Genomic DNA, 57,671 nt, shown 5'->3' on the forward strand with positions numbered 1-57,671 from the left:
AACGACCACGCCTGTTCCGCCGGACGTGATGGGAGATACTGAAAAAAGTGCCCCTAAAATCTGGGAATGGCAGCAAAACCTCATCAAAGACCTGCAAAAAGAAGTAGGTATTCATGAGGAAGGTATTTACATCCATTCTCATAAACTGAATATGGTATTTACGTCACAAGCCTTTGCCGGTTTTGATACGGTACCCTCTCACATGAAATTTGTAGGTCCTGTAAAAGGTCGTCCCAACGATGCTCCTTTTGACTGGGATAAATTAAATGCTTCTACTACTCCAAAGATCTTCGTATCGCTGGGAACGTTGTTGGTAGACATCAGAAAAGCTTTCTTTGAAAAGATTATTGCCGCATTTAAAGATCAGCCGGTAACGGTGATTGCTGCTACTCCACCGGAAATCTTTGAAGAATGGCCGGAGAACTTTATTGTGAACAGCTTCGTGCCTCAATCTGCAGTGATGCAAAGAATGGATATGGTCATTTGCCACGGAGGTTTCAATACCGTAAATGATACTTTCCGTAACGGATTACCAATGTTGATCACGCCTATTGCTTATGATCATTTCCACATTGCGAAATTAATCGAGCAGGCTGGTTGCGGAATCAGCATCCGATACAAGAGACTGCGTGTAGAGGCTCTTCGTGAAACCGTTTTTGAATTACTGGAAAATCCTAAATACAGAGCTGCTGCTCAGGAAGTACAAAATACCTTCAATCTTGCCGGAGGTAATGATAAAGCAGTAGAGTTATTAGAAAACTTTGTACAGGAACATTCCACATTAGCGTCTGTATAGCCTATGAACCAACCTATTAAAAGAAGATTATTATTTGGTGAGCGAATGTTACTGGGAGACGGAACAGAACCCTTCAATGCGGTGATCCCTTTCAGGCTCAGAGGTACCTTTACATTGAAGGATATCCAGCAGGCTTTGGCTCAGATCCAGCAAAAACATCCGTGGTTAAGAGCCCTTATTGCTCACGATGATAAAAATATCCCTTGGTTTGATGTTCCTGAAAACCCGATCTCCATTCCAGTGCGTATTATTGCCAGACAAGGAGAAGATCAGTGGCAGGAAGAATCCAAAAGGGAATGGAATACCTTATTCGATCCTAAAAAAATGCCTCTTATCCGGTTTGTCTGGATCAAGGGGGAAGACGTTTCTGACATGCTATTTGCGTTCCACCATTGTTTATGCGATGGTGGTTCTGCAATGGCCTTCCTTTATGAATTTTTAAAAGTATTGGATAATCCAAAAGCCGATATCGGGATAGAAAGTCCTATTTTAGGTATCCAGGATGTAGTTCCGGCTAATATTTTAAACAACCAGAAGCAGAAATTAAAAGCAAAATTCATTGGGAGATTAGCCGCTACAGCCATTAAGGTGATTCCTACCGGTAAAAAGGCTATTGACCGTCAAGATGATTATTTAATCAGCTGGAAAGTAAGCGAAACCATTAGCCAGCAACTGATTTCCTATTGCAAAGCCAATGGCGTTACGGTGAATACCTTCTTAAGTGTCGCTTTACTTCAGGCATTCAAAAAAGTAAAAGGAACCGGAGCTTTTAATAAAGTATCCTGTCCTGTAGATATCAGACGTTTTGCTAGCCAGATCAAAAACGACCATATTTTTGCTTTTGGATTGATGATCGTAGTTTCTGCCAATGAAAAACTGAGCTTTATAGAGAATTTACATGCGATGCAGGCTTCTGTAGAACGCAAAACCTCTAAGCTGGACCCTTATATTACCATGATGGTGATGGAATCCGGCCATGATGCTTTGAACAATTTCACTAAACTTTTAAAGAACGGAAAATCGTCTAACGACTGTATGTTTTCCAATCTGGGACGCATTCAGATTCCTCATGAGTATAAGGAATTTAGCGTAGATACTATTTTCAGTCCGTCCGTAATTGGTCCGTTGGGTAATACCATCACACTGGTAGTTTCTACGTATCGTGGGAAAATGGATTTTTCTTTTGTAGGAAGTGAAGGGTATTTACCGTATACTGACGCCATGGCGATTCGTGATGAAGTTATGAAGATCATTAAAATTCAACTGGAATATATTGCTGTATCATGATCAAAAGAAAACTAATGATGGTGGAAAGGATCATGTATGTAGATCCCGAAACGCCCGTAAACTGTATATTTGCAGCCAAAATAAAAGGAGAACTTCCGGAGCAGAATTTTAAAACTGCTCTGGAAAAAATCCAGCAGAAACATGCATTGCTAAGAGTGGTGATAGACTCTAAAAGTGAGAAATACCCTTTTTTTATAGAAGAAAAAGAGATTGCTCCTATCCCGCTCCGCATCGTAGAAAGAAAAACAGACCAGGACTGGCTGACAGAGTCTCAAAAAGAATGGAAAGTCTTATTTGAGGAAGAAAAAACACCGCTAGCCCGTGTAGTCTGGGTAAGAGGACAGGATGTTTCTGAAGTATTTTGGGCCATCCCTCATTGTATTTCAGACGGAACCACAGGAGTGACTTTAATGAAGGAGCTTCTTCAGCTTTTAGATAACCCAGCTTTAGAATTAGAACCTTACGAGCCTTTTATTTCAGTAGATGAATTTCTCCCTTCCAACTTTAATGTAAAAAGTAAGAAATTCAAAGCCAAACTTTATCTGACCTTTGCCAGGTTCTTCTTTATGCTACAGCAAAAAAGCAAAAAGAGAAACCTTGGGAAAGACTATGTTCTTCACCAAAAACTGGATCCGGCCACCACGGCTCAGATCACTGAAAGATGTAAAGCCAATGGGGTTTCCGTACATGCTTTGCTTTGTTCTGCGTTTATGCAGGCATTCCAGGAAGTAAAAGGGAAAGAAGCCAAAGGGAAAGTGATCAGCCCGGTAGATGTGCGTCATTTTATTCCGGAGATCAAAGAAGATCATTTATTTGCTTTTGCTCCAACGGTTGATCTTGCGATTAAAAAAGGAAGTTCTGATCTGTTGAAAAACGCCAAGCACATCAAAGAAGACCTAGTTCAAAAAATAGGAAAAATGGAAGCCCGCGAACTGCTGTGGATGGGTGAACAGATGCATCCGATTGTTGACCGTATGATCTCCATGCTTAAATCAAGCAATGGCGGTCATGATGTTACCTTATCCAATATGGGCAGGATCAACATCCCGAACGAGTACAAAAACTTCAGCATCGATACCATTTTCAGTCCTACGGTAGCCTTCCCATGGCTGAACTCAAACACTTTGGTAACGAGTACGTACAACCATCAGATGGATTTTATATTTTTGTCCAACGAAGACTTCCTTCCCAAAGCGGAAGCCGCCCAAATAAAAGAGAAAGCCATAGCGCTAATGACCACCTCATGAAATTGAAATTTAAGCCGAAGCCACCTAAAAAGCTCAAAAAAACTACCCTCAAACGCTTTCTCATCAAGCGTACGATTTACTATGTCCTTCCGAATGTATTTTTCAATTTCATCATCGCCTATGCCAGCTTCAAAGAATTAGGCTACACCCATTTTTTCTCCGGCGAACAGAACCTGGCCCGCCTTACCTTACCCATGGCCTTATTTCTCCCCGTTGTTCTCACCATAGACATCCTCAAAAGAGTAACCGATGCCGCCGGACAAGGCGCCATTGAGTTTACCGTAGATGAACAGTTAAATATTAAAAAATTAATGACCAAGCTGAGTATTCTGCATGGTGTGATTACCTGTTCTTTGGTATTAGCGATGCTTTTCTTAGGGCAATATAATTTTTCTAAGGATTATAAGCTGGATGCTACGGCGATGGCTGTTGTTGTGGGAACACTGGCTGGGATTTTGTCTGTGGTGTTTGTGTATTTGCCGGTGTGGAGGTTGAGGAGGTGGATGTGTAGGAGGGTGAATCTATTATCCTAATAAAAATAAATGATGTAATGTTATTACAAAAAAGTTTCAATTATAATTGAAACTTTTTTTTACGGTTTTCCGTAAAAAAAATAATTTATTTTTTTTTATAATTGTAAAAAGATTATTATTAATATACTACCTAATTAGTAGCATATTTTAAAGACATTTTTTTTATTTATTTTTGCAAAATTATTCATTAGTTTTATTGAAAAGTGAAGAGATATTTTTAGTTAGAATTTTTTAATAAGCTAATGGAGAACCAAAAACTAATTAATTATGATTAACTATTTTGAATGGCCTAAAAAAAAAATATCCATTACTTCTTTAAAGTTAGATTCTGAAAATCCAAGATTAACACAATCAGGGAAAAAAAATTCACAATCTGATATTATTGATTATTTAATAGAAAATGAAAAAGTTATAGAGTTAGCAAAATCAATTATCCTACAAAATTATTTTTTAAATGAACAACCCATTGTTACAAAAGAAAATAATAAGTTCATAGTCTTAGAAGGTAATAGAAGAGTTACTGCTTGTAAAATATTACTTAATCCAGATTTAATAAAAAGTGATAGTAAAAGAACTCAAATAAAAAGACTTTTAAAAAATTTTGATATTGAAATTATTAAAAAATTAGAAGTCTATATTTCTCCTGATAGACCTTCTGCTGACCAGATGATTGTAAACAGACATACGGGAGGTTCAGTAGTCGAGAGATGGGATAAAACAAAACAGGATAGGTTTATTCACAATAGGTTTATAGATGGAGAAACTATTGATGAATTGTCTACAAAATTCTCTACAACTAAAGGGGAAATAAAAAAGTCATTAAAAAGATATAATGTATTTAATGAAATTAGGAAGTTACAATTAGATGACAAATATTTAAAAGATGTTCTTGAAGAAACCAAATTTAGTATGACAAATGTTGAGAGAGTTTATGAATCAAAATATGGTAGAGACTTTTTAGGTCTTGATTTTAATGATAATTCTTCAATAAAAAAACTATTACCAAAAGAAGAGTTTGAAAAAAGACTTTCTTTCTTAGTTAAAAAAGTTCTTGACGGTGAAATCAATTCTCGTTCTTTGAATACAGAAGATGATAAAAAGAAATATTTTGATTCTATTTCAAATTCCAAAGATTTTGATTTCACAATATCTTTAGATGAAAGTAATGATTATTCAGATATTGAAGATGAAATTGAAGATAAAGTTGAAGATACAACGAACAATGAAGCAGAGAAATTAAAAGTTAAAAGAACTAACTCTTCAAAGCTTTTTGGTGAAAATGTTCACTTAATTTCTGGAAACAAAAGAATTGACAGAATTTTCAGTGAATTAAAATCACTTAACTTAAAAAATCACACCAATGCTGTGGCAGTATTAATGAGGAGCTATATAGATATGTTAACTTATCAATATTTGAAAAATCATAATGAAATTGATGAAATAAAAAAACTAAAAGGCAAAGAAATTCAGGAAGAAAATGATAAAATTTTAACCAAAATATTAAATTTTTATCAATCAAAAACAAACTATGTTCCTGATGAAAAGTTCAAAAATGACCTTAAAAAAGAATTGAAATTTTCTGGTGGTGTTCCAAGAAATTTTATTCCAAGCTTAAAATTTATGCTTTCTCATATTGTTAGCTCTGATCTACTTGAAGAACCAAAAATGAAATCATCATTACAAAGTCACTTGAGTAGCAGTAATAAAATTGAGAAAATTATTGGACACAATGAGTTTAATAATCTTGTTCATAATGAATATTATCCAAGTGATAGTTCGGAACTTCAAGATGCATGGGAGAAATTGTTTCCTATTTTAGAATTTATGGTGAATAATTTAAAGAAAAAATGATTAGTCAACACTATAGCCCTTTAAGATATCCTGGTGGGAAAGTTTCATTATATGATTTTCTCAAGAAAATGATTATTCATAATAATGTTATAGATGGAATTTATGCAGAGGGATTTGCAGGAGGAGCAGGAGCTGCTTTAAAACTATTAATGCTTGAGGATGTAAATGAGATATATTTAAATGATAGTGATATTTTTATTTACAAATTTTGGTTTTGCGTTTTAAATAATACAGAACAATTAGTCAAAAAAATTCATGATACCCCTGTATCAATCAATGAATGGAAATATAGAAAAGAGATAATTAAATCAGATAATTTAGCAGAATTTTCCGATTTAGAATTGGCGTTTACAACTTTCTTTTTAAATAGATGTAATAGATCAGGAATATTAAAAGCCGGAGTTATAGGAGGAAACGAGCAAGCAGGTAATTGGAAAATTGATGCTAGATATAACAAAAAAGATTTAATAAAAAGAATTGAATTAATCTCTTGTTATAAGGATAGAATAAAGCTTTTCAACAAAGACATTCTCACTTTCTTAAAAGATATTTCAAAAGAGAAGCACAGTTCTACAGATATTTTTGTTTATTTAGACCCCCCATATGTTGAACAAGGAAAAGATTTATATTTAAATTATTTCAATGATAATGACCATAAGAGACTAGCAAAATATCTTCAAAAAAATTTTAATTACAAATGGGTTACATCATACGATGACCATGAACTCATACATAATATATATAAAGAAGTTTATAAAAATATTTTTGAATTTAATTATTTTGTCAATAGAACAAAAATTGGACGTGAATTGTTAATAGCTAGTAAAAACTGTAAAATGGTAAATAGCTATAATCATTATTCGAGAAAAAAAGTTATGCAAAACCCCAATGAAGTTCTTGAGCTCAAAAGATCAATTATTTAGTATAAGAAAATGGTGATAAATCTTTTTTGAAATTAATACACCATTAAATTTTCTCTATATTTGTAAAAAGCACACCCCCACTATGGAAAAGCTAAAAAATCTAAGAAAACAAAGAGGTTATACACAAGATTATATGTCTAAAATTTTATCTACAGATGTTTCTAACTACTGTAGAAAAGAAAACGGTGAAGTAAGAATATATGATGATGAATGGGAAAAGCTTGCTAAGGCTTTAGATGTACCAGTAGAAGAGATCAAAGAAGAAAGAAATGCTAATGTTGTCAATTTTAATGATACTTCAACTAACTCTGGACCTTTTATGAATACGTATTTAAATATTCCAGAATATATTTTAGAAAATCAACAAGAATATATTAAGCTCCTGAAAGAACAGGTAGAAACTTTGCAAAAGGAAATAGAAAGCCTTAAATCAAAAAAATAATAACTTGATTTTAACAGATTATAAAAACGACTGCTTTATAAAGCAGTCGTTTTATATTTTGATCCTTATCCAATTATTTTTTTCATTAGAAATACAAAAAATAAAAACCTCATCATCCTATTTATACAATCTGCTTAACGCTCACCGAAAAACTGCTAATGCTTTCATTTTCCAAATATAATACTCACTATATTTGGAAATATCAACCTCAAAAAACACATCTTATGGCACTAGACAATTTAATCAGTTTAAGTTTTTCTAAAAGTGATTTAGAAACTATTGACAAAGCTATTCAGGACATCCAGACTGTCCTTGTAGGAAAAACCATCAACCTTACCCCAGACCAGAGACAACAGTATGGGAGAATTGCAGAACAGAACAAACTCTTTGTAAATAAGGCCAAAAGCTATATGGAACAATACGCACAGCATGTTCCGGGATTTCTGGACAAAGCAGAATTCGACAGGGATTATATCGCCAGAGAACAAATAGAGCAGCGGTTGCAGCTATTAGATTCACTAGCAGAGCAATTGTCTGATACCAAAGTCTTACTCGATCATGACAACTACCACAATGCAATCAGCTTTTACAGAAATATCAGGTTTCTGTCTGAAGAAAATGTTCCGGGTACCAATGTTGTCTATGAAGATATGAAACAGTTTTTTATAACGCCACAACAACCTCAATCTCCTCCTCCACCGCCCTCTAATAATGATAATCCGCAAGGATAATATTGAAATAACAGTTTACATTAAAAAGCACGTTTTCACGTGCTTTTTTCATGCTCTCCTCCTTCACCCTACCTTAAAAGTCCCTCTAAGGATTTACACAAGTAGCTCCATACCCTTAAACAACGGTCTACAGCCCTTTCACAAGCCCCGATAATCAGTTATGCAACCCGCGATACCCCCTTAGGTAAGGGGGGATCGCCACTTCATTAAGGAGTTAAAGGTTCCTCAGAAGTACCTATAGAGGGTTATTGAAATACCTATAAGTACTTTGGAAGTGTCTAAGCCTCTTTTAATGGCTGTTTTCATCATATTTTATGCTTTCCCTTAAGTAAAAATTAAAGATTTTTCTTATCATTGTTATCTAAAAGATAAGAAAAAAGTATAAAATATGATATCTAATAACAATTATCTATTAATCTAATTACCATGCAACCAAACTTAATACAACAAGAAGAATATATAAACCATTTATTAAAGGATATTCCGAGAGAAAAGCAAACAGAAGTACTTAAGGAAGCCTATAAAAATGCTCTTGATACTAGAAAATTTGAAATAGATTTATATTGGAAAAGAGCTACCTATTTTTGGGCTTTCATTGCAGCTATTTTTTTAGCTACATATAGTATGCTCAATTCTAATTTTCTATTAAATGAGAAAGATCCATCCATTACCATATTAAAAAAAGCACTCATTATCTTAATAGTACTTCTAGGTTATCTTTTTTCATTAGGATGGTATTTTGTCAATAGAGGTAGTAAAGTGTGGCAAAAAAATTGGGAAACACATATTGATCTTTTAGAAAATACTTTAAATGGTCCATTATTTAAAACCTTAATTAAACCTAATCTTAATTTTTGGAGTTTAAATTCTTATTATCCTTTTTCGGTAAGTAAAGTCAACCAATTCTTAAGTTTATGTGTTACAGTTTTCTGGGCATTATTAATGAACTTATTAATAGTTTTTCTATTTAAATTGCAAGAGGAATTTTGTTGTTGGATGCTCAGCATTTTAACTACTTCATTTGCTCTTTTCCTATTCAGCTTTATTTATTATAAACAAACTGTTTCCTTTATGCATAAACATTGGAAAAAAGGTAGTGCTTATAAAAACCCAACTTATATAGATATCAATTAAATATGTATAACTTTTAAATAAGTTGCTTCCTAATAATTATTTAATAATTTCCTTTCTCTGGAATCACATGTCTCACCCCTCCTCTAGGATTATTCATATCTCCTTTATACCTCGGGATTATATGACAGTGAAAGTGAAAAACGGTTTGCCCTGCATCTGCACCACAATTCATTCCAATATTAAACGCATCTGGTTGGTATTGGGATAAAATAATGTCTTTAGCTTTTTCAATCATAGCAGGAAGATCACTTTTTTCTTCCGTACTCAACGCAAAGAAATCAGTTTTCACCGCATTGGAAATAATCAATAAATGTCCGGGAGATACAGGAAAACCATCTTCAATAATAAAGAAATATTTTCCTTTGTAAATTATTTTCTCCTCTGCGATCTCAGTAAAATCTTTCATTAAAATAAAGGTTCAAATTCAATATAGGGTTTCCATTTCTGAATGGCTAAATTTACAGATAAATTATATTGTTCTTGCAAAAACATTCTCCGCTCAAACGGAGATTTCCCTGTCTGATTAATAATGGTCTCTCCAAGAGGGTGCTTACTGGCAATATAAAATTCGTTCCTTTTATATAGCCTTTCCAGGTATTTTATTTCGGGAACTTTGGCTCGTTTATCATTGTTGATATTTTTATCTGATAAAACCAGATTCCACACTCCATTCACATTGGCTCCGTTTTCGTTCAATTGCATTTTATGAACATGAGGAAAGAAATGATCTATAGCGCATAGATTATCATCACCACTTTTGATGGATATATCCTGAAAAGAATAAAAACATTTTCCTTTCTGGTATCCGTTTAATGAGTCTCTGGCTGAAGAAATGTTCTTCCGTTTCATCATCCGGTTTTCAAAAAACAGAAGATTGAGTTCCTCATCAAACTTTACTTCCAATAAGTTTGGATTAATCTCTAAATTCCATGCAGTCTCAACCAGATGCCACCGGGCATCAACCTCCTGATCGAAATTGATAAACTGTTGACTTTCCTTGAGAGACAAAAGACTATCTGTAATCACTAAATTCTTTTGGTTTCCATTATAATTTTTATGATAAAAGACATCATTTACAAAACTTCCATTAACTGTATGAAAAGCATCTACTACATTATTAAAACCATGTTTTATGGTGATATTTAGTAAATGTTCGTAATCTATCTTCTGATCATTAAAATTTCTACAAGCTTCTAAGAATATACTTGATTTTGAATTTCCCTGCTTATCATTCTGTTTTAAATGCTCCAGGATACCTTGAACATAAGAAGGCGCAATATCCTGAAGTGATACGGAGGTCTTTTCTAATGATATTAGTTCTAATAAAGATTTTGCAAAGGCAAATTTATAGGTCGCTGAGTTTTTTCCAAAAAGAATAATTGCTCTCCACTGAGATTCCAGACTTGCATCATTATCCTGAAAATTAGGTACAGGCATCTATTACTATAATTAAGTATTTTATCAAAACACAAAATTATGTAAAAACATAAACCAAATAACTATTATTAAATTATAAAACCATCAAACTTCAACATATTTCGAAAAATACTTAAGCAAAATGATTAAATTCTAACCTCCCGATCCCGGCCCATTCAAATACTCATTACTAATATCCTTCTCCTTTTTAAAGTCCATCTTCCCAAACTTATAGCTGAAGCTGATCCCGAAAGAACGGTACGGTAATTCTCTTACGGAATAAGAGTCATAATCTCCCGTGCTTACGGTGGTTACCTGTTTGATGTACTTATTGAACGGATTGGTAATGGTAAATCCTAAGCTTGCTTTTTTGTTCCAGAATTCTTTTCTGCCGGCAATGGTATAGGTGATGGATTGTGGATTTTTCCCCTGAATATTTTTGGCTGCTGAGTTATAATTTCCGAATACTTCCAAAACAAAGTTCTTTGGAAACTGATAATTAAGGTTCAGATTTGCACGGTAACGCATTCCCATATCTAAGTTTCCTACGTAAATATGGCTTACAATATAACGGTGAAATACCATGATATTACTTCTCAGATTCAATTTGTTCTGGAAAAAAGGAAGTGATAGAGAGACAATTCCACCGGAATTGTATTCTTTCCCGATATTATCTCTTGCGGTAACCGATACATTGGTGTACTCTGTTCCGTTAGCAGTAAATGTTGGATAAAAAGTAGTAATCTGTTTTAGATCCTGACTGTTGATGCGCTCAACAAGTGATAATGAAATATTCCCTCCATTGGCCAGGTTTTTTGTATAGCCTAATTCCATATTATCCCCGATTTCAGGTTTCAGTGCCGGATTTCCTGTGGTAATATTGTGCGGATCACTGAAATTAAGGAAAGGATTAAGTTCTGTATATTCCGGACGCTCCAGCCTTCTTGTATAGGAGAGTTTCACTGTTTCACCACTATCAAATTTGTGAGATAATATGAAAGAAGGAACCAATAAGCCATACGACGGAATATTCGTATTCGGAAAATCGATTTTCAGAGTAGTATATTCATATCGTAGGCCTGCTCTTACATCCAGCCAGTTCAATAGTTTTAACTTCGAGGAAAAATAAGCGGCATAGACTCCCATATCATAATTTAAATGATAGGATTGCAAAGGATCTGTTTCATACTGACCGGATGAAGTATTCAAAACATGAACATCTGTAGCATTGGTAATATGTTGTTGTACTGTTTTAAGCCCCATTTCAAAAGTCACATTATCATTCAAAGGATGAACATAATCAACTGAAATATTGTGGCTGTTATCCGTTCCGGGATTGCTCCCTGAAATTCCATTGTAAGGACCTCCTGCTCCCAATAAACTTTGCGTTTGCAGATAACTGGTCTTTGGAGAACCATAACTGAACACATAATCTGCCGTAAGCTCCTGCCCTTCTTTGGAAAAGGTTTTTCTAAAACTCAGACTTCCGTCTATGGAACGAACAGAAGATTGATTGTCTGAAGTTCTGTATCCGATAATAGATTCTACATTGGAGGTATTATGATCCGTGATATATTGCTGTTGATTGATTAATCCCGTACTTTTATTCGAAAAGCTATTGAAAGAAAGGGAGCCGCTTAATGAGCTTGATTTCGTAAGATTCCAATCAAAACCTAGGCCTGTACGGTACCCATGTCTTTCAAAATCTGTATAGCCATCCTGTAATAAATGAGTACTGGTATTGGAAGCTGCATCTCTTGAAGTTCTGTCCTGAGAAAAAGGAGTTTTGGCCTTTAACTGAGCATTTCCGCTAAAGAAAGCATTCATGCTGAAATTATTATTCTTATAATTCAGATTCAGAGATCCGGTTTCAAATAAAGTTCCGCCCGTAGCATTCACACTTCCATTGATTCCTCTTACTTTGTTATCTTTCAGAACAATATTAATGATTCCTCCCGTCCCCTGAGCATCATATTTTGCTCCCGGACTGGAAACCACTTCAATACTTTTAATCTGACTTGCCGGAATGGAAGCCAATGCATCTGCCAGACTGTTTCCAAATATACTAGATGGCTTTCCATTAATCAAAAAACGGATATTAGCATTTCCCTGAAGCTCCACATTTCCATCTGCATCCACCGTTACCTGAGGGACTTTCCTCAATACGTCAATAGCTGCTCCATTCTGAGAAGTCACATCATTAGCAGCATTAAAAACAATTTTATCAACCTTATTCTCAACAACCGCTTTTTTACCAACGATGGTTACTCCTTCTATTGCCGTTTCTCCATTTGTTAATCTGATATCACCAAGAGCAACTGTTATATTCTTGTCATCCAGCTGAATATCTGAGGTTGTTTTATTTTTATATCCTGCATAAAAAACCACCACTTTATAAGTTCCGGATGCAATATGATCTATGGAAAACTCCCCTTTTTCATTAGAAGTTGCACCATTGACTTCTTTATTGTCCTGATTTAAGAGTCCGATACTGGCATGATCTATTAATTTCCCAGTATTGGAATCTACAATTCTTCCACTTATTTTCCCCTGACCTGCTCCCTGTTGTGCATTGACCATCAATGCTGAACACAGCATCACCACTAAAATTGATATTTGTTTCACCGTGATATTAGAATTAATACAGGACAAAAGTGAGAATCAATTTGGTAGAAATTCTGAATTTTCAATTAAAATGGTTTAAATAAAATAGTTTAGATTCCTCCGGAATGACAAACTGTTCGCTCTGTTTATCCGTACACTTTGTCATTCCGTAGGAATCCAAAGTCACATATTGGGATGTTTGTACACCATTAAAAAGAACTATGCTTTCAGAGTTGGAGTAAAGTATTTTTTTTTAACCACAAAAGTCACAAAAGATTTAAACACTTAAGTAATTTTAAGTGACAAGCTTTACGCATAAGAAGTACACTTAAGCTTTTGAAAATCTTTGATTTTCTTCTTATGTGAACTTACTTACACCGCAATATTGTAAACTTTCTAAAGTGAACTAAAGTGTTTTAAACAAAAGCTTTTGTGACTTTTGTGGTTAAAATATAGTAGAATCACCACGTTCACCAGATGATTTCTCTAAGTTCTACGCCATTCATAATACTTTAACAACCTTTATACCCCATCCCCAGATAAATTTTCGTTCTTTTGCAAAAAGTTTTAATTTTTAAATAAGCCCATGTCGAAGTTTGATGAAATCCGGTATTTTCATGATCGTGAAGTGAATGAAAGATTACAGAGTGTAGCCCGCGATCCGATGATGAAAGCACTGATGACCTTTACTTTTCCTGGTGTGGAGGAGCAGGTTTGGCTGGACCAGTTTAAAGAGGTTCATTCTATCAGTGATTTTCAGCATCAGTTTGTAGCGTATGCCGTTCGTCAGATTCTTGCCAAGAGTTCTGAAGGATTAACGACTTCAGGTTTCGATAAGCTTGATAAGAACACATCTTACCTCTATATTTCGAATCACAGGGATATTGTACTGGATACTTCACTCCTTAACCTGGTTCTGTTGGAAAGCGGCCACATTATGACGGCATCAGCCATTGGTGATAATCTTGTGAAAAGAAACTTTCTGAATGTACTGGCCAAGTTGAACCGTAACTTTTTAGTTCAGAGAGGACTTTCCCTTCGTGACCAGCTTACAAGTTCACAGGTGATGTCCGAATACATTAAGGAACAACTGCTTCAGGAAAACCGCTCCGTATGGATTGCCCAGCGTGAGGGTCGTGCTAAAGACGGAAATGATGCTACTCAGCAAGGGGTTTTAAAAATGCTGGCCATGGCAGCCGGAGACCAATCTTTAATAGAGTATTTTAAAACATTAAAGATCGTTCCTATCTCCATCTCCTATGAGTATGATCCTACAGATTCTTTAAAAATGCCTCAACTATTGGCACAACACAGAGATGAGGAATACATTAAAGGAAAAAATGAGGATTTTACTACGATACTCAGCGGAATTTTAGGCCAAAAGAAAAGAATTCATATACATGCTGGTGATGTTATTGATACGGAATTGGATCATATTGCCGCTACGATTGAGAATAAAAACAAGCAGTTACAGGCTATTGTACAGTTAATTGATGATTCTATCATTCAAAATTACAAGCTTTGGCCTACAAAATATATAGCCTACGATCTTATCAACAATACAGATACTTATGCTTCTCAATATACAGAACAGGAAAAACAATTGTTTATCAGAAGACTTGAGATGCGTATAGATCCTTCTGATCCTGTTTCCAAAGAATATTTCATGGCGATGTACGCTAATCCTTTGGTGAATAAATTAAAGGCGGAAGAAAAGTAGTTTTTTAACCACAGATTTCCCCAGATCTAAACAGATATTTTTGGCCACGAATGCACGAATGATTAAAAAATTCGTGTATTCGTAGCTAAATATTGAAGGGCTTTATAAACGCAAAGATTTTATCTTCATTCCGTAAAATGGTAAGGGAGCAAAGAGGGGAATCAATGAAATTGATTCTTACTAAGCGGACGCATAACATACAGCTTCTTCAGCGACAAAGTCGCTATTCTTAGCTTCCTAAAATAAAACATTTGAATCACTAATTCTTTGCGTCAAAAAAATAAACCATTAAGAAATGTGAAGGGTTTAAGGGAAATTAAGATTCATCAAAGATGAGTGTAGAGCCCCTTTAATATACCAGTTTCTGTTATTTTATAACCACAGATTTTCTCAGATCTGCACAGATATTTTTTGGCCACTAATGCACGAATGATTAAAAAATTCGTGTATTCGTAGCTAAATATTGAAGGGCTTTATAAACGCAAAGATTTTATCTTCATTCCGTAGTATTTTAAGGGAGCAAAGAATTGAATCAATTTCATTGATTCTTACTAAGCGGACGGATAGCCATAAAGCTTCTTCAGCAACAAAGTTGCCATTCTTAGCTTCCTAAAATAAAACATTTGAATCATTAATTCTTTGCGTCAAAAAAATAAACCATTAAGAAATGTGAAGGGTTTAAGGGAAATTAAGATTCATCAAAGATGAGTGTAGAGCCCCTTTAATATACCAGTTTCTGTTATTTTATAACCACAGATTTTCTCAGATCTGCACAGATATTTTTTGGCCACTAATGCACGAATGATTAAAAAATTCGTGAATTCGTGGCTAAATATTGAAGGCTTTTATAAACGCAAAGATTTTAGCTTCATTCCGTAAAATGGTAAGGGAGCAAAGTGTGGAATCAATGAAATTGATTCTTACTAAGCGGACGCATAACATACAGCTTCTTCAGCAACAAAGTTGCCATTCTTAGCTTCCTAAAATAAAACATTTGAATCACTAATTCTTTGCGTCAAAAAAAATAAACCATTAAGAAATGTGAAGGGTTTAAGGGAAATTAAGATTCATCAAAGATGAGTGTAGAGCCCCTTTAATATACCAGTTTCTGTTATTTTATAACCACAGATTTTATCAGATCTCCACAGATATTTTTTGACCACAAATGCACGAATGATTAAAAAATCCGTGAATTTGTGGCTAAAAATTTAGGGGTTGTATAAACGCAAAGATTTTAGCTTCATTCCGTAAAATGGTAAGGGAGCAAAGTGTGGAATCAATGAAATTGATTCTTACTAAGCGGACGGATAGCCATAAAGCTTCTTCAGCAACAAAGTTGCCATTCTTAGCTTCCTAAAATAAAACATTTGAATCACTAATTCTTTGCGTCAAAAAAAATAAACCATTAAGAAATGTGAAGGGTTTAAGGGAAATTAAGATTCATCAAAGATGAGTGTAGAGCCTCCTTAATATACCGGTTTCTGTTAATTTATAACCATAAATTTTCTTTAAACAATCCGTTTTATCGGGTTCTTTTAGTTGAATCGATATGTTTTCTCATCATTTCAGCAGCTTTCTCCAAATCGTTTTTTCCGAAACGTTTCATAAGAGTTCCTTCCAGCATATGTCTTCTTGATCGGTCCGGATCAGAAAAGTCTTTAAAGATGATAAAACGTACATTTTGAGAGCTGTCAAATAGATCAATCAGATTTTCATTGAGAATCAAAAGCGTGATATATTCATATTTTTTATCCCCTTCCTCCTTGATATCTTTATTAAACTGGAACATTTTCCCATCCCTGATCCAGATATCATATACTAAAGGATAATGCATTGGCCCGCCATCATCATCGCTAAAACCATTGTAAGCAAATTGAGGTTTTCCTAATTCTTTACGAACCAACTCCATAGTTTTCTGATAATAATTGGACTCTGAATGCGGAATGGTACTAAAGCGGCTGCCCACAATATTGTTGTTTTTTTTATCCAGAACAAAATGGGCATAATTAAACTTAATATTCATGAAAAAAGCTATTTCCGGTACAGGAATGGCACCAAATACCTGTCCTTCTTTCATATCTTTTTCTGTAATATGGTCGAACATCTCCTCCCTTTCACTGTAATAGACATAATCCGGGTAAAAAACATAATTTTTAGGATCAATATCAAAAGCATCTATTTGATAGGCTTCTGTGAGGATCTCTTTATTATAGGCATTCAAAGAATCTACATTGATCTTTCCTGAATTGAGGATATTGTGGCTTTGGTAGAATTCTTCCGGGGAAAAGTTCTCAAACTTTATCTGTTCAATATCCGTAAGCTTTTTAGTTTCATCTTTTTTACATGCTATCATCAAAGGCAAAATACCCAACAGCAATAATAATCTTGACATAGAACTCCTCATTAGTTTTTATTTGAATCCATAAATGTAATACAACCCAAAGCCAAAATGCAATGTTTAGCCATTTTTATTCAGATTTTGAAACTGGAAAAGAAGTGATAGATAACTAAAAGTAACTTCCAGCTTCCGATCTTCCTACTCTATTTCACAATCTTCACTCTCATCCCTTCAGAATGGGCACTCATAGCTGGAGCGTACATATTCTGGAAGGAAGTAATTCCGTTGGAGAAATCTCCGGCATTATTCGCTTTCAACTCATATTCAAAAACATAAGTTCCTTTTGGAAGGGAATCAAAAAAGAAATGAGTGGCTGCATCTTTTGTACTTTCATAATATCCGGCTCCGTTTTGCCATTTATAAGAAGAAAGTACATTAACAGGCTCAAAACCACTTGCCCTCATATCTTTAAGGTGAATATACTCCATATCTCTACTGGTATGAATGACCAACCTTACAGTAACCAGATCACCCAGTTTAATTGGATTTTCTGTGGTTACTTCTTTAAGCTTGCTTTCGTTTCCGTCAAATATTTTCAGGAAAAGTTTCTTCTCCACAGAAACATCGGATGAATTATGAGCGATCACTTTATCCATATCTTCATAATACAGGTAATACATTCCACCCCACGCTATTCCTGGACTGTTTTTTTGCACTTCAAGTTTTGCCTTTTCAGGGGTAACCTCTTTCCATGAATAAGATTTTTTAAAGAATCCGGCTTCTGAAGTTTTAGAAAGATCGCTGGCAGGAAAAACGGTTTCGTTTCCGAGTTTCATGGTGATTCCTTTTTCTGCATTCAGCCATGATTTTCCATAGTTTAACAGGGCATATACCGCTTCCGTTGTAGATTTTGTAGTTCCCCAGCCTTCGGTCTGCCTGTTTTTTAATAGCCATACCTTCATTTCTTCAACACTTTTCACATCTTCCGGATTCACTTCCGAAAAAGCTTCAATCAGCATCGCCTGTGTTTCTATAGGTGCCTGATACCAATACCAGCCTGAGGTATTATTGTCCCAGTACATTCCATTCTCATCAGAAGTTTTGGCTTCTTTTTTCAGATCGGCAACGCATTTTTTAGCCAGATCACGATATCCGTAACGCTGTAAAAGGGTAACAATCATCGCCTGATGATAAAGACTGTATTCATCAAAAGTCTTTACATAGGTATTGGCTAGTGTAGTAAGCACTTTTTTCAGTTCGGAGGGAATTTCTGTTTCCGTCCAATAACTTCGATAATAGAAGTAGGAGGCATAATCACCTACATCCAGTTTATCGGTCACTTTTCGGTCATTAATAAGCTTATCATAGTACTCTTTATCCAGATAACTGATGCTGTTTTTGATAACACGATTGATTTCATTGGTGAAATACTCATCAGATTTCCCTTTCAGCATTTTGTTTAGCTTTCCGAATCCACCCAGGATGTGTCCGGAAATGGTCTTATCTTTTCCACCACCTGGAAACCATGAAAAACTTCCATCAGGATTTTGTCTGTCAACAAGGTCACGCTGTGCTTTTTTGAGATCGCGCTGCATGGTATTCAGATTAAAGAAAACAGCAAGCTGCTCCATTTGTTCTTTCTGATCTTTAATTCTGCTCAGCCATGGAGTCTCGCCGATAAGGATATTTTTAAGATTCTCATTAGCTTCTAAAGGATTGGACGGCGTCTCTTTAGCATTCCATTCATCAAAAACCTTCTTGATCTTTGGGGAAGAATTCATAATATAGGAGGAAAGCATATTTCCGTACAATCTGCTGAACAATTGTTCTGAACATTCATGCGGGAAAGTTCTCAGATAAGGGATGGACATTACGGCAAACCACAATGGGTTGGAAGTAAGCTCCACACTCAGATTGAAATTGACAGCCGAAGTAGATGTATTATTCAGTAATCCGTTCATGGTGTAAGTCTTGGTCTGCCCTTCTTTGATAGAAACCGGAACTGTTTCCGTTACCAGCATCCGGTCAGAAAGGATAGGCAGAACATTCTCTTCCCCATCGGAATAATTCTTTGTTTTTGCTACAATTTTATAGCCTACATGATCCAATGCATACGGAATTTTAATATCCCAGCTTGCCTGTGCAGAACTTTTAGCAGAAACATTAATCTTCTTCAGAGCATTGGTATTTACAAAGGCTGAATCTAATGTTTTAGATGTTTCCGGATCAAAGAGATAAAGCATAATATCTGCGGTTGCTTCTTTATCGGACAGATTATCAACCTTTGCAGAAAGCTGCACTTTGTCTCCCTGCCTTAAAAATCTTGGTGGATTAGGCGTTACCATCAGTTCCTTTTGCGTTTGGGTAAAAAACTCTGCAGAACCTGTTTTCAGGTCTTTGGTATGGGCAAACAGAAGGAGTTTCCATTGGGTAAGGGCTTCCGGAGAAGTAAATTCCAGTTTTATGTTTCCATCTGCATCGGTATAGAGATCAGGAAGGAAAAATGCTGTTTCATCCAGATTAGTTCTTGCTTTTACATTCTTCAGCAATTCTTCTTTCATCGCTTTTTTAGAGGTTACTACAATAGCTCCGCTAGCAGCGCTGTTTCCGTATAAAGCCATGGCTTCTGTTGGGCTGAGTCTTTTAATTTCTGCAATATCATCCTCAGGGATATTTTTATCCACCAGCATTCCGTCAACAATATAAACAGGATTTCTATTTTCTGCCTTTTTCCCACCATATCCTGTTACAACAACTTCTTCCAGATAATCATCTCTTACAATCATGGCATTAGATGTAGAATATGATGATTCCGGAAGTCTGATGGATGTATATTGGAAATAAGGCTTTTTCGGAAAAGGATAGAATTGAACGGACTCCAATGAATACTTGTCGCGGCTTCTTTTAAAACCCATTGATTCTGAAGAAGTAAGTTCACTGAAAAAGTCGTCAATAGAGTTACGATATTGGTCATAGCCGGTATATTCGTTATCAGAATTGGGATTATAATGGGTAAAACGATATTCATTTTTTACAAACTGATCCAAAGAGGCATCATACATGGAAGCTAATACCTCAGCATTAATTTTCTCTTTATCTTTTCCTTTGATCGTCAATATCCATTTTTCAGGTACGCCTGGCTGAATTTTATCACGGAAAACCTGAGTGGTAATATCAAGTTTCCGGTTCATATTTTCTTTAATATCTAACTTCAGAATTCCTTTAACTAAATCATTATCGTGAATGAAATCATATTCAATATGTAGATTTCCTTTCAGATCAGCATCAGTAATGGTGAAGGGAATATTTACAGAGCCATTCTTCATAGCGATCTGCTGATAATCAGCTCCTTTTTGATCATGAACAAAACGGTAATTCACAAAACCTTCTTCAAAATCAGAATAAAAAGTTAGCATCGCTTTGTCCCCAACTGTATACGATTCTTTATCTGTACGAACCCCGAAAAAAGAAGGATTTCCGTTTCTGAAGGTTGTATTATCAAATACTTCAATCACTTTAAATGTTTTGAGAGTATCATTATCTATCAAAGATTCTGCTTCTACAAGATATTTTCCTGGCTCAGGATTCTTATTGAGACTGATAGTCTCCGATTCTGAGGTATTGAATGCTTTTGAAAATACAGATTCCCCTTTTTTATCCTGAACTTTCCCATTCGACGGATAGCTCATGTATGGAAAATAAGTATCGAAAAGTTCCTTATCATAAATGGGATATGCCAGTGCTTTATCTTCAACATTTTCGGAATCATACCTTCTGGAAACCGGTTTTTTGATGAATTTAGGGAGTACTATTTTATGTTCTCCTTTCAATGGCGTAACGGTAAGTTTTCCTTTAGCGTTTACTTTCTGATCGTTGAGATTAGTCACAGATACTTTTATAGATTCCCATTCTTTCTGAAGCATTTGTTCTGAACCTTCAATACTGATTTTAGCTTTTGTATCTCCAATATTGATGAATGACTGGCTGCTTTGGGATTCTCCATTAACATCGGTTACATAGAAAGAAACAGAATACTGATAATTTCTTTTTTTGCTATTAAGATCTAGTTCATCAGCTTCTGCTTTGAATGAAATACTGAAATTCCCATCGTTGTCTGCTGCTATTTCTCCATGAGCAATTTCGGTTTCTCTTTCGTTATACACCGGATAATAATCTTCAAAATATCCTCTTGAAAAGTAGATTCCTTTCCTTTTTACTTCATATTTTACAACAGCTCCTGAGATTTCTGCTCCTGAAAACGCATCTGCTTTTCCGCTTACTTTTACCTGATCTCCCAGCTTATAAGCATCCTTCACAGGATTGGTAATAACCCGGAACTTTGGCCTTTTATATTCTTCAACCTTTATATACTTATTTTCATGAACAACAGTCTCTTTTTTTTCTCCGGGAATCTTTTCCAGATCTGCGAACATCTCAACATAATAACTTCCTGTAACACCTTCGGAAGGAAGTGTAAAAACCCCATTAATACTACCAAATTCATTAGTAACCGCCTCTGCTTTGCCAATGTCTTTATAGTTAGAGTCTACCAGCCTCACCTCTACTTTCTGCTTAGGAAGGATCTTGGTTTTTTCATAATATTCCTGCGTCAGAATTCCTTTGTAGAATATTTTCTGTCCCGGACGATAGATTGCACGGTCTGTAAAAATAATAAAACCCTTCTTAACAGGCTCCCGGACTTCCTTTTCCTCTTTTTTAATCCCACTTATTCCTCTATAACTTTTATCAATCACAAAATATTTCTTCGTTTGTGGAAAATAAATAATACTGTTATCATATTCACGGCCTTGAGATTTGGGCAAGGAAAACATTCCTGATGCATCTGTGACTCCATCTCCGGTTTTTATCAGCTTATTGTCTCTTTTTTCTGAATATTTTTGTTCATACCCATTGATATTCTGATACATAATATACTCAGCATTGTCAATACTTTTCCCGGTTTTGGTATTCACTACCTGGAACGTTACCTTCGTATTATCTTCAAATCTTTTCACATAAAAAAGATCTGAAACAGCAAATATTCTGAAGTCTCTCTCTCTTCCGGAGGTACTGTTAAATGCATACAACCCCTCTTCCAAAGGCGGAATAGCAAGAATGGTCTCATGAAGCCTGTAATCTCCGAATTTTTTCAGAGGAAATGTTTCAGTACGAAAATTCAGAGCTTCGTATTCATAATTGATAAAGGAAATCTGCTTTTCCTTCACTGAATATCCTTTCCAGACAGGTTCTTTATCAAAATCGATGGTACCGGATCTTTTGCTCAGTCCTATTTTTACTTCATCAGTATTTCTGTGTGAGACTGTCATAGGAATATATTCACCAGGAAGAATCCTTTCCGGAAACGCCATTGTCACTTCTGTACGTTCAAGCTCATTAATCAGACTTTTACAGTGGTTACTCCAGTCAGAAGACGGAATATAATCAATAGCCTTCTGACAGATCTGATGGGCATTCAGAAAATTATTTTCTGAAGTATCCTGTTTTGAAAGATCTGCAGCCTGAAAAAGAAGATAGGCAGAAAAAGGTTCTTTAGGAAAAGCATCTGCCAATGCTATCAACTGCTGTGATTGTTCTTTTACATTTCCTTGAATTTCGGTGCTTTTAAGATAGAGCAAGGCTGTTTTATCCGAATCGTTAGCGTGAAACTGCATCAGGTCAGCTTTAATTTCCGCTATTTTTTTCTTTGCAATATGATCGTAATCAAAAGGCAGCTCTTCTAAAAATTTCAAATAATCTGTTGCTACAACATCATAAAGAGTGGGTTTATACTTTGTAAATTCTACATCTTCTATAAGCTGTTTCCAAAGTTCTGTCTTCTCATCCTGTAATTTTTGCTTATCGGAAAATGCCTGGCTGTAAAGCTGCTCTGCTTCCCTGTAAAAATCATTTAAAGCCCAGGTTTTATAGTCTTCAGGAAGTTCGTTGAGGGATGTGACCTCTCTTTTCTTCATCCTTGACCTGTATTCACTGATATAAGAGGTGTAAATATTGGCCAGATAATACTGATAAAAGGTTTTACGCAGTCCTTTGGATTCTTTTATTTTTTTTCTGAGAACCAAAATCTGATCGGTTTCAGAATCAGTATTCTCATCACTCCAGTCATAATACCGGCTCAGCAATGTACTCACTTCATATTGGATAGAATCTCTTGAAGACATTTTAGATTGAGGATATGAGAGAGGTTCCGGCATTGATATTCCCGGTTTTAAAGGCTTGACAACGGGTTTACGGGGCCGGACCTGAGAAAATAGGAAAACTGAGATCAATAGGGATAAAACGGAATATATTCTGAATGAAAATGTCATGGTCATTAAATTTTAAAATGGAAAATTATTCCTGAACATAGTTTGGAATTTCAATGATATCACCGGAACTCTTAGGAATGAAATACCCTCCGTTTTGTCGGAGAATTATATATTTTCCGGGTGCCAGATTCAGATAGATGAGTTTGGATTCCTGTTCATTAGTTTCTGTTTTGCCGGATGAGGAATATCGTCTTGTTTTACCCATACAATCGGGAGATGAAAAGTACAGTTGTTCAGAAACAGGTTTGTTTTTAAGATATACATTCGTCCATTTTCTTTTGGAAAACTTTCGAAACACTCTCTCTTTAGATAAAGCTTCCAGATCCGAAACCGGAATAAACTGCATTTCACCATCCTTGAATCTTTCTATAGGTTTCCAGCCTCCAAAGGTGTAGTCTCTCTGTAGTCTGACAAAGTCGGTTCCGTTATCATTAAAGAAATGATATCTTATTTCCCGGTAGAGATCATCAGCCGGATGCTTTTCTAAAAAGTTGATTGTTCCGCGATACAAAACAATATAACTTACATTTTCCATATTCACTTCTGAAAAGGGAAAGCTTTTGTATTCTATATACTCCGGAGCTTTGGAAACACTACTTTTTTGAGTGCTATAATAAAAATACTTTCCTTCTTTAAGCTCCTTTTCAGGGTAAAAGTAAGATGTACTGTCCGTTTGTTGAATGAGATTTCCGTTCTCATCAAAATGTTTTTCCAGAATCAGCCTATCATTCCGGTATGAATACTCCACGGCTGTTTTAAGAGTCTTTTTCCAATAGTATATCTCTTTATAGGCTTTACTTGTTTTTCTTACGGGTGTGGTTACAAATTCATCAGATCCGGTTTCTGCATTATACCTCTGATAATCACCATGGTTATTATGATACCCCACTATCCCGGAATCAAGGTAGCCGTCTTTATAAATGGCTTCGCCCAGAATGCTTCCATCTGGTTTATATTCAATGGTTTTTCCGGATTTTAAACTGTCTCCATATTCAATGGTTTTCCAGATTTCCCCATCATCAAAGTAATACGTCAGCTTTTTCTGTTTGGTGGTATTGATGTATAAAGTTTCATATTTGTCTTGTCCATTATATTCATAGCTAAAGCGCGTCCCCACCCAGTTTTTTTTATTACCACCTGCAAAATACCCCTGCATTTGCATTACATCTCCTTTTACATAATAATCGCGTAGTAATTCTAAAGTTCCGGATTTCAGCAGTGGAAGCGGGCGATAAAATACGGCACTTGATTTTGTGGTTTCCTTCCAACCGGAATCAAAATAAATGGTCTTTGTCTGGGCAAAAAGTAAACCTGGAATATAGAGTATACAGAAAAGTAAATAGTGTTTTTTAATCATAAGTGGATATTGAGCATTGGTTGTTTTTATCATTCAGGTTCTTCTATTATTCTCTTTTCTGAACACTTACAGATACAACTTTCCCCTGGTTGTCATAGGTAGTCACTTTTCCTTCACAATGGCTGTTTAGCGTTGAAACGGATTTGTTTTGTATTTTCCCATCAGCAATAACAGTAAATATTTGCTTTCCGTCCATAAATTCAGTTTTGTTTTCTGAAATTATTTTACCAGCTTTTCCTTTCACGGTAAGCTTTGAGTACATTCTTCTTTTATCAGAATCATATTCATAGGTATTGGTGACCGGATTTTCTCCGTCATAAATACAGTCTTCTACCAGTACTCTTCCGAGACTATCATATTGGTAATAGGTTTCTTTTGTAAGCTTATCTTTTTGATTGAAGTCGTATTTTACCTCTACCTGCCCTTTGTCATTCAAATGAAACTCTTCTCTGAATCCAAAACTGGAATGAATGATAAATTTGTCCGGCAGATATTTGAAGTTAAGTTTCATTTCCCTTTTACCATTCTGAGAATTCACGATAGAATCCAATAATCCCTGTTTATTAAGATAATACTTTTGTATGCTTTCAATTCCTTCCCGTGAATAGATATACTCCAGCATTCTTCCGTTTCTGTAAGTCACATTGGAGGTATAACTTACTTTTTGCTGCTTTTCGTCTGAATAAATTACATTCCGGAAGCGTCCGTTACAATTCCCGCCATCTTCAAAAGTGATCAGAGGATAGTAGGTTGTATTGCTGTGATTAATAATCCGGTCTGCATATTTCTGATCCGGCGTGAAAGAAACGGCATCTATGGAGTTCCAGACATTTGAGGCTCCTTTTTCAGCTGCCTTATTTTCTTTTTCAGTTTGCTGTCTTTTATTAAGGTCTTCGGATAAGTATTTTTTTACCAGACGTTCATAATTTTTGGTGTTGTATTCAATGATAGGTTCATTTTTACCATCAAATAAAATCATTGCTGTACGTTTCGGAAAGTTCTGAACGTTTACAAACCATGTTGTAGTTCCATTAGAAAATTTAAAAGTTTGAGCATTGGTTCTGCCTACCATTACTCTATCTGTAGCTCCTCCAAACTGCCTGTAGAGATTGTCTGCCACTTCTTTATGATTACTGATATGGCTTTCTGATGTTGTAATATTCTCATTTTCCACAAAAAACAATGCTTTGGATGGATTTGAGATTCCAAAATCTGCTTTATCTTCCGGAGTGGCCACCCTAATTATCTTTGGTGAACATGAACACACCAACAGAAACAGAAGGATAAAAGGGAATATTTTCATCATTATTAATCTTATTTTTAAAAATACAAAAAATAGGATGAATGGAATATCCCCGATAATAGGTACTTTTAAGAAGTGAAAAAAAGTAAAAACAAGGATGAAAAAAACAATACTTTCAATACTTTTATCGGTCCCCTGCCTTTGGGTCAATGCTCAAAAATACAATGAGCTTTATCCTCAGAAGAAAGCTAATGGATATATCGGCTATTACCTTTCGGATGGAACCAATGTTATTCCGCCTCAGTTTTGCTCAGCCACTTATAATACAGACGGCTATTATCTGGTTTCAAAAGCAGAACATGAATATAATGAAGCCGGAAGAAGAAAGGAAGAACATATTCCCGGTACAGAAAAGTATGGTATTCTCAACAGCAAAGGAGAATGGGTTATAGGGCTAGACAATACTTACAGCTCAATAGGTATATCCAGTGGGTTTATAAAGGTGACTAAAAATGACCTCAGCGGTATTGTTAATGATAAAAATGAAATATTAATTCCCATAGAATATGAGCAACTGGATCCGATGTACAGTACACTTATTTCTGCAAAAAAGAATGGTAAAGAAGGAATCATAGATATTCAGAATAAGACTCTTGTTCCGTTTCTATATGATACAATTTATGGGTTTCATTTTATGAATGATAAAAACCAGTTTTATTCTATCGTAAGGATTGGAGACCAATACGGAGTGGTTGATAAAAATGGGAAATATGTCATCAAGCTAAGTGATGTTGAGCTCGTATCCTTAACAGACACTACGGTTATTATCCGGAAAAATGGTTTATTTGGTTTATCGGATTTCCAAATGAAAACCATTATCCCATTAGAATATAATGATGCCTATCTTTATGGTCAGGAATTATTTTTCCAGAAAGATAATGTCAATTATTACTTCAGCCCGATAGGAAAATTGCTAAGAAAGGAAAAAGCAGGATCGGAAAAAGAAAATGGATTAAAAGACTGATTTAAATTAATGAAACACTCTATATTATTCTTTATTGCCTTAATTTCAGGAATATTTCTGTCATCGGCACAGACTTTAACATCCTCTGAAATTTGGTATACTCTTATTCCAAACAAGATGAATACAGACAGCCTTTTAACAAAGAAAGGATTTAAAATGAAATATTCAGGACCGAAGAAACTTGGTGGAAACATCGCGTGTTATTTCAATAAAAAATTTGATGAATGGCTGTTCATTCATGATAACGAACAGGGGCAAACCACCAGTGTTTATTATCTTCTGCCTACATTAAAAAAATATAAGCACAATCAGGTTGAAAAGAAGCTGTTGTTACAAGGTGAAGAGGTTACTCCAATGGGAAAAACCTATCAGGAAAACAAAATTTATTACCAGCTTATTTATACTTTTGAAAAATTTAAAGCACCTCCTGTAACGGAATAACCATAACTGAATATCACGCAGATGAAATTAACAACAATCATTATTCTCCTATCAGCAATCGTTTTACATAGCTGCAATAAAAGCAATCAGGTTTCCGGAACCTATGTTGCCCAGTCTGTCATGCGTCCGATGTACAATGGTTGTTGTACTGCTACTGAAGTGCTGCACTTAAATAATGACCATACGTTTAATGTTTATCATCAAAATGACCAGGGTGATTATCTCACTAAGGATGTTACATCAGGAAATTATGATCTGAAACAGGATATGATCTCTTTTAAACCGGACTCTTTGAATCAGCATTATGATTATTCAAACATAAAATATAAAGTACCTGCTTCGGATGACCATGTGAATTCTCTCATCAAACAAGGCAGTGAATCCCAGAAGTTCTATAAAATTGATTTTAAACAAGCAGATTCTCTATATATTCATCGCTACAGTCATACCAACTGGGATCAGGAAAGCATTACCATCAAAAAGGATGGGACTGTTCATTATATCCGACATTCACAGGATAAAAACAGGAATCCTGTTGATATTTCCAAGCATAAAAAGCTCACTCAGGAACAATTTCAACAATACATTGAAACCCTTTCACAAAGCAGACTGTTTCAAGCAGCAACAACCTCCGAAAAATACAGTGTTACCTTTTCTTTGGCCATCAAAGAATATGATATCGTGATTCAGGACCAAAATAATATTGATGAGAAACTGTATAATTTTTTCTTTGAAACGGTACTGAGCTGGGTAAAGTAAATGCCCGTTACCACTGTGATGGTCTGGGTACTCCGTATTTCACACATTCTGCTACAAATATATCCAGCATAGGACGGTCTGATATTGTAAAAAAGTATATTTTGCCTTTTACTTTCATTTTTATAAAGTAGCCATTACGTGGAGCGCTGTTAATTGTAAGCTCTGTGATATCCGCCCATAATAAAGTCAAAACCCTCCCTAATTTAAATACATACAATCCGGACTGGCTAACAATAAAAGGAGGTGACATGGTAAATCGATCTACTCCGTTCATAGCTTGGTTTACATCCAGCATCGTTTCAAAATCTGTCTGGTTCAGGCTTAATATTACACTTTTATAGCTTTGCAGCATCTTTCTTTTCAGCAATGAAATCATAAAGAAAAACAATCCGCACATTCCCAGCATTCCACCCATCAACAAATTGTTATCTCCGATCCGGGCATCATAGCTTTCTTTATCTAATATTCCTTTATAATGTAAGGTATCAAACCAGGCGTAAAAAACAGGACTGATAAAAGCAAGAACCATAAAAACAAGAAGAATGATGCTTATAGTACGCTGCCTGGTCTCCATCTTTGTAAGATAATCTTCCCTTTTCTTAATGGCCGACTGATCCAAAGGCTGGGTCTGAAAATCTGTACCTGAAAATGTATTGACCTGCTGTGGCCTGGAAAGTATTCCAATGAACAATACCGCAAAAACGATGAAAAAAATGAAGAGAACTACAGTGGGAGTCATATGGTATACTAATATTTTTTACCTGATTAAGCATTTTCTCACCCGGATTCAATAATCTAAGCAAAAACAGGTTTTGATTGTGTTGGGTTTCTAAGCAAGCGAACTTATGAAAAAAAACTGTTATAAAAGGTTTTTATTAAAAAAGGATGGAAGCCAGAAGATGAAAGCAGGAAGTTACTATGAGTCTGGTAATTATTTTTGATTTACAATATAATTTTGTTTGTCAATTGGACTTCAGTAGTTTTTCTCGTCCTCCTTCATTAAAAGTTAAAATATTATCTTCGTAAAAAATTTGACAATATGAAAAAAATGATATTTCTGGCTTCGGCTGTTCTGGTATTAAATTCATGTGTGGTAAGAACTGCCACTAAAGTGGTGTCAGGAGCTGTAAATATAGGCTACAAGGCAGTAAAAGGAACTGTTAATGGAATTAGCTGGGCTGTAAGCAAAGCTAAGGGGAAAATAGATGAAGACCGTTTAGACGGAACCTGGAAAGTGGTAGGAGTTTATAAAGGTTCTTTCGAAGATTTTACCAAAGATCAGAATCCGGAAAGCACATTTTCTTCAGAATGTACAGAAGGCTTTGACCAAATGATTTTTAAAGCCAATAAATCTAAATTCAAACCGGTACATTGCAGTACTGATAAAGAAGATTGGGTAAAATACTCGTTAGAATTCGGGAAAAACCCTATTACCAAAGAAAAGGAAAACTATATTGAATACAATTCCAATAACTATATTTCAGTGATTGATGTGAATAGCAAAACAATGGTCCTGGAAGGTAACCTGATGCCTAAGCTGGCATTTTCCGGTGCCAAATTATATCTTTTGGAAAAGGTAAAATAAAATCATAAAGCCTGTCTCTCATTTTGAAGACAGGCTTTTTATTTATAGGAAGGTTATGTGTTTCTATCTAAAGCTTTCATGTTTTTAAAACGCAAAGGATTAAAGTTGATACTTTATAGTTTTAAGCAAGCTAAGAGGGGAATCGATTAAAAATCGATCCTGATGAAGTTGTATGGTTATACAATATCTAGAAAATAAAAACTTTGCGTTTTAAATTTATCTCGCGCTGATTTCGCTGATGAAGCAGATCTAAAAATATATGCCTAATCTCCTTGATCTAAGAGAGATTTGTATCATTTGGAAAAAGATAAAGTAATTTTGAAAATGCAAGTGTTATCCTTCTGCTTCTTCAGCGGCTTTGCCGCATTACTTTGCTTCCTTGAAATACAACATTTAGAAAATAAAACTTTGCGTTTTAAATTTATCTCGCGCTGATTTCGCTGATGAAGCAGATTTAAAAATACATGCCTAATCTCCTCGATCTAAGAGAGATTTGTATCATTTGGAAAAAGATAAAGTAATTTTGAAAATGCAAGTGTTATCCTTCTGCTTCTTCAGCGGCTTTGCCACATTACTTTGCTTCCTTGAAATACAACATTTAGAAAATAAAACTTTGCGTTTTAAATTTATCTCGCGCTGATTTCGCTGATGAAGCAGATCTAAAAGTATCTGCATAATCTCCTTGATCTAAGAGAGATTTGTATCATTTGGAAAAAGATAAAGTAATTTTGAAAATGCAAGTGTTATCCTTCTGCTTCTTCAGCGGCTTTGCCGCATTACTTTGCTTCCTTGAAATACAACATTTAGAAAATAAAACTTTGCGTTTTAAATTTATCTCGCGCTGATTTCGCTGATCAAGCAGATCTAAAAGTATCTGCATAATCTCCTTGATCTAAGAGAGATTTGTATCATTTGGAAAAAGATAAAGCAATTTTGATGATGCAAGTGTTATCCTTCTGCTTCTTCAGCGGCTTTGCCGCCTTACTTTGCTTCCTTAAAATATAACATCTAGAAAATAAAACTTTGCGTTTTAATTTTATCTCTCGCTGATTTTGCTGATAAAGCAGATCTAAAAGTATCTGCGTAATCTCCTCGATTTGTGAGAGATTTGTATCATTTGGAAAAAGATAAAGTAATTTTGATGATGCAAGTATTATCCTTCTGCTTCTTCAGCGGCTTTGCCGCATTACTTTGCTTCCTTAAAATATAACATCTAGAAAATAAAACTTTGCGTTTTAATTTTATCTCTCGCTGATTTCGCTGATCAAGCAGATCTAAAAGTATCTGCATAATCTCCTTGATCTAAGAGAGATTTGTATCATTTGGAAAAAGATAAAGTAATTTTGAAAATGCAAGTGTTATCCTTCTGCTTCTTCAGCGGCTTTGCCGCATTACTTTGCTTCCTTGAAATACAACATTTAGAAAATAAAACTTTGCGTTTTAAATTTATCTCGCGCTGATTTCGCTGATGAAGCAGATCTAAAAATACATGCCTAATCTCCTCGATCTGTGAGAGAAAAAATTATTTATTTTCTATTTCAACAATTTTCTTTCCTTCTTCACCCAGATAATGAAGAACCAACTTTTCATAGACTTTAGAACCGTCATCGGTATTGGTAAAGATGACAATCCCTTTTCCTGATTTTGGAAGAGCAAATGCAATACATCGTGTCCCTTGGTCAGCACCTCCATGAGCTAATGCATAATCTCCATTACCAAGCTCATATACTTCAAAACCTAATCCGAAATATTTATTATCTCTTATTTTCACCTGTTGTTTGATCATTTCCCTAAATATTTCAGGCTTCAGATTTCCACCTTTCATGATATTGACCATAAAATTCCCTAAATCTTCTATCGTAGTGTGTAGGTCGTCAGCAGCATTAGCCACTTTGTTTTTTTCTATCGGATAAGGTTTACCATCCTTATCATATCCAATGGCAAATCTTGATTCATCGGTATTTTGATCCCAGATATAATTGGTATCATTCATTTTGAGTGGTTTAAAAATCAATTCTTTGGCAAGCTGATCAAGCGATTTACCAAATTTCTTTTCTAAAGCTTTTCTTAGGTATTCAAACCCTTCCCCTGAATATTGATATTTCGTTCCCGGATCAAACTGAAAATGCAGTTTCTTGTCAGCATTCATCCATCTCCAGTTGGGAAAGCCTGTTTGATGGGTAAGAATAATTCTGGTGGTTAATTTCTTATGTCTCGGGTCATTAGCAAGATCCGGATCTATCCAATACTGATCAAGAGGTTCATCCAGATTCCATTTCCCTAAACTTACCAGATGCAGTGTAACCATGGTAGTTATGGGTTTGGTAATAGAAGCTACATTGAAATAGGTGTTATAAGGAGCCGAAATTCCTTTTTTTATTTCTCCTAAAACTTTTACCTGCTTCAATGCTCCGCCTTCAATGATTCCTAATCCTACAGTTGGAATTTTATTTTCTTTCAGCCAGTTTTCAATAGCTTGGTCATCTTCAAAAACATTCTCATCATTGGCTTTTTTTGCCTGATGGTCGAAACTAAGTGATCTTTTCAGCTTCCACTCGCCATTTTCTTTAACCCATACATGCGTAAATTTAGCAGAACCTGTTAGTTTTTCTAGCTGATTGGTTTCTTTTTCATAAAACAGATGATCTCCGTTTTGAATAACGGCATATACTTCTCCTTCTTTATACATTGGGTAAACTTCAGTACTTTTTTCGACTAAGGCTCTCCTTGCCTTATATGTTTTCAATGGTCTGCATAACCCGTTTTTAAAATCGATCATAAATTTCTTTTTATCAGAAAAGCCATCTTTATCGTGATAAAATTCAAGCTGGTCACTGAGTATATTTTCCATTTGACCAACATTACAAGTATTGAAGCCTACCGAAAAAAGCAAGCTGTCTCTGGACATAATTGTTTTGTATAAAGCATCAGTCTTTTCTATTTGTGCATGAACATTGCTAAAGAAAGCGATAAAAAATAGGAGTATAAAACGAGTATACTTTGTCATTGTTAATATTTTTGACAAAGATTATATTTTCATCAGTTTTATTCCTAAAAATGGACCTGACAAAAACCCGACAAAGCACTAACAACACCTATATCATGCTGAATTTCAACCGAAAATACAATTTCTTATTTCGATCAATCTCTGCAGCATTACGAAGAATGATGAAGACATTAGAGAGTACAATCAGGATCATAATGATCAAGGTAAGTTTCGGTCCAGGCTTGAAAAAGATTCCCAGCATGAAAACAATAGGTGCCATCACCGTCCATATCATCTGAACTGAAATAATTTCTCTCACCAAGTTATTTCTCTGCTTCATTGTAAACATCAGAATAAGCGGAACAAGAATATTGAGTGGTGGTAACAGAGTAAATAATAACGAAGAAAGGTTGATGATTTTAACAAGAGAATAATTAATCTCAGGCTGCTGTTCTTCTTTCACTTCCGCAATAATCTCAGGAAATACCTCATTATCTGTATCTGGACTTATAATAGAATCCTGTAATGATGTTTCTTCTATTTCCAATGCTTTCGCCAATGCCCTTAAAGTATGTCCTTTAGGATCTGTACCTGCTTCAATCCGTTGAATGGTTCTCACAGAAATTTTAGATTTTTCTGAAAGTTCTTCCTGGGTCAGATTCTTCTGTTCTCTTGCAGCTTTTAATTTGGACATGGATTACTTAAAAAGGTTCATTGATTATCTTGGCTAATTTACGTTTTTTTCAATATTTGAATTAGACACCATTTGTTGGTTGTTTTTTTGTAACAGAAGAGATTGTAAAGGCTTATAATAGAATGAATGAGAACGTTATCAATAAGGTTTCATTCAGTAAATAAACATTATAAATTCATGTTTTTTTTTGAATGATTTTCATGAATGTATTGTACATTATTTCAAGAAATAGGACATTTGTATAAAAAAATAATGATCCCACTTCAAGATCTCTCATTCTTTATCCTGGCCGCACTTATCTTAGTCATTAGTCCGGGACCTAATATGATTTATCTGATTTCAAAATCAATAACGCAGGGGAAAAAGTCCGGGTTGATTTCTTTAATGGGAGTTGTGTGTGGCTTTATGTTTCACATCATTATGGTTTCTTTTGGCTTAACAGCAGTATTATTGGCAGTCCCATTTGCTTATACAGTTCTTAAAACCCTGGGAACGATCTATCTTTTATATCTAGCGTATCAAGCTATTAAACCTAACAGTAAAAATATTTTTGATGTTGACAAAAACACATCGTATGATGGTCCTAAAAAGCTTTTCACCGTTGGTTTTTTAACGAATGTTCTCAATCCGAAAGTGGCTGTTTTTTACCTGTCATTTTTCCCGCAGTTCATTAAACCGGAATATGGTTCTGTTTTAACCCAGAGTCTGGAACTTGGAGTTATTCAGGTACTGGTAAGTTTTAGCGTTAATTTTATTATCGTATTAACCGCTGCAAGAGTTGCCCTGTTTTTCAATAATAATCCTGCCTGGGTTAAAGTACAAAAGTGGTTTATGGCAAGTGTGCTCACCTATCTTGCAGTGAAAATGGCTTTCTCTAAAGCAAAATGAGAAACTTGTTCTAGTTTATAAAATAACAATTTAGCATCTTCTGTCCCCACAGGGGATTTTTTATCTTCTGAATTAAAACAGATCTTCCATATTGTTGTAGCTTTGTAAAATCAGTTTCAAAAAGATGAAGCATACCATTCCTACCTACGATCTGAGTGATATTTCCAAACATCGCTTCCATATAAAAAGGATGGATCAGCATACCTATCATACAGAGACAGTCCTTATGGATAAAGGAATCCATCGGGACAGCCATTATATATTTACTTTCATGGAAAGCGGTCATGTAAGAATGATGGTTGATTTCAATACTATTGAAGCTAAAGATTCTACTATTTTCTGTGTGTTACCGGGACAGGTACATCAAGGCCTTTTAATGGATAAAGTGAATGGATGGTTTGTAGCCATAAAATCTGATCTGGTTCCGGATGCTGTACGTTCTGTTTTTGAAGAGTCTATGGAAGGAATACGACCTTTGGCAGTGGAGAAAATATGGGTAGAAAAATTCAATAATGCCGCTGCTATCCTCCATTCTTTTTATACGGAGGAAATGTTGGCATCCAAAGAAGGTTTTTTAGTGATTCAATCTCTGCTTCATAGCTTTATAGGCATGTTTGCCCTTATCTACTCAAAAGAAAACTATTCTCAGGCTATCGGTGAAAATCGTTCTTTACAGCTAACACGGGAGTTTAAAATCATGGTTCGGCAAAGCTATAAAACCATGAAAAGTCCATCTGAATATGCTGAAAAGCTAAATATCTCAAGAGGATATCTCACAGAAGCTATTCGCGAAGTGACCGGTAAACCTGCTCAACACTGGATTCATCAGGAAATTCTAATTGAAGCCAAGCGATTATTGGCATTTACTCACCTTACAGTAAAGGAAATTGCTTATGAATTGGGTTATAATGACCACACGTATTTTAGCCGTTTATTTTCAAAACTAGAAGCTCAGTCTCCTTCAGAGTTCAGGAACTCAAACAGATAACTCAAAACAGAACTGTAATTTCCTTCATACCCTCCTGCATTTTCTTCTTTCATATTCTTAACCACGAATTGTCCAATTATTCCCATGAAACAGCTATCGTATGATTTACATTTTCCAGCTTCCTTTGCAATAAAAATTACTCATGCCAAGTTTACCAAAATGGATCAACGATACGGTAGAAAATGTATGGTCCTCAAAATTCAAAGATTGTAAAGTTATTCATATAGAAACTATTTCCGGGAATCTACGTCTTGTACGTTTTGAAACCGATTTACTGGATATTCAGTATGAACCTGCTTATGCCATTGGAATAAGAATCAACGACAGGGATTTCCGCAATTATTCACCATTTAATTTTAATAGAGAAGCTGGAACCTTTGACGTTTTATTTCATATTCATGATCATTCAGCAGTGGGAAGTCGTTTTGCATCCCATTTATCTGTTGGAGATTCCATAAAGATATTAATACCCAGAGGAAAGCGATTTTTTGAGCCGGATGCAAAAATTCATTTCTCTATAGGAGATGAAACTTCATTGGGAAGTTCTCTTTCCATTAAAGAAGCTGTGGAAGAAATGGGTTCTTTATTTATTTGTCTTCATGAACTGGAAGAATCTCAGATCCTGGAAAGCCTCAATTTATATGGTTATTACAGTCCTAAAAACAGTACAATGATCATCATCGAAGCCTTAACTGAATTTCTGAGAGAAGAAAAGAAAACCATCTATAATGATGATGCTATTTTTTACCTCACAGGAAACGGAACCCGCATGTCATTGATAAAGAAATATCTTAAGGCTAAGGGAGTTTCTTCGAAATGCATCAGATCGCAGGCCTATTGGCTTGAAGGGAAAAAAGGATTGTAAAAGAAAGGAAGCTGGAAATAATACCTATACATGATAAGAAATTCCAACTTCCGTTTTTTTATTCAATTTTATTTTAGTTTCTGTCCCAATGATTTCACTTTCTTCAACCATTTTTTCCGCTGCTCTTCATTAGAAGTACGAATAATCCCCAGATATGTAACCTTCACTGGTTTTATTCCACAAAATTCCAGCGTTGATTTTTTAAGCTGATTGACGCTGGGTCTTCCATACATAAGACGGTAATACCAACCCGGCTGATCTATTGTGGTGATAATATGAGCTGTTTTCCCCTCTAAAAGCTTATCCCACCACAAAGAATTCTCTCTGTATTTGTAAGCGAATCCGGGAAGAAAAAGCCGATCTATAAAACCTTTCATTAAAGCTGGTAAACCTCCCCACCAGACTGGATGCACCCAAACCAGATGATCTGCCCACAGAATAACTTCCCAGGCATTCAACAAATCCGGCTCCAGCTCCATCCTTTTTTGATACCCAAACTGTAAATTAGGGTTAAAGTTTAAATCTGCTATTGTAATTTCTTTTATCTCTGCTCCCGCTTCTATAGCTCCGTTTTTATAGGCTTCTGCCATTCCGAAATTGAAAGATTCTTTATTCGGATGGCCGTTGATAATGGCTATTTTTTTCATTGTACCATGTTGATATTAATCGTTTCATAGGCATTCAGCTGAGACAATAAAGATAAAGGCTCATGCAATTGATGACTGAAGTAAATATTGTTTTCATGGGGATTTCTCACCAACTCTTCCGTATGCAAAACTGCTGATAAAGCCGTTAATTCTGCCTGCCCTTTCTTACTCTGCAAACTCAGTTTCTTATCTCCGTTTTTATCCTTTATTACAACTTCAAAGACTGCCTGATCTCCGTTTCCACTTGATCCGAAAATCATTTTTCTTTCCTTTAAAGATAGGATATTAAAAATTCTGAGGTATTGAAAGCTCCCCAGAAGCCAGGTAATAAACTTAGAATTATAAGTCATTTTTACACTTACATTGGGAATTCTTTCAACCTTGTTCAGAATATACAGATCAGGGACATCAAAATTATAGGCATTCCTTTTTCCGATTCCGAAGGAAAAATCAAAAGTTTCTGTGTTTAAAAAATGCCTGATTGGATTAGGTTGATCATTTTTATAATCATAAAAAGGGACCGCCACATTTTCTGCCATAAAGTGAGCTGAGCTTTCCCCTGCTAAATCTTTAACAGAATAATAGACAAAAAGCTTTACATCCTGAATGTCATGAGTGTCTTTTGAAAGAACATTCAACAGTCCGGGTACTATTCCACCCATCCATCCGGAACTGAAAACAATTCTACTGTTAACCTCTGTTTTTCGGGCAATATCATAAGCTTTTACCAGATCCGGAGTAGGTTTTGTGATATCCAGATAGTCGATATGATTCTTTATAGCAAACTGAAGAACATGATCTGACTTATCATTCACCGAAAGAATAATAAGGTTTATTTTTTTATCCGTAATAATCTGAAGAGTATCAGGATCAGTAACATCAATCTTTAAGGATCTATCTGTACTTCCACCTTTACGTCCACCAATAAAAATATTGAAATGAGGGTTTCTTGTTTGTAAAATACGGGCCATTGTTTTACCCACCAGTCCGTTTCCTCCGATAATAAGAATATTGTACTCCATTTATTTTTTTTGACAAAATTATAGAGCTGTAAGATCAATAAACAGGACAAATGTCTAAAAAGAGATCTCCTTCCTGATACGGCTTAAATGTCTTTGGGTAATACCAAGATAAGAAGCTAAATACTGCAGCGGAATTTTCTGAATATAATCGGGGTAGTTTTTAAGAAGTGCTGAATAGCGCTGGGTAGCACTGTCTCTCTGCAACTGGAAAAACCTGTTTTCCAATTCAAGATATTCCTGTTCAGCAATGATCTTTAAAAATTTCATCCAATTCAGTTTATCCTGTACTAAGGCATCCATTTTTTCCTTTTTTAAAATCAATAATTCGGCATCTGTAATTGCCTGCATACTTTCTTTGCTGAGGCAGCCGGAAATAAATGATGAATAGGCAGCCATCATGGTATTCGGAAACCTGAAACAATAGGTCATATCTTTTCCGTCATCAGCAAGATAGAAGGAACGGAAGATCCCGGATTGTATAAATGCCACTTCCCTGCATTTCTCACCTTCCTGGATGAAATACTCATTCTTATTGACTTTCCTGATTTCAAAAAGTTTTAAAAACTCTTCAATCTCGTTCTCTGAAAACAATTCAAAACTTCGAAAAAAATCATGTACCATTAGCTTGGTTTCTTGGTTTGGCGAAAATAAATAAAACTTATTTAAAAATTGAGGTTGAGGTAAAGAAGTTAGGGTTAAATGCTTGGAAGATGGAAGCATGAAGATGGAAGTTACTTTTCGTGATATAATTACTATTCGCCCTATAGAACAATTTCAACTATGATAAAACAGGGTGCATATCTATTCTTTATGAACTTCCAGCTTCAAACCTTACTACACCTATATTTATTTCTTATCCCAAGCTCATATAAAAAGAAAAAATCATCCCAGGATGGGATGATCTACCGTTTTGAATTACTAGTTATTATATGAAGATATGAATGATGTTTTTGTTGGTACAAAGATAGATAGATCTGTAATTCCCATCATCAGGAGAATCCCTAGAATTTTATCCGTAAAAATACGGTTGTATAAACAAAAAAGCCCTGCAAGCGACAACTTACAGGACTTTTGCTGATCTAACAATTATTTTGTTTAGGAGTATAAATTTTAAAGTTCAATGTTTAAGATTCCTCAACATCTACTTTAGTTTTTCTTATAATGGGCTTACCAGTTGTAAGAACCATTCTTTCACTTCTCCTTCCAAATAAGGAGCTATTTTTTCTTCACATGTTTTATGATAATCATTCAGCCATGCGATTTCATTTTCTGAAAGGATTTCTTTTACCACAGTATCTTTAAAGAACGGACAGAACGTTAATGTTTCAAATTGGTAGAATGTTCCGTGAATTGTTTTTTCTGCTTCTTTTACTGCAATAAGGTTTTCATGACGAATTCCGTAATGTCCTTCAAGATAGTATCCAGGTTCGTTGGATAACACCATTCCCGGAAGAAGTTCCTGAGGATTTAAGTCTTTTCTGATGCTTTGAGGTCCTTCATGAACATTCATAAAGCTTCCTACTCCGTGCCCTGTTCCGTGGTTGTAATCTTTAGCTTCCATCCACAAAGGAAGTCTGGCAATAGCATCAAGCTGTACTCCTCTTGTTCCTTTAGGGAATTTCACCATTGATAAACGGATTAATCCCTGTAATACCAATGTAGAATTTCTTTTGAACTCTTCAGAAGGGGTTCCTAATGCAAAAGTTCTTGTAATATCTGTAGTTCCTTCAAGATACTGACCTCCTGAATCTACAAGGATTGTCTCTTCATTGGTAACGTCTTTACTTCCTTCTTTTTTGGCAGAATAGTGCATGATCGCACCGTTGTCTTTATATCCTATGATAGAACCAAAGCTTTCTCCTACAAAGTTTTTCCCTTCCGCACGGAAACCTCTCAGTTTTTCACCGATAGAATATTCATTCATTGCTTCTTTTCCTGCGTTGTGAGTCAGCCAGTAAAGGAATTTCACCATCGCTACACCATCTCTTACCATTACAGTTCTGAAACCTTCCAACTCAGTTTCGTTTTTCTGAGCTTTCATCAGATTTCCTGGTACCGGAGCTTTGATAAATTGATTGTTTGCCTTTAAGGTTTCAAAAATCTGTTGGTTGCTGTTTGGAGAAACCAATACTTTTTCATTCTTGAACGCATTCAGGTAGTTATAGAACTCTTCGTAAGGCATCATCTTTACGAAAGAATCATCCATTTGTTTTCTTGCTTCTACTTCAAGTTTTTCTAATCCAGTAAACAAAACTGCATCATTCTTAGTGATCACAATATATCCTAAAAATACAGGATTGCTCTGTACATCGCTTCCTCTCAGGTTGGATGTCCATGCCACATCATCAAGACTTGAAATAATATGCACCGTTGCTTCCTGCTCTTCCATTTTCTGACGGATCGCAGAAAGTTTATCTGCTACAGATTTCCCAGCTCTTTCTACAGGATGTACAAAGATTGGATTAGCAGATGGCGTTCCTCTTTCTTTCCAAACCTCCTTTAAAAGAGGAATATCAGCAAGGGTAATATTTTTTGAATTAAATTTTTGAGAAAGTAGTTCCCAGTTGGCATTAGAAGCGGCCAAAGCATTTACAGCCACCTTACCTCCGGCAGGAATTTCAGAAATAATCCAATCAATATAATTAGGAGTTCCTTCTATTCCGTCTTTGAAAAGGTCGATTCCTGAACCGTCCAGTTCAATAGCAGCTTGTGTAAAGTATCTTCCGTCTGTCCAAAGACCTGCTTTGTCTTTAGTTACTACCGCAAAACCGGCAGAACCTAAGAATCCTGACAGCCATGCTCTTTCCTGCCATTCTTCAGGAAGGTACTCACTCATGTGCGGGTCTGCAGAATATACTATAAATGCATCAACATTATTTTTCTGCATTTCTTCACGAAGCGCAGCAACTTTTTCCTTTGAAGTCATTCTTTTCATTTTTAAACACCGAAAGTTACGAAAAATTTAAAGTCATAGGATCAAATAAAGTCCCTATTTTCCTTATGATATGTTATTTTTTCATGAATTTTGATTGAGGGCATAAAGAACATCTTTTGTTGGCTACGAATACACGAATTATTTTATGAATAAAGTAGTGGCTCATAGTATACGGTTCTTTCTTTTAAAGGTTTAAATAACTTTATAGATGAAGCAGAAATATCTGTGAAAATCTGTGGAATCCGTGGGAGTAAATATAGATTTCACGCTATACTACGTTTCGCTCTGAATGATAAAAAGAAATGGAAATCTTCACTTGATCTGTGAACTTGTATAATTTTATCACAGATAAAATCCTTGCGCCTTAAAAACATATAGTCTATCATTATTCTTGCGTCTTCGTATTTTTCCCACTTCCCATATAACTGATGTAGAGATTACTGCGTTTCATTTGTGTATTTTATTCAAAAAAAAGTAAAATTCACATCATAAAATATATTTTTGTATTAAAATAATAATCTTTTGGAAAGATTATTGCTACATTACACCTATGAAACAGCAGAACTATAATAACCACCGAAAATTTTATGCACCACATCATTTTATTTATCTCCCTTTATTGATTGTACTGGAGATTTTAGGAATCTATAAAATTTGGGATGACCCCAATAATCAGCTGGTCTGGATCTTATTTTCAATCGTAATTTTTCTGCTTTTTTATCTGGCATTTATGACCAGACAGCATTATGCATTAGGGCTTCAGAACCGCATGGTGATCCTTGAATTTAGACAACGGTATTTTGAGATTTTTAACAGAAGATCTGATGAAACGGTTGACAAATTAAGATTTGACCAGATTGCAGCCCTGAGGTTTACGTATGACGAAGAATTTAAGGAGCTTTTGTACAAGGCACTTCATGAGAATATTTCAGGGGATGAGATCAAAAGATCCATCAAAAATTGGAAGGCTGACAAGCTCCGAATTTAACAGACACAAAAAATCTACACTTATGAAAGCATTGAGCTTTTATAGTATAATGATATTAAAAGTGTATTGACACTCACAAATTGTAGCGCAGTAGAAACAATCTTTAAGGCTGGAATGTGGTGGGGAATCCTATTACTTTGTATAATAGTAGTGATTCTTTTCCTGATTTTTTCGAAGGGTAAAAACTCCTAACCAGTTTCTATGGAGAAGAATACAGATTTAGAGATTATTTCTCACCTTTAGCCATCAAAGATTGTTAACATCATGAAGGATCCGGAAGCTTCTGCAAAGGCGGTACATCTTATTGATACCACCGATGCAGAAACCGCCGGAATCACGCGTAAAAAAAGCAAAAAGTATTGCTATATAAGGAGGGAAGCTGGAGGATGGAAGGACGATCAGACGATATTGTCCTGAATGTCGTTTCTAATTATTTAATGTTATTATCATTGGTTATAGTGGATTTTTGATTTCTAACAAAGGAAAAATCTAAGCATATATGAGGTTCTTCCTTCATCAGAAATCGAAGATTATCTCCTTTCAGTCGATGAATATTATTTCGACGTTATCAATGACGGAAAACTGTTTAGTAACTAACTATTGATTTTTAAGGCTTCAAGAACTTCCAGCTTCCCTCTCCTCACTTCCAGCTTCAAATCTACCCTGTCACTCTATTGCTCAAAAACTGAGTTCTGTATTCTTTCGGGGTGATGCCTGCTATTTTTTTGAAAAGCTGGGTAAAATGAGATGCCGTATGGAAATTCAGTTCATAAGCAATCTCTGCAATATCTTTACTTGAATGAAGCAATGCTTTACTGTAATTGATATCGATCTCATTGATCCATTGTTTCGGTGATTTCTGAGTCACACTTTTTACACATTTATTCAGATAACTTTCTGTAACGGATAATTTATCTGCATAGAATGCCACCCGTTTTTCTACTACATGATACTTGAATAAAAGATCCCGAAACTGCAGGGATAATTCCATTGGGCGTGTGGCAGATTTATGATGGGTATCTGAATCTGTGCTCAGCATTTTGATGAGAATAAGGTGAAGCATGGTGACTACAACATCATTCACGTTCAGGTTATTCAGCCATAATTCCTGTTCCATGATGGGAAGAAGCTGGGTAATGGTCCCGTAAGTCAGGCTATCCAGATTCAGGAAAGGGGTCATAAAGAAAATACTGCTCTTATGTTTGGGCAGTTCCTGTTCCGAAAGGATATTATTTTCGTAGGCCAGGAAAAAACCTTCAATATCATCGGAAAGCTCTACCGTTGCGGTAATTGTTCCCTGCTTGATAAAGATTACACCGCCTTTTTCAGCATGATATTCTTTATTTTCAAGATACTGTTTGATATGTCCGTTAGTAACAAAAATGATAAAGTTAAAGGTTGTACGGTATGGAATCACCGGCATCAAAATCCCTTTGAGGTAATTCTCTATCCTGTAAAGCTGTATATCCGCATTATTGGCTAATATTTTCTCCGTGATATTCGGCAGAAAAAGTTTTTTGTACTGAAAATTGGATAATACTTCCATATCCGATATTATGATTAATTAAAATTAGACAAAATTTGTAAGGTAGAAATCAAAGAATTTGAAAATTTGAGAATGAGTTCATTTGAAAATGACTTTACACTCCAACTTTAAAACTCTCAAACTCTCCGACTCTAAAGACTTCTCACTCTAAAACTTATAATACACTCCCACTCTTACTCCAAACGGGCTTCCTGGTGTGTAGGTAAGATCTGTAATAGGCTCTGCTTCTCCTTTCAATTGGGTTTCTGTGGCAAACTGAGCTTCATTCCATTTTACATTGAACAGGTTATTGACCTGAATATTGGCTCCCCATTTCTGACGGTTATAAGACAGTACCAGATCATTAACGAAGTAAGCTTTCGTCTTGATGCTATTATCTTCTACTGCAGGTCTTTCTCCAAGATAACGGTATTGAATTCCTAAAGAAAATCCGTTCAGAAAATCCCAGTTTACAGATCCTGTACTGGTAACTACCGGTGCTAATGGAATATAATCCTGCCCTTTTTCTTCTTCCATAAATCTTGCGTGAGAATAATTGATATCTGCATTCAGATAAAAGTTTTCCAACGGCTGAAAACGGATTCCCAAATCTGCTCCGAAACGTCTTGATTTTCCGGATGGTTCTACTACCGCGTCATCTCCTACATATACAAATTCCTGCTGCAGATCCATATACCAAACGGCAGGAGTAATAATCAATGATTTGAATGGGTGTAGTCTTACTCCGAAATCTGCTCCAATAGAATATGGAAGGGTATTTTCGTTTTTATGGGTTACCACTACCCTCATATCATTGGAATGGAATCCCATCCCGGTTTTCAGGAACCACATTACATTATCGCTCTGAGCATAGGAAAAATTCAGTTTTGGACTTACTCTTGTTGCTTCTTTTGACTGCCCGGAAGGTAATTGTTCTGGATCCAGCAGGTTATGCATGTTAAAGATAAAGTGATCTACTCTCACCGCTGGGTTAATAGTCCATTTCCCGGTTTTCCAAACCAGACCTGAATAGGCATGAAGATTGGTTTCTGTTCCGTTTACATCAGACAGCCTGTCGAGCAGCATATCTCTGTGATAAACGTGATTAAGCTGTAAGGTATTGATATCATCATTTCTTAGACCGATTCCTGAAATCCAGTTTAATGAGCTATTAGGAAGGGAAAAGCTTTTGGTATATTTTACTTCTGCACCATAGATATTTCTTCCGTCAGTCTGCTGAATTTCATCCCCGTGATCTTTATCTTTTAAGAAAAACGTAAAATCAGAGTACAGATTGAAATTATATTTTGAATAGAAAGCCATCGCATCAATCTGTTCAGAAGAAGAAATGATATGCTTAAAATTCATCTGAAGATTGGTTCTTGAAGTTTTTCCACCTTCAGTAGGATCTATACTTCCCCATCTGCCAATGATCCCCTCATCTACTGCACGCTCAGGAATCTGTCCGGAAGCATTCCATGAGGAATTGAATGTTGAGAATTGAATATTGAAATAATCGTTATCCGTAAGCCATTGGTTATACTTCCCGAAAATATTGACTCTGTTGAAGTTCTGTTTTACATCAAAAGGACCATCAGTATAATTATATTCAGCAGCGATATAAGCATTTTTTCTTCCCAGATCATCATGCAGAATATTGAACATTCCCAATACTCTTTTGGAGTTGAATGAACCGCCTTCAAGTTTAATCATACTATTTTTCAATCCGTTATAGGTTTGAAAATCGACATATCCTGCGGTATTAAAATCTCCACGGTCCATATAATAGGCTCCTTTTCCGAAATCAATATTGTTGACCGTTTCAGGAATCACAAAATGAAGATCGGAATATCCCTGTCCGTGGGCATGAGAAACAATATTCACCGGCATTCCGTCTACATTTACGCTTACATCCGTTCCGTGATCGGCATCAAACCCTCTCAAGAAAAGTTGTTCAGCCTTTCCGCCTCCTGCATGCTGTGCAATGAATAATCCTGGTACTTTTCTCAACAAATCCTGTGCTGAATTAACAGGAAATTTATTCAGATCCACTTTAGTAATAGCAGATAAAAAAGAACTGTGATTAATGGCTACTTCTGATATCTGGAAAGGTTTATGCTGTAAAAAAATGACTTTATTTTTATCATCCTCATTGGTAACCACCCGTTTTACCTCATCGTATCCCTGGCGGCTGATGACCAATGTATCAGGAAGTGATTGAACAGGAATGGCAAAAGTACCGTCTGTTCCTGTATGTGTATGGCTGTTTCCGTGATTATATTTTACCAATACATCCGCAATTGGAAATTTATCTTCTGCATCTTTAATTGACAACTGCTTTTCTATTTCCTGCGCCATCATTTTTCCACTGAATGCCATGACCAGAAAAACGGCTGCTATTTTAGTTATTTTCATTTTTGTTTTAATTAAATTAGATAAGAGATAATAGGCGAAGAGATGATAGATATTTTTATATCCAATGTCAATAGTCAATTTTGCTTCGCAAGTGAATGGTGAATTGTCCAGATGAATGAATAACAACCTTGAACATTTGTTCTCCCCCACCCTCAAACTCTATAACTCTTAAGCCCTCGAGCTCTCAAACCCAAGACTATGCTTTAGCTTTAATAAATACTTTTTGAAGTAAAAGGGTGATCCATGTTCCTGCTACAAATGGAAAAGTAAATACACCTCCTACTGCATCCAGACAGTGATTATCAATTAAAAGATCATCAATAGCTATTGTTAAAAGAACAGCAATGAGTACCCATAAACCGTCTGTTTTTTTAACTCCTGAAAACACAATCGCTGAAAGCACTGCATTGAATCCAAATAATCCCATATGAATTTCTTTGATAGGTTCCCCATTGAATTGGGATAATCCGGCACCAAGAATAGAGGCCACCAATCCGTATAAAGCAGCTATTGGTGAACTGATAAAAACAGCAACGAAGAAAATCATCCCTGAAATGACTCCACCCTGGAAAATAACTTCACCAAAACCATTGGTACAGGTAAGGAAATCATCATATTTTGAAGGTACCACCTCAGCACTTAGCATTGCAGATGGCGGGATATGAGTAAAATGGTGTAAAGCAAATACCAGCACCCATGTAATGATAATGAAAGGAAAAGTAAACACCGGAATTTTCTTTTGAATAAAGAAATGCTGAATAACAGCAGCCAATGCTCCTCCTAAAATGATAAGCCCCCAAATCAATAAGGTTGTATCAAACAGGAAAGCTAATGCTACCCCTACCAACGCGGCGCTAAAACCATATAATCCGGCATTGATTTCAGATGGATCATATTTAAGCTTCATGGCTGTAAAGGTTCCGGCTGCAGTTGAAAGTAAAACTGCTACTCCACACTGCCAGCTTCCCATAAAGATTCCTATCAGAAACAGAAGACCGGTCCATCTGTTTTCCTGAAGCATGATCTGTCCTATTCCTTTTAAAATATGGTCTAAAAAAGGCAGTTTTTTGAAAAATTCGTTCATAGTTTTATTAATTGTATTAATGATTGGAAATAAAGACATAAAGATGAGAGACAATAGACGAAGAGATGAGAGATGTTTTAGTTTTAAATTTCAATAGTCAATTTTGCTTCGCAAGTGAATCATCAGACAAAGGATGATAACTTTAAGCAGTCCCACTCTCAAACTCTCAGACACTCAAACCCTCAAACTCCGCAACTTCTTACCATCCAAGAAAGACCATTCCAACTCCGCAAACTGTTACTACAGCTCCACTTACCACCCCCATGTATCTTTCCAGTTTTTCAGTATTGAATAATGTTGAATAGCCGTAACGTCCTAGAAGAACCATCCCAAGCATTGTTAAGACAGTCGTAACCGTAAATGAAGTTACCAGAACAGCAATTTCAGACATAGAATGTTTTACTCCTGAATAAAATAATAAAGGAATTAAAGGTTCACTTGGCCCCATTACGAAAATCATAAAAAGAACAAGTGGTGTTACTTTTATTCTAGTTTGAGGCATTACCACTTCACTATGATTATGTTCATACACATACACATCATCACCCATCACATCAAAATGTTTGTGAGGCTTATTTCTGATGGCCTGAATCAAACCATAGATTAAGTAAACTCCACCAAAGATCAGTAGTGCCCATCCTGAGAAATTTCCTCTGATATCCTGAAACCAGGAGATCTTATTCAGCTGCCAACCCAAAAATACTCCGATAAAGCCAAGGATGAGAGAACTCAGCACATGCCCAAGCCCACAAACGACTGTTAATATTGCGGTTTTCATTCCGCTCCATTTTTTTGATTTTGAAATCACAATGAAGGGCAGATAATGATCCGGTCCTGAAGCCGTATGTATAAAACTTATTGAAACGGCACTTAAAAGTAATGCCCAAACTGTACTATCCATTTTCTATTTTTAATTCATTTTTAAGTTTTGGCTAAAGCCAATGGAAGGTTTCTTTTTATTTGCGCGGGCTAAAGCCCGCTTCTATTGAATATTACTCTCGCAGATTTTGTAGATTACGCTGATGATTGAGTATAAATTCTACAAGAAAACCTGCTTAATCGGCTCAATCAGCAAGCTACTGAAAGTGCTCGTCTCTTCCTTTTTTACTCCAGTGCCCAAAGAATCTCCTGAACATGTAGGAAAAAGTTGTACATCAATTCTCCGCCATGTCCTAAAGCTCTTACTACAAATCCATTATCTTCCATCGCCGAAACGCCAACTTCCATCTCTTCAATATGCTGGGCTGCTGCTTCAACAATCTCTTCAATCAATCCGTTTTTATCTACATTTTCTTTTGTACTGTAAAAGATCAACGTTCCCTGATGGGTATACTGCTCCAGATTACCAATACTGCTGATCGGGATCAGGTCAGGCTGGATTACCACATTGTCCTTTACTACCAGTCTATTGTTGTGATAGATTTCCATAAGATTCTGAAAACGTCTCAGTTTGAAAACCTCTCCATAATGCTTTCTTCCGCAGGTAATGATCTCACTGATGATGATCTGGCTGTTTTTCCCGATATGAACATTTGCTTTACTTTTAAAGTTAGAGTCTTCATGCGGGACGATAGGGTGAGGAACGTAAGCAAAAGAGGTTTCATCCTCCATGGTTACATTCAGTTCCTGAACAGCCTTATCTTCCATATTGAAAAGCCTTTGATACGACTGCGACTGCAACTGGAGGGAAGATCCTTTTTCAAGGGCTACATCCAAATGATAATGGTCTCCGTCCAGAATTCCGGGAGAGGAGCTCATTACCATCTGATAGAGTTTCTTATCACTTTTTCTCTGCCCTACAGAAACTACTCTGAAAGGCAATGAAACGTAAAGATCCTTCACATATGATTCTCCGCCCTTAAATCCTGCAATAATTTTTAAACGACTGTCCATTTATCTTACTAAGTTCGGTTCTTCAATTTCTTCTAAAAGAGCGTATTTTTTAATCCATCCAATCACTTTATCCAAACCTTCATCTGTTTTAAGATTGGTGAAAACAAAAGGATTTCCTTTTCTCATTCTTCTTGCATCATTTTCCATTACTTCAAGGCTGGCTCCTACATAAGGGGCAAGGTCAATTTTATTGATGATTAATAAGTCTGATCTTGTAATACCAGGGCCTCCTTTTCTAGGGATTTTTTCTCCTTCAGCAACGTCAATAATGAAAATGGTAACATCTGCAAGGTCCGGGCTGAAAGTAGCTGAAAGGTTATCACCTCCACTTTCAATAAGAACTAATTCAATTTCAGGAAAACGTGCTGCTAATTCATCTACCGCTTCCAAATTCATACTTGCATCTTCACGAATGGCCGTATGAGGGCAACCTCCTGTTTCTACTCCGATAATTCTGTCGTGAGGAAGAAGACTGTTTTTAGCCATAAATTCAGCATCTTCTTTCGTATAAATATCATTGGTAATAACACCAAGATCATATTTCCCGAATAATTTTCTGCTTAAACGTTCTAATAATGCAGTTTTTCCTGATCCTACAGGGCCTGCTACTCCTACTTTTATATATTTTCTGTTTTCCATTTTGTTAAATTTTACTTTGTTTGATTTTTATTTTTTAACGCGGAGAGCGCTAAGGTTTTTTATTGATTGTGAAGGTTTTTTGTTCGCAAGGGCGTTACACTCAGCAAAGACATCTTCATTCGTTTAGGTTATTTACTTTCCTACGACATATAAAGTCTTGAATACAATCTTTCGTGCTGCATACATCGAATGTCAAAGGCTGTATTACAAAGTCCTACCAGATCTCTGTCTAGTTCTATAGTTTCCCAAACTGTTTTTTCCATAACAGGATACAAAGAGAATAAGATGTCTTGTCCGTCAAGTTGTCCCAGTGGGACCAGCTTTACAGCATTGGTAATCATTCCGGCAACTGAGGTATAATAAAACCCTAATAATGCTTCGTACAAAGGGATTTTCATTAAATAAGCATACACTCCAAATACGATACAGTAATGAGAATTAGCTTCTTTATTCTGAATGGCCTTTTCAAATGCTTCCATCAACGGAAAACTTTCTCTTCTTTTGAAGATTTTAATAAGCCTTAATCCTAATTTCTGGCTGGCCTGGCGGATTTCTTTAGGACATTTTATGGCATTACACTCATTGTCAAGATTCAAAAGGGTCTGTAAATCTCCTTTTTCAGCTGCTTCATAAGCCAGTTTCGCAAATGCTCCGTCATTGAATTTAAGGTTGTACTGAAGCATGTTCTGTACAAACTCTTTCGCCGTCTCTGCATTATGAACAATCCTTTCCTGTACATAAGTTTCAAGCCCGTTGGAATGGGTGTAACCACCAATAGGAAGCGTGGGATCTGCAAGGTGAAGCAACCCTGATAAAAAATTGATGTTCATATTATTCATCTTTTGGAGCGGCCATTTTTAATATTTTAGTAAAAATCGTGGAACCAAGACTTCCATGTCCGTGAGGTTCTACATTGGATTTAAGGAGATTCAGCAGTTTTACGGATTGTTTTTCCGGTTTAAAGCCACTTGCTTCCAACCATCTGAACATAGGCATTTCAAATGGAAGTAGTACTTTATCATCCTGAATAAAAAGGGGAATATGTTTGTTCCCGATTTCGTAGCATACTGTTCCCATTTCCAATAAAGATCCGGGAACCATTACGATCGCCTCTGTTTCAAGAACGTTGATTGCTATTACTTTTTCTGAATCCTCAAAAAGAATATCTCCTTCACGTAACCGTTGACCTTCTTTTAGAAATTTGATGGCAACATCTACTCCGTTTCTTGTTCTTTTGCGTTGGATTCTTTTTGTGGTTTCAAACCATTCCAGATCCAGATAATCTATGGTTTTCTTCGTAGGATTTTCGGTGAGATTGCCTATGGTTTGATTAATAATCATTTTTAGCTGTTTTTTTTCTGAAGTCAAAGTTTTTAGAAATGCCAACTCCGAATGTTGAACCACTGATTCCAGCTACATAGCTTTTCGTCCAACCCTCTTCTTTAGTTTTGGTCTGAAGCATTGAAAGTTCAGCAAACTTAAATTTCAAAGCCCAGCCTCCGCCTAGTAAAATTCCGATCAAAGGATACGCACGAAGACGAAATCCATTAAAGTTCTGCATCGCATCAGCTGTTGTTGCCTGCTGCTGTCCCCAAACATAATGAGCATCAATCTGCCCGATCAGTACAAAGTATTTCCCAAGCATTAATGATGGACTATACCAAATTCCGGTTTCATTTTGTTTATACACAACATTATGATTCACCGAATTTTGAGAGTATGCATAATTAACCCCGATCAGGTCATTATTATTGATAAAATATCCTACTCCCAATGGTGCACTGGAAACGGTACTGCTACTGTTTGTTGGAGTAGTAACCTTTGAGTAATCCAATGAACCATACACCATAAGTTGCCCTTTTGGCCCATCTTCATCGCTCTTCAACCTGTGTCCGCCCAGAAACTGAGCGCTTACATTACCTGAAAGCAAAGACATTCCGGCTACAGCAAGAGAAAAAACTGTTTTATTTAAATATTTCATTCTAAACGTAGTTCTATAATTGTTTTAAAATATTATCTGATCAATCTTTTTTTGTTGTTACATAAACCTAACAGGTTTTTGAAACCTGTTAGGTTTATTGGTAAGATTTATCTTAGAACAAGTAATACAACTGTGTTAAAGGAAGTTTTTCTGCCGGCTCACAAGTGATATATTCACCGTCTACCGTTACTTTATAGTTTTCAGGATTCACTTCAATTAAAGGAGTCTTATCATTATGGATAAGGTCTTTTTTAGAAATATTTCTACAGTTTTTCACCGGAAGAATCATTTTTTCCAATCCATAAGAAGCGATAGTTCCGTTATCAATAGAAATTTGAGAAACAAAATTTGCACAAATACCGTACTTAGCTTTTCCGTGAGCTCCAAACATATTTCTGTAGATAATGGGCTGTGGTGTTGGAATAGAAGCATTCGGATCTCCCATTTTAGCTGCAATAACAAATCCTCCTTTTACAATCATTTCAGGTTTTACTCCGAATAATGCTGGTTTCCAGATCACCAAATCTGCTAATTTCCCTTCTTCAAGAGATCCTACATATTCTGAAATACCGTGTGCAATTGCCGGATTGATGGTATATTTAGCTACATATCTTTTGGCACGATAGTTATCATTTCCGCTATCCTGATCTTCTGCTAAATCACCTCTTTGCTCCTTCATTTTGCTGGCTGTCTGCCAGGTTCTAGTAATAACTTCTCCCGGTCTTCCCATTGCCTGAGAGTCTGAACTCATGATACTGAAAACTCCCATATCATGAAGAATATCTTCTGCTGCAATAGTTTCAGGACGGATACGTGAATCTGCAAACGCTACATCTTCAGGAATATTTTTGCTCAAGTGGTGGCAAACCATCAGCATATCTAAGTGCTCATCGATTGTATTGATCGTGTAAGGACGTGTTGGGTTGGTAGAAGCCGGTAATACATTGGGATACATTGCTGCTTTGATGATGTCCGGTGCGTGACCTCCACCTGCTCCTTCTGTGTGGAATGTGTGGATTACTCTTCCATTGATTGCTCTCATCGTATCTTCCAGGAATCCTCCTTCATTTAAGGTATCTGTGTGAATAGCCACCTGAACATCATATTTGTCTGCTACTTTTAGCGCGGCATCAATGGTTGCAGGGGTTGCTCCCCAATCTTCGTGAATTTTCACTCCTAATGCTCCCGCTTCAACTTGCTCTTCAATAGGCTCTTCTGCTGAACAGTTTCCTTTTCCGAAGAATCCTAAGTTCATTGGATATTCTTCTGCTGCTTCAAGCATTTTCTGCATATTGAATTTCCCTGGAGTTACCGTTGTTGCATTTGTTCCGTCATTAGGACCTGTCCCACCTCCAATCATGGTAGTAATTCCACTGTATAGAGAGGTTTCAATCTGTTGCGGGCAGATGTAGTGAATGTGGGTATCAATTCCGCCGGCAGTTACGATGTATCCTTTTCCACCGTGAACTTCAGTAGAAGCACCAATAATCATGTTAGGACTTACACCGTCCATTGTATCAGGATTTCCAGCTTTTCCGATTCCTACGATTTTACCGTCTTTAATCCCGATATCTCCTTTTACAATTCCCCAGTGATCGATGATTACTGCTCCTGTGATGCAAAGATCAAGAACTCCTTCATCTCTTTTGGCAGTAACGTTCTGGCCCATCCCATCACGTACGGTTTTTCCACCTCCGAAAACAGCTTCGTCTCCATAATGGGTGAAATCTTTCTCGATTTCAATAATGATTTCAGTGTCTCCCAGTCTGATTTTATCTCCGGCTGTAGGACCTAATATATTGGCATATTGTTTTCTGTCTACGTGTAAGCTCATCTTAGTGATTTTTAAAGTTTAATTCTTCAACTTTTGCAAGGCTTGCTTTTTTCTGATCTTCAGAATCTACCTGTCCATCAACAAGGTTATTGAAGCCCATTGCTTTTTTGGTTCCTCCTATTTCTACCAACTCTACTTCTTTTTCTTCTCCCGGTTCAAAACGTACGGCAGTACTTGCTACAATGTTCAGTCTCTTTCCGAAAGCTTTCTCACGGTCAAAGCTCATCGCCTTGTTTACTTCGAAAAAGTGAAAGTGTGAACCTACCTGAATCGGACGGTCTCCGGTATTGGTTACTTTTATTTTGACAGTTTCTCTGCCTTCATTACAGATAATAGTGCCTTCTTTTACAAAAATTTCTCCTGGTATCATAATAATAAATAGGATTAACGGATTGGGTTGTGTACGGTTACCAGCTTGGTTCCATCAGGGAATGTAGCTTCAATCTGAACATCGTGGATCATGTCTGCCACGCCAGGCATCACATCATCTTTGGTTAAAAGATTGGCGCCTTCCTGCATCAATTCAGCTACTCTTTTACCATCTCTAGCTCCTTCAAGCAAAAAATGACTGATTAATGCAATGGATTCTGGATAGTTTAATTTAAGGCCTCTAGCCTTTCTTTTTAGAGCCAGCTCTCCTGCCAGAAATAGCATAAGCTTCTCCGTTTCTCTCGGTGTTAAGTGCATAGTATTTTTTATTTAAAATTGGACAAACGATATCCTGTTCGCCTTTCTGAAAAGGCAAATAGAAATGTTCAAAAAATGTAAAAAGGGAAAATGATGTTTACGGATCTGTATTATTAAAATACAAACCATAACCTATCATTACAATTGTAAAAAAGAGATTAGCAGCCCGCTATCTGCAGGGCATGATACAGAATGTACCTTGGTGCTGTAATATAAATACGGTTTTGAACGGCCGCAACCCGGGTATTATAAGTATACCCCCCAAAGAAATAATATAACCACTGCTGGGTAAGTACTGAATAATCAAATTTTACTTTCTCCCAATCATTGGTATCCTGTACATCCTGTGCATCTGAAAAACTATAAATCTCAGGCTGGGTCTGCTGATCCGATTTTTGCTGAAGAAGATGAATTTTTGATAAGAGATCAGAGTATGGTTCAGTTTTCCCCTTATGTGCCAAAAGACCTGCACATAAAGCGGAGAAAAACAATACAAAAGAGAAAAATATGACTCTTTTTTTCATATCTGATTAATAATGGTGTAAAATTAGAGTAATCTTAAAAAACAGGCTATCAAAAAGATTATTTAAAATGTTCAAAATCGCAACAAACACAATTTTATCTAAATTTAACATTTCTTTATAAATCCTTTATTTACAACACTTAAGGACCGTTTATGAACTATGACAAATATTTTATTGTTTCTATTCCCATAATTGCAGTCAACCTACCCATCTTTTTCCTTCTATAAAGGATTGAATAAATACATTAAATATTTTCAAAATTTAACCCTCAAAAATGATATATATTAATCATTATAGGGCACTAAGGTTTATTTCATAAAAACAGATGAGATTTTTTTCTTTCCTTATAATTATCGTAAATTTGTATACACATACTTATTTAATTTAATAAAAATAATAAAACGTAATATGTCAAAAGCAATTTCGCAAGTACCATTAGCGGTAAATGAGCCGGTAAATTCTTATGTACCGGGATCTCCGGAAGTTAAAAGCCTTATCGACACTTATAAAAAGATGTGGGCTGAGAAGGTAGAAATTCCAATGGTTATCAATGGAAAGGAAGTAAAAACTGATACAAAAGTACAACTTCAGTCTCCTCAGGATCATGCTCACGACTTCGGATTTTATTACCAAGGGGGTATGCAGCATGTGGATGATGCTATCAATTCAGCATTGGCAGCTAAAGAAGCATGGAATGCACTAGGTTGGGAACAACGTGCAGCAATTTTCTTAAAGGCAGCAGATCTATTGGCTGGTCCCTACAGAGATGTAATTAATGCAGCTACAATGATTGGACAGTCTAAAAATGTTCACCAGGCTGAGATTGATGCAGCTTGTGAGTTTATCGACTTCTTAAGATTCAACGTAGAGTTCATGACAGAAATGTATTCTGAGCAACCAGTTTCTGACAACGGAATCTGGAACCGTGTAGAGTACAGACCACTAGAAGGATTCTGTTTTGCAGTAACTCCATTCAACTTTACAGCAATTTCTGGAAACCTTCCTACTTGTATGGCCATGTTAGGAAACGTTGTAGTATGGAAGCCTTCTGATAAGCAGGTTTATTCTGCAAAAGTAATCATGGATGTATTAATTGAAGCGGGTCTTCCTGCTGGAGTTATCAACATGATCTTTACAGATGGTAAAGAAACTGCTGAGAAAGTATTGGCACACAAAGATTTTGCAGGTCTTCACTTTACGGGTTCTACAAAAGTATTCCAGGGAATGTGGAAAATGATCGGTGACAATATCCACAACTACAGAACATATCCAAGAATCGTTGGAGAAACTGGAGGTAAGGATTTTGTTATTGCTCACCCTTCTGCCAACGTAGAAGCTGTAGCTACGGCTTTAGTAAGAGGTGCTTTCGAATACCAAGGACAGAAATGTTCTGCGGCTTCAAGAGCTTATGTTCCTAAGTCTCTTTGGGCTGATGTGAAAAAAGTAATGGAAGCTCAGATGGCTACTATTAAAATTGGTTCTCCAGTAGATCCGTCTAACTTCGTAAACGCTGTAATCGACAAAAATTCTTTCGAAAAATGTAAAGGATATATCACCAGAGCTAACGAGTCTTCTGAAGCTACTGTAGCAATTGGTGGTACTTGTGACGATTCTAAAGGATGGTTCGTACACCCAACAGTAATTGAAACTACAAACGCTCAATATGAAAGTATGGTAGAAGAGATCTTCGGCCCAATCTTATCTGTATTTGTTTACGAAGATGCGGACTGGAAAGAGACTCTTAAAGTAGTTGATTCTTCTTCTCCTTATTCATTAACTGGTTCTGTATTCTCTCAAGACCGTTATGCAATTGCTGAGGCTTACAAAGCATTAGAAAATGCATCTGGTAACTTCTACATCAACGACAAACCAACGGGTGCCGTAGTAGGACAACAGCCTTTCGGTGGTGGTAGAGCTTCAGGAACTAACGATAAAGCTGGTTCTAAAATGAACCTTCTTAGATGGACGTCTGTAAGAAGTGTGAAAGAAACTTTTGTTTCTCCAAAAGACTACAAATATCCATACCTAGGGTAATGATAAGTAATGAGTAATAGGTAATGAATAATGCTTGCCTGTTCTTTCAATATAGCCTCGGAATTTCGGTTTCGGGGCTTTTTTGTGGAGTGTTACGAGGTACGTGATTCGAGATTCCGAGGTTTGAGGTTGATTCTAGCTATCAAAGGACCTCAGCTCGCGCCAACTCTAATACGCTCAAACCCTCCCACCCCAGCCTACCTAACATCTTTTAACAAACTTTACCTATATTTTACGACTTCCCAGCCCCTGTTAGGAATAATAGTTGTGCTTTCATAGAAACACCCCAAAATAAAATTGTATGAAAAAGTTATTGCTAACAGCCATCGGCATAGGATTATTTGCAGTGAGCTGTGGAACCAAGGAGTCATCTATGTCTACCAGCAAAAGTGATTCGGCTAATACACGGGCTGCATCACCCATTACCAAAGATACCATGACTACAAAAATGACGAATCCGGATACCATTAAGGTGAAAAAGGATTCAATGGCAACACCTCCTGCCAAATAGTATTATATACGTTCAATTTAAAATGAAAAATCTGCAGTTGAAAGCGCTGCAGATTTTTTTTGGTTAGGATTAAAACCTAAATTCATTTAATTATTGAATGGAAAATTTTAGGTTTGGGCTAAAGCCAATGGATTTTTTAAATTTATTTGATTGGCCGGGCTTCCTTCGTGAACTTCGTTCGTAAACCTTCAGTTTATGCTCAGGATTATAACCCGCCCCTATTGATGTGGATATCCGTATGGATATATAAAGAAAAAAATAGTTGTTTAACGACAAGATCTTTTATCTTTTATCTTTTATCTTTTATCTTTTATCTTTTATCTTTTATCTTTCATAAATTCATTATATTTGATTAACACCAAACATAAAAAAGTATTATTATGAGAAAATTATGGCTAGGAGCAATTCTTGGACTTCTTTTCCTTGGAAGCTGTGCTCAAAATAAAGAAAAAAGAGAAGAATTTAAGGAGGCCCACAATAAAGATTCTTTACTCAACAAAATGGGTGATTCTGCTGTGGCTAATTCTGAACCGGCAGCTCCAGATACTTCAAAAGTAAAAACCAACAGTACCAAGACTAAATAAAATCGCAAATCCACAGAATATCTGTGGATTTGCACTTAAAAAAACTTGACTGAAAAAAAACCGGGCAATCAACCCCGATTATATTGTATAATCATATTCTAATCAGAATATTCTCTTTTATAGATAAAAAGAGGAACCGTGGCTATTTCATGAAAACGAAATATACACGCGTTCCATATCTAAAGTTTCA

49 protein-coding genes (1 of these 49 only partly in view) are annotated in these 57,671 nt (G+C 35.9%); 22 read left to right on the forward strand and 27 right to left on the reverse strand.

The window, feature by feature from the left end; all coding sequences use genetic code 11:
- From BLS98_RS13845 to BLS98_RS13885, 9 genes are all read left to right on the forward strand, one after another.
- A protein-coding gene (locus BLS98_RS13845) for a glycosyltransferase (RefSeq protein ID WP_089737097.1) crosses the window boundary here: on the forward strand, positions 1 to 796 show its 3' end. It extends 1,607 nt beyond the left edge of the window; 796 of the gene's 2,403 nt are visible here — the last part of the coding sequence; the start codon falls outside the window, past its left edge; the stop codon is at positions 794 to 796.
- 3 nt (positions 797 to 799) lie between these two features.
- A complete protein-coding gene (locus BLS98_RS13850) occupies positions 800 to 2,083 on the forward strand; it encodes a condensation domain-containing protein (protein WP_089737098.1) in 1,284 nt (427 codons plus the stop codon).
- Entirely contained in the window at positions 2,080 to 3,330 is a 1,251-nt protein-coding gene (locus tag BLS98_RS13855; protein WP_089737099.1) for a condensation domain-containing protein, read from the forward strand. Before BLS98_RS13850 ends, BLS98_RS13855 begins: the two co-directional genes overlap by 4 nt.
- A complete protein-coding gene (locus BLS98_RS13860) occupies positions 3,327 to 3,863 on the forward strand; it encodes a hypothetical protein (protein ID WP_089737100.1) in 537 nt (178 codons plus the stop codon). The genes BLS98_RS13855 and BLS98_RS13860 overlap by 4 nt, the downstream gene beginning before the upstream one ends.
- Before the next feature lie 267 nt (positions 3,864 to 4,130).
- The gene (locus tag BLS98_RS13865; protein ID WP_089737101.1) at positions 4,131 to 5,714 is read left to right on the forward strand and encodes a ParB/Srx family N-terminal domain-containing protein; all 1,584 of its coding nucleotides are present in this window, start codon (positions 4,131 to 4,133) and stop codon (positions 5,712 to 5,714) included.
- Positions 5,711 to 6,637, forward strand: a complete 927-nt coding sequence (locus BLS98_RS13870) for a DNA adenine methylase (RefSeq protein ID WP_089737102.1) — start codon at positions 5,711 to 5,713, stop codon at positions 6,635 to 6,637. The genes BLS98_RS13865 and BLS98_RS13870 overlap by 4 nt, the downstream gene beginning before the upstream one ends.
- Before the next feature lie 82 nt (positions 6,638 to 6,719).
- Positions 6,720 to 7,079 carry a helix-turn-helix domain-containing protein gene (locus tag BLS98_RS13875; RefSeq protein WP_089737103.1) on the forward strand — a complete coding sequence of 120 codons (360 nt, stop codon included), beginning with the start codon at positions 6,720 to 6,722 and terminating at the stop codon, positions 7,077 to 7,079.
- A gap of 224 nt (positions 7,080 to 7,303) precedes the next feature.
- Positions 7,304 to 7,810 (forward strand): hypothetical protein, encoded by a 507-nt coding sequence (locus BLS98_RS13880; protein ID WP_089737341.1) that lies wholly within the window; start codon positions 7,304 to 7,306, stop codon positions 7,808 to 7,810.
- A 426-nt stretch (positions 7,811 to 8,236) separates the two neighbouring features.
- The gene (locus BLS98_RS13885; RefSeq protein WP_089737104.1) at positions 8,237 to 8,944 is read left to right on the forward strand and encodes a RipA family octameric membrane protein; all 708 of its coding nucleotides are present in this window, start codon (positions 8,237 to 8,239) and stop codon (positions 8,942 to 8,944) included.
- Positions 8,945 to 8,984: 40 nt separating this feature from the next.
- Here BLS98_RS13885 and BLS98_RS13890 read toward each other — a convergent pair whose 3' ends face one another.
- From BLS98_RS13890 to BLS98_RS13900, 3 genes are all read right to left on the reverse strand, one after another.
- Positions 8,985 to 9,350, reverse strand: coding sequence for an HIT family protein (locus tag BLS98_RS13890; protein WP_089737105.1), 366 nt, complete (start codon positions 9,348 to 9,350; stop codon positions 8,985 to 8,987).
- On the reverse strand, positions 9,350 to 10,381 hold the full coding sequence (locus BLS98_RS13895) for an HNH endonuclease family protein (RefSeq protein WP_089737106.1): 1,032 nt from the start codon (positions 10,379 to 10,381) through the stop codon (positions 9,350 to 9,352). Before BLS98_RS13895 ends, BLS98_RS13890 begins: the two co-directional genes overlap by 1 nt.
- A 132-nt stretch (positions 10,382 to 10,513) precedes the next feature.
- Positions 10,514 to 12,985, reverse strand: a complete 2,472-nt coding sequence (locus BLS98_RS13900; RefSeq protein WP_139166123.1) for a TonB-dependent receptor — start codon at positions 12,983 to 12,985, stop codon at positions 10,514 to 10,516.
- A 565-nt stretch (positions 12,986 to 13,550) separates the two neighbouring features.
- On the opposite strand from BLS98_RS13900, the gene BLS98_RS13905 reads away from it, so the two are divergent.
- Positions 13,551 to 14,684 (forward strand): 1-acyl-sn-glycerol-3-phosphate acyltransferase, encoded by a 1,134-nt coding sequence (locus tag BLS98_RS13905; protein ID WP_089737108.1) that lies wholly within the window; start codon positions 13,551 to 13,553, stop codon positions 14,682 to 14,684.
- A gap of 1,522 nt (positions 14,685 to 16,206) precedes the next feature.
- On the opposite strand, the gene BLS98_RS13910 is transcribed toward BLS98_RS13905, so the two are convergent.
- The 4 genes from BLS98_RS13910 to BLS98_RS13925 form a co-directional block, all read right to left on the reverse strand.
- Positions 16,207 to 17,076 (reverse strand): GntR family transcriptional regulator, encoded by an 870-nt coding sequence (locus BLS98_RS13910; protein WP_139166124.1) that lies wholly within the window; start codon positions 17,074 to 17,076, stop codon positions 16,207 to 16,209.
- Between the two features lie 149 nt (positions 17,077 to 17,225).
- Complete coding sequence (locus BLS98_RS13915; RefSeq protein ID WP_167356232.1) at positions 17,226 to 23,348, reverse strand: alpha-2-macroglobulin family protein; 6,123 nt, start codon at positions 23,346 to 23,348, stop codon at positions 17,226 to 17,228.
- A 25-nt stretch (positions 23,349 to 23,373) separates the two neighbouring features.
- Positions 23,374 to 24,738, reverse strand: coding sequence for a toxin-antitoxin system YwqK family antitoxin (locus BLS98_RS13920; protein ID WP_089737111.1), 1,365 nt, complete (start codon positions 24,736 to 24,738; stop codon positions 23,374 to 23,376).
- Between the two features lie 13 nt (positions 24,739 to 24,751).
- Positions 24,752 to 26,011, reverse strand: a complete 1,260-nt coding sequence (locus BLS98_RS13925) for a hypothetical protein (protein ID WP_089737112.1) — start codon at positions 26,009 to 26,011, stop codon at positions 24,752 to 24,754.
- Positions 26,012 to 26,105: 94 nt separating this feature from the next.
- Here BLS98_RS13925 and BLS98_RS13930 point away from each other — a divergent pair, with 94 nt between their 5' ends.
- Genes BLS98_RS13930 through BLS98_RS13940 form a run of 3 tightly spaced genes read left to right on the forward strand, consistent with a single transcriptional unit; the run spans position 26,106 to position 28,172 of the window.
- A complete protein-coding gene (locus BLS98_RS13930) occupies positions 26,106 to 26,972 on the forward strand; it encodes a WG repeat-containing protein (RefSeq protein ID WP_089737113.1) in 867 nt (288 codons plus the stop codon).
- Positions 26,973 to 26,981: 9 nt separating this feature from the next.
- Entirely contained in the window at positions 26,982 to 27,413 is a 432-nt protein-coding gene (locus BLS98_RS13935) for a hypothetical protein (protein ID WP_089737114.1), read from the forward strand.
- Positions 27,414 to 27,434: 21 nt separating this feature from the next.
- Complete coding sequence (locus tag BLS98_RS13940; RefSeq protein WP_089737115.1) at positions 27,435 to 28,172, forward strand: hypothetical protein; 738 nt, start codon at positions 27,435 to 27,437, stop codon at positions 28,170 to 28,172.
- A gap of 7 nt (positions 28,173 to 28,179) precedes the next feature.
- Here the strand turns inward: BLS98_RS13940 and BLS98_RS13945 are convergent, their stop codons facing one another.
- Positions 28,180 to 28,911: a hypothetical protein gene (locus BLS98_RS13945; protein WP_111994769.1), complete on the reverse strand. Its 732-nt coding sequence runs from the start codon at positions 28,909 to 28,911 to the stop codon at positions 28,180 to 28,182.
- Between the two features lie 300 nt (positions 28,912 to 29,211).
- Between BLS98_RS13945 and BLS98_RS13950 the strand changes: the two genes are divergently transcribed.
- On the forward strand, positions 29,212 to 29,757 hold the full coding sequence (locus tag BLS98_RS13950; RefSeq protein ID WP_089737117.1) for a hypothetical protein: 546 nt from the start codon (positions 29,212 to 29,214) through the stop codon (positions 29,755 to 29,757).
- 1,522 nt (positions 29,758 to 31,279) lie between these two features.
- Here the strand turns inward: BLS98_RS13950 and BLS98_RS13955 are convergent.
- Both BLS98_RS13955 and BLS98_RS13960 read right to left on the reverse strand, forming a co-directional pair.
- On the reverse strand, positions 31,280 to 32,764 hold the full coding sequence (locus BLS98_RS13955; protein WP_089737118.1) for a serine hydrolase: 1,485 nt from the start codon (positions 32,762 to 32,764) through the stop codon (positions 31,280 to 31,282).
- 88 nt (positions 32,765 to 32,852) lie between these two features.
- The gene (locus tag BLS98_RS13960) at positions 32,853 to 33,437 is read right to left on the reverse strand and encodes a helix-turn-helix domain-containing protein (RefSeq protein ID WP_089737119.1); all 585 of its coding nucleotides are present in this window, start codon (positions 33,435 to 33,437) and stop codon (positions 32,853 to 32,855) included.
- Between the two features lie 252 nt (positions 33,438 to 33,689).
- Here BLS98_RS13960 and BLS98_RS13965 point away from each other — a divergent pair, with 252 nt between their 5' ends.
- The 3 genes from BLS98_RS13965 (at position 33,690) to BLS98_RS13975 (ending at position 36,178) form a co-directional block, all read left to right on the forward strand.
- Entirely contained in the window at positions 33,690 to 34,325 is a 636-nt protein-coding gene (locus BLS98_RS13965) for a LysE family translocator (protein ID WP_089737120.1), read from the forward strand.
- Positions 34,326 to 34,449: 124 nt separating this feature from the next.
- Complete coding sequence (locus BLS98_RS13970) at positions 34,450 to 35,313, forward strand: helix-turn-helix domain-containing protein (RefSeq protein WP_089737121.1); 864 nt, start codon at positions 34,450 to 34,452, stop codon at positions 35,311 to 35,313.
- Positions 35,314 to 35,455: 142 nt separating this feature from the next.
- Positions 35,456 to 36,178: a siderophore-interacting protein gene (locus BLS98_RS13975; RefSeq protein WP_089737122.1), complete on the forward strand. Its 723-nt coding sequence runs from the start codon at positions 35,456 to 35,458 to the stop codon at positions 36,176 to 36,178.
- 68 nt (positions 36,179 to 36,246) lie between these two features.
- Here BLS98_RS13975 and BLS98_RS13980 read toward each other — a convergent pair whose 3' ends face one another.
- The 4 genes from BLS98_RS13980 to BLS98_RS13995 all read right to left on the reverse strand — a co-directional run bounded on the left by BLS98_RS13980 (position 36,247) and on the right by BLS98_RS13995 (position 40,773).
- Positions 36,247 to 36,825, reverse strand: a complete 579-nt coding sequence (locus BLS98_RS13980) for an NAD(P)H-dependent oxidoreductase (RefSeq protein WP_089737123.1) — start codon at positions 36,823 to 36,825, stop codon at positions 36,247 to 36,249.
- Positions 36,822 to 37,847 carry a saccharopine dehydrogenase gene (locus BLS98_RS13985; RefSeq protein WP_089737124.1) on the reverse strand — a complete coding sequence of 342 codons (1,026 nt, stop codon included), beginning with the start codon at positions 37,845 to 37,847 and terminating at the stop codon, positions 36,822 to 36,824. Before BLS98_RS13985 ends, BLS98_RS13980 begins: the two co-directional genes overlap by 4 nt.
- A gap of 54 nt (positions 37,848 to 37,901) precedes the next feature.
- A complete protein-coding gene (locus tag BLS98_RS13990) occupies positions 37,902 to 38,468 on the reverse strand; it encodes a Crp/Fnr family transcriptional regulator (RefSeq protein WP_089737125.1) in 567 nt (188 codons plus the stop codon).
- Positions 38,469 to 39,003: 535 nt separating this feature from the next.
- Positions 39,004 to 40,773, reverse strand: coding sequence for an aminopeptidase P family protein (locus BLS98_RS13995; protein WP_089737342.1), 1,770 nt, complete (start codon positions 40,771 to 40,773; stop codon positions 39,004 to 39,006).
- Positions 40,774 to 41,332: 559 nt separating this feature from the next.
- On the opposite strand from BLS98_RS13995, the gene BLS98_RS14000 reads away from it, so the two are divergent.
- A complete protein-coding gene (locus tag BLS98_RS14000) occupies positions 41,333 to 41,770 on the forward strand; it encodes a DUF6526 family protein (protein ID WP_089737126.1) in 438 nt (145 codons plus the stop codon).
- A 264-nt stretch (positions 41,771 to 42,034) separates the two neighbouring features.
- A complete protein-coding gene (locus BLS98_RS23360) occupies positions 42,035 to 42,187 on the forward strand; it encodes a hypothetical protein (protein ID WP_167356233.1) in 153 nt (50 codons plus the stop codon).
- Between the two features lie 241 nt (positions 42,188 to 42,428).
- Here the strand turns inward: BLS98_RS23360 and BLS98_RS14010 are convergent, their stop codons facing one another.
- The 13 genes from BLS98_RS14010 to BLS98_RS14070 all read right to left on the reverse strand — a co-directional run bounded on the left by BLS98_RS14010 (position 42,429) and on the right by BLS98_RS14070 (position 54,352).
- On the reverse strand, positions 42,429 to 43,316 hold the full coding sequence (locus tag BLS98_RS14010; protein ID WP_089737127.1) for a helix-turn-helix domain-containing protein: 888 nt from the start codon (positions 43,314 to 43,316) through the stop codon (positions 42,429 to 42,431).
- 147 nt (positions 43,317 to 43,463) lie between these two features.
- On the reverse strand, positions 43,464 to 45,710 hold the full coding sequence (locus BLS98_RS14015) for a TonB-dependent receptor (RefSeq protein ID WP_089737128.1): 2,247 nt from the start codon (positions 45,708 to 45,710) through the stop codon (positions 43,464 to 43,466).
- A gap of 196 nt (positions 45,711 to 45,906) precedes the next feature.
- The gene (locus tag BLS98_RS14020) at positions 45,907 to 46,794 is read right to left on the reverse strand and encodes an urea transporter (RefSeq protein ID WP_089737343.1); all 888 of its coding nucleotides are present in this window, start codon (positions 46,792 to 46,794) and stop codon (positions 45,907 to 45,909) included.
- A gap of 199 nt (positions 46,795 to 46,993) precedes the next feature.
- The gene (locus tag BLS98_RS14025) at positions 46,994 to 47,695 is read right to left on the reverse strand and encodes a hypothetical protein (RefSeq protein WP_089737129.1); all 702 of its coding nucleotides are present in this window, start codon (positions 47,693 to 47,695) and stop codon (positions 46,994 to 46,996) included.
- A 203-nt stretch (positions 47,696 to 47,898) separates the two neighbouring features.
- On the reverse strand, positions 47,899 to 48,687 hold the full coding sequence (locus BLS98_RS14030; protein ID WP_089737130.1) for an urease accessory protein UreD: 789 nt from the start codon (positions 48,685 to 48,687) through the stop codon (positions 47,899 to 47,901).
- Complete coding sequence (gene ureG, locus BLS98_RS14035; protein ID WP_045499433.1) at positions 48,688 to 49,326, reverse strand: urease accessory protein UreG; 639 nt, start codon at positions 49,324 to 49,326, stop codon at positions 48,688 to 48,690.
- Positions 49,327 to 49,466: 140 nt separating this feature from the next.
- Positions 49,467 to 50,156: an urease accessory protein UreF gene (locus BLS98_RS14040; protein WP_089737344.1), complete on the reverse strand. Its 690-nt coding sequence runs from the start codon at positions 50,154 to 50,156 to the stop codon at positions 49,467 to 49,469.
- A 1-nt stretch (position 50,157) separates the two neighbouring features.
- Positions 50,158 to 50,667 carry an urease accessory protein UreE gene (gene ureE / locus BLS98_RS14045; protein WP_089737131.1) on the reverse strand — a complete coding sequence of 170 codons (510 nt, stop codon included), beginning with the start codon at positions 50,665 to 50,667 and terminating at the stop codon, positions 50,158 to 50,160.
- A complete protein-coding gene (locus BLS98_RS14050) occupies positions 50,657 to 51,307 on the reverse strand; it encodes a hypothetical protein (protein WP_089737132.1) in 651 nt (216 codons plus the stop codon). The genes ureE and BLS98_RS14050 overlap by 11 nt, the downstream gene beginning before the upstream one ends.
- Positions 51,308 to 51,419: 112 nt before the next feature.
- A complete protein-coding gene (gene ureC, locus BLS98_RS14055; protein WP_089737133.1) occupies positions 51,420 to 53,141 on the reverse strand; it encodes an urease subunit alpha in 1,722 nt (573 codons plus the stop codon).
- A 1-nt stretch (position 53,142) separates the two neighbouring features.
- A complete protein-coding gene (gene ureB / locus BLS98_RS14060) occupies positions 53,143 to 53,511 on the reverse strand; it encodes an urease subunit beta (RefSeq protein WP_068944101.1) in 369 nt (122 codons plus the stop codon).
- A 14-nt stretch (positions 53,512 to 53,525) separates the two neighbouring features.
- Positions 53,526 to 53,828: an urease subunit gamma gene (gene ureA / locus BLS98_RS14065; RefSeq protein WP_089737134.1), complete on the reverse strand. Its 303-nt coding sequence runs from the start codon at positions 53,826 to 53,828 to the stop codon at positions 53,526 to 53,528.
- A 158-nt stretch (positions 53,829 to 53,986) separates the two neighbouring features.
- Positions 53,987 to 54,352 (reverse strand): hypothetical protein, encoded by a 366-nt coding sequence (locus tag BLS98_RS14070; RefSeq protein ID WP_089737135.1) that lies wholly within the window; start codon positions 54,350 to 54,352, stop codon positions 53,987 to 53,989.
- A gap of 408 nt (positions 54,353 to 54,760) precedes the next feature.
- Between BLS98_RS14070 and pruA the strand changes: the two genes are divergently transcribed.
- From pruA to BLS98_RS14085, 3 genes are all read left to right on the forward strand, one after another.
- Complete coding sequence (gene pruA, locus BLS98_RS14075) at positions 54,761 to 56,386, forward strand: L-glutamate gamma-semialdehyde dehydrogenase (RefSeq protein WP_089737136.1); 1,626 nt, start codon at positions 54,761 to 54,763, stop codon at positions 56,384 to 56,386.
- Between the two features lie 301 nt (positions 56,387 to 56,687).
- Entirely contained in the window at positions 56,688 to 56,897 is a 210-nt protein-coding gene (locus BLS98_RS14080) for a cytochrome C551 (RefSeq protein WP_089737137.1), read from the forward strand.
- Positions 56,898 to 57,277: 380 nt separating this feature from the next.
- Positions 57,278 to 57,481, forward strand: a complete 204-nt coding sequence (locus BLS98_RS14085) for a hypothetical protein (RefSeq protein WP_089737138.1) — start codon at positions 57,278 to 57,280, stop codon at positions 57,479 to 57,481.
- Positions 57,482 to 57,671: the final 190 nt, after the last annotated feature.

This window comes from Chryseobacterium jejuense, from assembly GCF_900100075.1.
Taxonomy (GTDB): Bacteria; Bacteroidota; Bacteroidia; order Flavobacteriales; family Weeksellaceae; genus Chryseobacterium; species Chryseobacterium jejuense.

Excerpts from the sequence above, each read along its gene's own strand:
- BLS98_RS13850 (WP_089737098.1), top strand. The coding sequence starts at position 800 with ATGAACCAACCTATTAAAAGAAGATTATTATTTGGTGAGCGAATGTTA.
- BLS98_RS13855 (WP_089737099.1), top strand. The coding sequence starts at position 2,080 with ATGATCAAAAGAAAACTAATGATGGTGGAAAGGATCATGTATGTAGAT.
- BLS98_RS13860 (WP_089737100.1), top strand. The coding sequence starts at position 3,327 with ATGAAATTGAAATTTAAGCCGAAGCCACCTAAAAAGCTCAAAAAAACT.
- BLS98_RS13865 (WP_089737101.1), top strand. The coding sequence starts at position 4,131 with ATGATTAACTATTTTGAATGGCCTAAAAAAAAAATATCCATTACTTCT.
- BLS98_RS13870 (WP_089737102.1), top strand. The coding sequence starts at position 5,711 with ATGATTAGTCAACACTATAGCCCTTTAAGATATCCTGGTGGGAAAGTT.
- BLS98_RS13875 (WP_089737103.1), top strand. The coding sequence starts at position 6,720 with ATGGAAAAGCTAAAAAATCTAAGAAAACAAAGAGGTTATACACAAGAT.
- BLS98_RS13880 (WP_089737341.1), top strand. The coding sequence starts at position 7,304 with ATGGCACTAGACAATTTAATCAGTTTAAGTTTTTCTAAAAGTGATTTA.
- BLS98_RS13885 (WP_089737104.1), top strand. The coding sequence starts at position 8,237 with ATGCAACCAAACTTAATACAACAAGAAGAATATATAAACCATTTATTA.
- BLS98_RS13890 (WP_089737105.1), bottom strand. The coding sequence starts at position 9,350 with ATGAAAGATTTTACTGAGATCGCAGAGGAGAAAATAATTTACAAAGGA.
- BLS98_RS13895 (WP_089737106.1), bottom strand. The coding sequence starts at position 10,381 with ATGCCTGTACCTAATTTTCAGGATAATGATGCAAGTCTGGAATCTCAG.
- BLS98_RS13905 (WP_089737108.1), top strand. The coding sequence starts at position 13,551 with ATGTCGAAGTTTGATGAAATCCGGTATTTTCATGATCGTGAAGTGAAT.
- BLS98_RS13910 (WP_139166124.1), bottom strand. The coding sequence starts at position 17,076 with ATGTCAAGATTATTATTGCTGTTGGGTATTTTGCCTTTGATGATAGCA.
- BLS98_RS13915 (WP_167356232.1), bottom strand. The coding sequence starts at position 23,348 with ATGACATTTTCATTCAGAATATATTCCGTTTTATCCCTATTGATCTCA.
- BLS98_RS13920 (WP_089737111.1), bottom strand. The coding sequence starts at position 24,738 with ATGATAAAAACAACCAATGCTCAATATCCACTTATGATTAAAAAACAC.
- BLS98_RS13925 (WP_089737112.1), bottom strand. The coding sequence starts at position 26,011 with ATGATGAAAATATTCCCTTTTATCCTTCTGTTTCTGTTGGTGTGTTCA.
- BLS98_RS13930 (WP_089737113.1), top strand. The coding sequence starts at position 26,106 with ATGAAAAAAACAATACTTTCAATACTTTTATCGGTCCCCTGCCTTTGG.
- BLS98_RS13935 (WP_089737114.1), top strand. The coding sequence starts at position 26,982 with ATGAAACACTCTATATTATTCTTTATTGCCTTAATTTCAGGAATATTT.
- BLS98_RS13940 (WP_089737115.1), top strand. The coding sequence starts at position 27,435 with ATGAAATTAACAACAATCATTATTCTCCTATCAGCAATCGTTTTACAT.
- BLS98_RS13945 (WP_111994769.1), bottom strand. The coding sequence starts at position 28,911 with ATGACTCCCACTGTAGTTCTCTTCATTTTTTTCATCGTTTTTGCGGTA.
- BLS98_RS13950 (WP_089737117.1), top strand. The coding sequence starts at position 29,212 with ATGAAAAAAATGATATTTCTGGCTTCGGCTGTTCTGGTATTAAATTCA.
- BLS98_RS13955 (WP_089737118.1), bottom strand. The coding sequence starts at position 32,764 with ATGACAAAGTATACTCGTTTTATACTCCTATTTTTTATCGCTTTCTTT.
- BLS98_RS13960 (WP_089737119.1), bottom strand. The coding sequence starts at position 33,437 with ATGTCCAAATTAAAAGCTGCAAGAGAACAGAAGAATCTGACCCAGGAA.
- BLS98_RS13965 (WP_089737120.1), top strand. The coding sequence starts at position 33,690 with ATGATCCCACTTCAAGATCTCTCATTCTTTATCCTGGCCGCACTTATC.
- BLS98_RS13970 (WP_089737121.1), top strand. The coding sequence starts at position 34,450 with ATGAAGCATACCATTCCTACCTACGATCTGAGTGATATTTCCAAACAT.
- BLS98_RS13975 (WP_089737122.1), top strand. The coding sequence starts at position 35,456 with ATGCCAAGTTTACCAAAATGGATCAACGATACGGTAGAAAATGTATGG.
- BLS98_RS13980 (WP_089737123.1), bottom strand. The coding sequence starts at position 36,825 with ATGAAAAAAATAGCCATTATCAACGGCCATCCGAATAAAGAATCTTTC.
- BLS98_RS13985 (WP_089737124.1), bottom strand. The coding sequence starts at position 37,847 with ATGGAGTACAATATTCTTATTATCGGAGGAAACGGACTGGTGGGTAAA.
- BLS98_RS13990 (WP_089737125.1), bottom strand. The coding sequence starts at position 38,468 with ATGGTACATGATTTTTTTCGAAGTTTTGAATTGTTTTCAGAGAACGAG.
- BLS98_RS13995 (WP_089737342.1), bottom strand. The coding sequence starts at position 40,773 with ATGACTTCAAAGGAAAAAGTTGCTGCGCTTCGTGAAGAAATGCAGAAA.
- BLS98_RS14000 (WP_089737126.1), top strand. The coding sequence starts at position 41,333 with ATGAAACAGCAGAACTATAATAACCACCGAAAATTTTATGCACCACAT.
- BLS98_RS23360 (WP_167356233.1), top strand. The coding sequence starts at position 42,035 with ATGAAGGATCCGGAAGCTTCTGCAAAGGCGGTACATCTTATTGATACC.
- BLS98_RS14010 (WP_089737127.1), bottom strand. The coding sequence starts at position 43,316 with ATGGAAGTATTATCCAATTTTCAGTACAAAAAACTTTTTCTGCCGAAT.
- BLS98_RS14015 (WP_089737128.1), bottom strand. The coding sequence starts at position 45,710 with ATGAAAATAACTAAAATAGCAGCCGTTTTTCTGGTCATGGCATTCAGT.
- BLS98_RS14020 (WP_089737343.1), bottom strand. The coding sequence starts at position 46,794 with ATGAACGAATTTTTCAAAAAACTGCCTTTTTTAGACCATATTTTAAAA.
- BLS98_RS14025 (WP_089737129.1), bottom strand. The coding sequence starts at position 47,695 with ATGGATAGTACAGTTTGGGCATTACTTTTAAGTGCCGTTTCAATAAGT.
- BLS98_RS14030 (WP_089737130.1), bottom strand. The coding sequence starts at position 48,687 with ATGGACAGTCGTTTAAAAATTATTGCAGGATTTAAGGGCGGAGAATCA.
- ureG (WP_045499433.1), bottom strand. The coding sequence starts at position 49,326 with ATGGAAAACAGAAAATATATAAAAGTAGGAGTAGCAGGCCCTGTAGGA.
- BLS98_RS14040 (WP_089737344.1), bottom strand. The coding sequence starts at position 50,156 with ATGAACATCAATTTTTTATCAGGGTTGCTTCACCTTGCAGATCCCACG.
- ureE (WP_089737131.1), bottom strand. The coding sequence starts at position 50,667 with ATGATTATTAATCAAACCATAGGCAATCTCACCGAAAATCCTACGAAG.
- BLS98_RS14050 (WP_089737132.1), bottom strand. The coding sequence starts at position 51,307 with ATGAAATATTTAAATAAAACAGTTTTTTCTCTTGCTGTAGCCGGAATG.
- ureC (WP_089737133.1), bottom strand. The coding sequence starts at position 53,141 with ATGAGCTTACACGTAGACAGAAAACAATATGCCAATATATTAGGTCCT.
- ureB (WP_068944101.1), bottom strand. The coding sequence starts at position 53,511 with ATGATACCAGGAGAAATTTTTGTAAAAGAAGGCACTATTATCTGTAAT.
- ureA (WP_089737134.1), bottom strand. The coding sequence starts at position 53,828 with ATGCACTTAACACCGAGAGAAACGGAGAAGCTTATGCTATTTCTGGCA.
- BLS98_RS14070 (WP_089737135.1), bottom strand. The coding sequence starts at position 54,352 with ATGAAAAAAAGAGTCATATTTTTCTCTTTTGTATTGTTTTTCTCCGCT.
- pruA (WP_089737136.1), top strand. The coding sequence starts at position 54,761 with ATGTCAAAAGCAATTTCGCAAGTACCATTAGCGGTAAATGAGCCGGTA.
- BLS98_RS14080 (WP_089737137.1), top strand. The coding sequence starts at position 56,688 with ATGAAAAAGTTATTGCTAACAGCCATCGGCATAGGATTATTTGCAGTG.
- BLS98_RS14085 (WP_089737138.1), top strand. The coding sequence starts at position 57,278 with ATGAGAAAATTATGGCTAGGAGCAATTCTTGGACTTCTTTTCCTTGGA.